This window comes from Pseudonocardia alaniniphila, assembly GCF_022524485.1.
In the GTDB taxonomy this organism is placed as follows: Bacteria; Actinomycetota; Actinomycetes; order Mycobacteriales; family Pseudonocardiaceae; genus Pseudonocardia; species Pseudonocardia alaniniphila.
On the sequence record NZ_JAKXMK010000022.1, the window covers coordinates 115,011 to 170,708 of the forward strand.

Annotated in this window: 57 protein-coding genes and 1 pseudogene (1 of these 58 cut by a window edge); 23 read left to right on the plus strand and 35 right to left on the minus strand. The window is 71.4% G+C overall.

From position 1 onward, the window contains the following. The 3 genes from MMF94_RS24565 to MMF94_RS24575 form a co-directional block, all read right to left on the minus strand. Positions 1 to 515: the 5' portion of a cobalamin biosynthesis protein gene (locus tag MMF94_RS24565; protein ID WP_241039521.1), read on the minus strand. Its footprint begins 442 nt before the window's first position; only the first 515 of its 957 coding nucleotides appear in the window; its start codon is at positions 513 to 515; the stop codon falls past the left edge of the window. 25 nt (positions 516 to 540) lie between these two features. Next, complete coding sequence (locus MMF94_RS24570) at positions 541 to 774, minus strand: hypothetical protein (protein WP_241039522.1); 234 nt, start codon at positions 772 to 774, stop codon at positions 541 to 543. A gap of 219 nt (positions 775 to 993) precedes the next feature. Then, a complete protein-coding gene (locus MMF94_RS24575) occupies positions 994 to 2,688 on the minus strand; it encodes an AMP-binding protein (RefSeq protein ID WP_241039523.1) in 1,695 nt (564 codons plus the stop codon). A gap of 1,280 nt (positions 2,689 to 3,968) precedes the next feature. Between MMF94_RS24575 and MMF94_RS24580 the strand changes: the two genes are divergently transcribed. From MMF94_RS24580 to MMF94_RS24590, 3 genes are all read left to right on the plus strand, one after another. Next, complete coding sequence (locus MMF94_RS24580) at positions 3,969 to 4,217, plus strand: hypothetical protein (protein ID WP_241039524.1); 249 nt, start codon at positions 3,969 to 3,971, stop codon at positions 4,215 to 4,217. 837 nt (positions 4,218 to 5,054) lie between these two features. Next, the gene (locus tag MMF94_RS24585; protein WP_241039525.1) at positions 5,055 to 5,528 is read left to right on the plus strand and encodes a hypothetical protein; all 474 of its coding nucleotides are present in this window, start codon (positions 5,055 to 5,057) and stop codon (positions 5,526 to 5,528) included. A 229-nt stretch (positions 5,529 to 5,757) separates the two neighbouring features. After that, entirely contained in the window at positions 5,758 to 6,171 is a 414-nt protein-coding gene (locus MMF94_RS24590; RefSeq protein ID WP_241039526.1) for an SsgA family sporulation/cell division regulator, read from the plus strand. Positions 6,172 to 6,399: 228 nt separating this feature from the next. Here MMF94_RS24590 and MMF94_RS24595 read toward each other — a convergent pair whose 3' ends face one another. Beyond that, on the minus strand, positions 6,400 to 7,107 hold the full coding sequence (locus MMF94_RS24595; RefSeq protein WP_241039527.1) for a DUF5709 domain-containing protein: 708 nt from the start codon (positions 7,105 to 7,107) through the stop codon (positions 6,400 to 6,402). A gap of 99 nt (positions 7,108 to 7,206) precedes the next feature. Between MMF94_RS24595 and MMF94_RS24600 the strand changes: the two genes are divergently transcribed. The 3 genes from MMF94_RS24600 to MMF94_RS24610 are packed head-to-tail and all read left to right on the plus strand — an operon-like array spanning position 7,207 to position 10,072. Beyond that, complete coding sequence (locus MMF94_RS24600; protein WP_241039528.1) at positions 7,207 to 7,833, plus strand: TetR/AcrR family transcriptional regulator; 627 nt, start codon at positions 7,207 to 7,209, stop codon at positions 7,831 to 7,833. Between the two features lie 54 nt (positions 7,834 to 7,887). Continuing rightward, complete coding sequence (locus MMF94_RS24605; RefSeq protein ID WP_241039529.1) at positions 7,888 to 9,087, plus strand: cytochrome P450; 1,200 nt, start codon at positions 7,888 to 7,890, stop codon at positions 9,085 to 9,087. 46 nt (positions 9,088 to 9,133) lie between these two features. Further along, complete coding sequence (locus tag MMF94_RS24610) at positions 9,134 to 10,072, plus strand: alpha/beta fold hydrolase (RefSeq protein WP_241039530.1); 939 nt, start codon at positions 9,134 to 9,136, stop codon at positions 10,070 to 10,072. 9 nt (positions 10,073 to 10,081) lie between these two features. Here MMF94_RS24610 and MMF94_RS24615 read toward each other — a convergent pair whose 3' ends face one another. Then, positions 10,082 to 10,813, minus strand: a complete 732-nt coding sequence (locus MMF94_RS24615) for a DUF1990 family protein (RefSeq protein WP_241039531.1) — start codon at positions 10,811 to 10,813, stop codon at positions 10,082 to 10,084. Between the two features lie 26 nt (positions 10,814 to 10,839). Between MMF94_RS24615 and MMF94_RS24620 the strand changes: the two genes are divergently transcribed. From MMF94_RS24620 to MMF94_RS24630, 3 genes are all read left to right on the plus strand, one after another. Beyond that, positions 10,840 to 11,055 carry a hypothetical protein gene (locus tag MMF94_RS24620; RefSeq protein WP_241039602.1) on the plus strand — a complete coding sequence of 72 codons (216 nt, stop codon included), beginning with the start codon at positions 10,840 to 10,842 and terminating at the stop codon, positions 11,053 to 11,055. 5 nt (positions 11,056 to 11,060) lie between these two features. Further along, a complete protein-coding gene (locus MMF94_RS24625) occupies positions 11,061 to 11,765 on the plus strand; it encodes a DUF1990 family protein (RefSeq protein ID WP_241039532.1) in 705 nt (234 codons plus the stop codon). Positions 11,766 to 11,838: 73 nt separating this feature from the next. Next, entirely contained in the window at positions 11,839 to 12,702 is an 864-nt protein-coding gene (locus tag MMF94_RS24630) for a Rieske (2Fe-2S) protein (RefSeq protein WP_241039533.1), read from the plus strand. 12 nt (positions 12,703 to 12,714) lie between these two features. Here MMF94_RS24630 and MMF94_RS24635 read toward each other — a convergent pair whose 3' ends face one another. Continuing rightward, complete coding sequence (locus tag MMF94_RS24635) at positions 12,715 to 13,017, minus strand: hypothetical protein (protein WP_241039534.1); 303 nt, start codon at positions 13,015 to 13,017, stop codon at positions 12,715 to 12,717. A gap of 73 nt (positions 13,018 to 13,090) precedes the next feature. Beyond that, positions 13,091 to 14,941: a DUF6461 domain-containing protein gene (locus MMF94_RS24640; RefSeq protein WP_241039535.1), complete on the minus strand. Its 1,851-nt coding sequence runs from the start codon at positions 14,939 to 14,941 to the stop codon at positions 13,091 to 13,093. 137 nt (positions 14,942 to 15,078) lie between these two features. Here MMF94_RS24640 and MMF94_RS24645 point away from each other — a divergent pair, with 137 nt between their 5' ends. Beyond that, the gene (locus MMF94_RS24645; RefSeq protein ID WP_241039536.1) at positions 15,079 to 15,357 is read left to right on the plus strand and encodes a DUF6158 family protein; all 279 of its coding nucleotides are present in this window, start codon (positions 15,079 to 15,081) and stop codon (positions 15,355 to 15,357) included. A gap of 63 nt (positions 15,358 to 15,420) precedes the next feature. Here the strand turns inward: MMF94_RS24645 and MMF94_RS24650 are convergent, their stop codons facing one another. The 16 genes from MMF94_RS24650 to MMF94_RS24725 form a co-directional block, all read right to left on the minus strand. After that, positions 15,421 to 16,731, minus strand: coding sequence for an MFS transporter (locus tag MMF94_RS24650; RefSeq protein ID WP_241039537.1), 1,311 nt, complete (start codon positions 16,729 to 16,731; stop codon positions 15,421 to 15,423). Next, positions 16,728 to 18,395 carry an AMP-binding protein gene (locus MMF94_RS24655; protein WP_241039538.1) on the minus strand — a complete coding sequence of 556 codons (1,668 nt, stop codon included), beginning with the start codon at positions 18,393 to 18,395 and terminating at the stop codon, positions 16,728 to 16,730. Before MMF94_RS24655 ends, MMF94_RS24650 begins: the two co-directional genes overlap by 4 nt. After that, positions 18,392 to 19,315, minus strand: coding sequence for an amidohydrolase family protein (locus MMF94_RS24660; RefSeq protein ID WP_241039539.1), 924 nt, complete (start codon positions 19,313 to 19,315; stop codon positions 18,392 to 18,394). Before MMF94_RS24660 ends, MMF94_RS24655 begins: the two co-directional genes overlap by 4 nt. Further along, a complete protein-coding gene (locus tag MMF94_RS24665) occupies positions 19,312 to 20,214 on the minus strand; it encodes an SDR family NAD(P)-dependent oxidoreductase (RefSeq protein ID WP_241039603.1) in 903 nt (300 codons plus the stop codon). Before MMF94_RS24665 ends, MMF94_RS24660 begins: the two co-directional genes overlap by 4 nt. Positions 20,215 to 20,315: 101 nt before the next feature. After that, positions 20,316 to 21,164: a MaoC/PaaZ C-terminal domain-containing protein gene (locus MMF94_RS24670; protein WP_241039540.1), complete on the minus strand. Its 849-nt coding sequence runs from the start codon at positions 21,162 to 21,164 to the stop codon at positions 20,316 to 20,318. Further along, positions 21,164 to 22,201, minus strand: a complete 1,038-nt coding sequence (locus MMF94_RS24675; protein WP_241039541.1) for an ABC transporter ATP-binding protein — start codon at positions 22,199 to 22,201, stop codon at positions 21,164 to 21,166. The genes MMF94_RS24670 and MMF94_RS24675 overlap by 1 nt, the downstream gene beginning before the upstream one ends. Continuing rightward, positions 22,198 to 23,880, minus strand: a complete 1,683-nt coding sequence (locus tag MMF94_RS24680) for an ABC transporter substrate-binding protein (RefSeq protein ID WP_241039542.1) — start codon at positions 23,878 to 23,880, stop codon at positions 22,198 to 22,200. The genes MMF94_RS24675 and MMF94_RS24680 overlap by 4 nt, the downstream gene beginning before the upstream one ends. Beyond that, positions 23,877 to 25,016 (minus strand): ABC transporter ATP-binding protein, encoded by a 1,140-nt coding sequence (locus MMF94_RS24685; protein ID WP_241039543.1) that lies wholly within the window; start codon positions 25,014 to 25,016, stop codon positions 23,877 to 23,879. The genes MMF94_RS24680 and MMF94_RS24685 overlap by 4 nt, the downstream gene beginning before the upstream one ends. Further along, positions 25,013 to 25,945 carry an ABC transporter permease gene (locus MMF94_RS24690; RefSeq protein ID WP_241039544.1) on the minus strand — a complete coding sequence of 311 codons (933 nt, stop codon included), beginning with the start codon at positions 25,943 to 25,945 and terminating at the stop codon, positions 25,013 to 25,015. Before MMF94_RS24690 ends, MMF94_RS24685 begins: the two co-directional genes overlap by 4 nt. Next, on the minus strand, positions 25,938 to 26,981 hold the full coding sequence (locus MMF94_RS24695) for an ABC transporter permease (RefSeq protein ID WP_241039545.1): 1,044 nt from the start codon (positions 26,979 to 26,981) through the stop codon (positions 25,938 to 25,940). Before MMF94_RS24695 ends, MMF94_RS24690 begins: the two co-directional genes overlap by 8 nt. 17 nt (positions 26,982 to 26,998) lie before the next feature. Next, positions 26,999 to 27,343, minus strand: coding sequence for a ferredoxin (fdxA, locus tag MMF94_RS24700; protein WP_241039546.1), 345 nt, complete (start codon positions 27,341 to 27,343; stop codon positions 26,999 to 27,001). 90 nt (positions 27,344 to 27,433) lie between these two features. Next, complete coding sequence (locus MMF94_RS24705) at positions 27,434 to 29,053, minus strand: ABC transporter substrate-binding protein (RefSeq protein WP_241039547.1); 1,620 nt, start codon at positions 29,051 to 29,053, stop codon at positions 27,434 to 27,436. A 153-nt stretch (positions 29,054 to 29,206) separates the two neighbouring features. Next, positions 29,207 to 30,550 (minus strand): Rieske 2Fe-2S domain-containing protein, encoded by a 1,344-nt coding sequence (locus tag MMF94_RS24710; protein ID WP_241039548.1) that lies wholly within the window; start codon positions 30,548 to 30,550, stop codon positions 29,207 to 29,209. A gap of 69 nt (positions 30,551 to 30,619) precedes the next feature. Continuing rightward, the gene (locus tag MMF94_RS24715; protein WP_241039549.1) at positions 30,620 to 31,792 is read right to left on the minus strand and encodes a DODA-type extradiol aromatic ring-opening family dioxygenase; all 1,173 of its coding nucleotides are present in this window, start codon (positions 31,790 to 31,792) and stop codon (positions 30,620 to 30,622) included. Further along, positions 31,785 to 32,537, minus strand: a complete 753-nt coding sequence (locus MMF94_RS24720; protein WP_241039550.1) for a 4-carboxy-4-hydroxy-2-oxoadipate aldolase/oxaloacetate decarboxylase — start codon at positions 32,535 to 32,537, stop codon at positions 31,785 to 31,787. Before MMF94_RS24720 ends, MMF94_RS24715 begins: the two co-directional genes overlap by 8 nt. After that, the gene (locus tag MMF94_RS24725) at positions 32,531 to 33,274 is read right to left on the minus strand and encodes a PIG-L deacetylase family protein (RefSeq protein WP_241039551.1); all 744 of its coding nucleotides are present in this window, start codon (positions 33,272 to 33,274) and stop codon (positions 32,531 to 32,533) included. Before MMF94_RS24725 ends, MMF94_RS24720 begins: the two co-directional genes overlap by 7 nt. 150 nt (positions 33,275 to 33,424) lie before the next feature. On the opposite strand from MMF94_RS24725, the gene MMF94_RS24730 reads away from it, so the two are divergent. The 6 genes from MMF94_RS24730 (at position 33,425) to MMF94_RS24755 (ending at position 39,326) form a co-directional block, all read left to right on the plus strand. Continuing rightward, complete coding sequence (locus MMF94_RS24730; protein WP_241039552.1) at positions 33,425 to 34,096, plus strand: GntR family transcriptional regulator; 672 nt, start codon at positions 33,425 to 33,427, stop codon at positions 34,094 to 34,096. Between the two features lie 53 nt (positions 34,097 to 34,149). Further along, positions 34,150 to 35,286 (plus strand): cobalamin-independent methionine synthase II family protein, encoded by a 1,137-nt coding sequence (locus MMF94_RS24735; protein WP_241039553.1) that lies wholly within the window; start codon positions 34,150 to 34,152, stop codon positions 35,284 to 35,286. Between the two features lie 47 nt (positions 35,287 to 35,333). After that, the gene (locus MMF94_RS24740; protein WP_241039554.1) at positions 35,334 to 35,609 is read left to right on the plus strand and encodes a muconolactone Delta-isomerase family protein; all 276 of its coding nucleotides are present in this window, start codon (positions 35,334 to 35,336) and stop codon (positions 35,607 to 35,609) included. A 2-nt stretch (positions 35,610 to 35,611) separates the two neighbouring features. Then, positions 35,612 to 36,316 carry an alpha/beta fold hydrolase gene (locus tag MMF94_RS24745; RefSeq protein WP_241039555.1) on the plus strand — a complete coding sequence of 235 codons (705 nt, stop codon included), beginning with the start codon at positions 35,612 to 35,614 and terminating at the stop codon, positions 36,314 to 36,316. A 70-nt stretch (positions 36,317 to 36,386) separates the two neighbouring features. Then, positions 36,387 to 38,054 (plus strand): thiamine pyrophosphate-requiring protein, encoded by a 1,668-nt coding sequence (locus tag MMF94_RS24750; RefSeq protein ID WP_241039556.1) that lies wholly within the window; start codon positions 36,387 to 36,389, stop codon positions 38,052 to 38,054. A gap of 93 nt (positions 38,055 to 38,147) precedes the next feature. After that, positions 38,148 to 39,326, plus strand: coding sequence for a hypothetical protein (locus MMF94_RS24755; RefSeq protein ID WP_241039557.1), 1,179 nt, complete (start codon positions 38,148 to 38,150; stop codon positions 39,324 to 39,326). Here MMF94_RS24755 and MMF94_RS24760 read toward each other — a convergent pair. The 3 genes from MMF94_RS24760 to MMF94_RS24770 all read right to left on the minus strand — a co-directional run bounded on the left by MMF94_RS24760 (position 39,314) and on the right by MMF94_RS24770 (position 42,133). Further along, positions 39,314 to 40,276 carry an NmrA family NAD(P)-binding protein gene (locus MMF94_RS24760; protein ID WP_241039558.1) on the minus strand — a complete coding sequence of 321 codons (963 nt, stop codon included), beginning with the start codon at positions 40,274 to 40,276 and terminating at the stop codon, positions 39,314 to 39,316. The genes MMF94_RS24755 and MMF94_RS24760 overlap by 13 nt on opposite strands. 386 nt (positions 40,277 to 40,662) lie before the next feature. Then, positions 40,663 to 41,142 carry a MarR family winged helix-turn-helix transcriptional regulator gene (locus MMF94_RS24765; protein ID WP_241039559.1) on the minus strand — a complete coding sequence of 160 codons (480 nt, stop codon included), beginning with the start codon at positions 41,140 to 41,142 and terminating at the stop codon, positions 40,663 to 40,665. 166 nt (positions 41,143 to 41,308) lie between these two features. Beyond that, positions 41,309 to 42,133, minus strand: coding sequence for a helix-turn-helix domain-containing protein (locus MMF94_RS24770; RefSeq protein ID WP_241039560.1), 825 nt, complete (start codon positions 42,131 to 42,133; stop codon positions 41,309 to 41,311). Between the two features lie 251 nt (positions 42,134 to 42,384). Between MMF94_RS24770 and MMF94_RS24775 the strand changes: the two genes are divergently transcribed. Genes MMF94_RS24775 through MMF94_RS24785 form a run of 3 tightly spaced genes read left to right on the plus strand, consistent with a single transcriptional unit; the run spans position 42,385 to position 44,714 of the window. Further along, positions 42,385 to 42,975, plus strand: coding sequence for a non-oxidative hydroxyarylic acid decarboxylases subunit B (locus tag MMF94_RS24775; RefSeq protein ID WP_277398815.1), 591 nt, complete (start codon positions 42,385 to 42,387; stop codon positions 42,973 to 42,975). Positions 42,976 to 42,986: 11 nt separating this feature from the next. Further along, positions 42,987 to 44,411 (plus strand): non-oxidative hydroxyarylic acid decarboxylases subunit C, encoded by a 1,425-nt coding sequence (locus MMF94_RS24780; RefSeq protein WP_241039561.1) that lies wholly within the window; start codon positions 42,987 to 42,989, stop codon positions 44,409 to 44,411. Between the two features lie 36 nt (positions 44,412 to 44,447). Further along, on the plus strand, positions 44,448 to 44,714 hold the full coding sequence (locus MMF94_RS24785; RefSeq protein WP_241039562.1) for a non-oxidative hydroxyarylic acid decarboxylases subunit D: 267 nt from the start codon (positions 44,448 to 44,450) through the stop codon (positions 44,712 to 44,714). Between the two features lie 28 nt (positions 44,715 to 44,742). Here MMF94_RS24785 and MMF94_RS24790 read toward each other — a convergent pair whose 3' ends face one another. Then, a complete protein-coding gene (locus MMF94_RS24790; protein WP_241039563.1) occupies positions 44,743 to 45,480 on the minus strand; it encodes an SDR family NAD(P)-dependent oxidoreductase in 738 nt (245 codons plus the stop codon). Between the two features lie 78 nt (positions 45,481 to 45,558). Between MMF94_RS24790 and MMF94_RS24795 the strand changes: the two genes are divergently transcribed. Continuing rightward, positions 45,559 to 46,149 carry a TetR/AcrR family transcriptional regulator gene (locus MMF94_RS24795; RefSeq protein ID WP_241039564.1) on the plus strand — a complete coding sequence of 197 codons (591 nt, stop codon included), beginning with the start codon at positions 45,559 to 45,561 and terminating at the stop codon, positions 46,147 to 46,149. A 30-nt stretch (positions 46,150 to 46,179) separates the two neighbouring features. Here the strand turns inward: MMF94_RS24795 and MMF94_RS24800 are convergent, their stop codons facing one another. Next, entirely contained in the window at positions 46,180 to 46,626 is a 447-nt protein-coding gene (locus MMF94_RS24800) for an aconitase X swivel domain-containing protein (RefSeq protein ID WP_241039565.1), read from the minus strand. Further along, positions 46,623 to 47,030: an aconitase X gene (locus MMF94_RS24805; RefSeq protein WP_241039566.1), complete on the minus strand. Its 408-nt coding sequence runs from the start codon at positions 47,028 to 47,030 to the stop codon at positions 46,623 to 46,625. Before MMF94_RS24805 ends, MMF94_RS24800 begins: the two co-directional genes overlap by 4 nt. 72 nt (positions 47,031 to 47,102) lie before the next feature. Here MMF94_RS24805 and MMF94_RS24810 point away from each other — a divergent pair, with 72 nt between their 5' ends. Further along, entirely contained in the window at positions 47,103 to 47,324 is a 222-nt protein-coding gene (locus tag MMF94_RS24810) for a hypothetical protein (protein ID WP_241039605.1), read from the plus strand. Positions 47,325 to 47,335: 11 nt separating this feature from the next. On the opposite strand, the pseudogene MMF94_RS43600 reads toward MMF94_RS24810, so the two are convergent. From MMF94_RS43600 to MMF94_RS24840, 6 genes and pseudogenes are all read right to left on the minus strand, one after another. After that, positions 47,336 to 47,407 (minus strand): annotated as a pseudogene (locus MMF94_RS43600) (hypothetical protein); the annotation flags it as partial. Next, positions 47,404 to 48,750, minus strand: coding sequence for an MFS transporter (locus tag MMF94_RS24820; RefSeq protein WP_241039567.1), 1,347 nt, complete (start codon positions 48,748 to 48,750; stop codon positions 47,404 to 47,406). The gene MMF94_RS24820 and the pseudogene MMF94_RS43600, both read right to left, overlap by 4 nt. Positions 48,751 to 48,808: 58 nt before the next feature. Continuing rightward, on the minus strand, positions 48,809 to 50,101 hold the full coding sequence (locus MMF94_RS24825; RefSeq protein ID WP_241039568.1) for an FAD-dependent oxidoreductase: 1,293 nt from the start codon (positions 50,099 to 50,101) through the stop codon (positions 48,809 to 48,811). Between the two features lie 84 nt (positions 50,102 to 50,185). After that, complete coding sequence (locus MMF94_RS24830) at positions 50,186 to 51,127, minus strand: LysR family transcriptional regulator (protein WP_241039569.1); 942 nt, start codon at positions 51,125 to 51,127, stop codon at positions 50,186 to 50,188. A 74-nt stretch (positions 51,128 to 51,201) separates the two neighbouring features. Continuing rightward, a complete protein-coding gene (locus MMF94_RS24835) occupies positions 51,202 to 51,660 on the minus strand; it encodes a DUF5709 domain-containing protein (RefSeq protein ID WP_241039570.1) in 459 nt (152 codons plus the stop codon). Between the two features lie 79 nt (positions 51,661 to 51,739). Beyond that, positions 51,740 to 52,453: a FadR/GntR family transcriptional regulator gene (locus tag MMF94_RS24840; RefSeq protein WP_241039571.1), complete on the minus strand. Its 714-nt coding sequence runs from the start codon at positions 52,451 to 52,453 to the stop codon at positions 51,740 to 51,742. Positions 52,454 to 52,590: 137 nt separating this feature from the next. On the opposite strand from MMF94_RS24840, the gene MMF94_RS24845 reads away from it, so the two are divergent. Continuing rightward, a complete protein-coding gene (locus tag MMF94_RS24845) occupies positions 52,591 to 53,793 on the plus strand; it encodes a CaiB/BaiF CoA transferase family protein (protein WP_241039572.1) in 1,203 nt (400 codons plus the stop codon). A 5-nt stretch (positions 53,794 to 53,798) separates the two neighbouring features. After that, positions 53,799 to 55,289, plus strand: coding sequence for a carboxyl transferase domain-containing protein (locus MMF94_RS24850; protein WP_241039573.1), 1,491 nt, complete (start codon positions 53,799 to 53,801; stop codon positions 55,287 to 55,289). Positions 55,290 to 55,698 lie beyond the last annotated feature (409 nt).

Here is a 55,698-nt window from a genome sequence, read left to right on the forward strand (position 1 = left end):
TAGCCGAGGAGGCCGGGAAGGCCGGCCACCGCGCCCCACAGCAGCGGGGCCACCACGGCGTCGGAGGTGTTCTCGGCCATCGACTCGGTGCCGGCCCTGGCCATTCCCAGGGCGTCGAGTGCGGCGGGGTCGCGTCCGCAGAGGGACGGCAGCCGGGAGCGCGCCGCGTCGAGGTCGCCGCCGGTGAGCTCGACGGCGAGTGCCGTGCCGTGGCCGGCGAGCGACGCGCCACCGAGCACGGCCCAGGTGGCTGTGGCGGTGAGCGCCACCTCGGCGAGCGGGCGGCCTGCCACCGCACGCCGGGCGAGCATTCCCACACCGGTGGCCGCCCCCACGAGAACGGCCGTGTACGCGGCACCGGCTCGCCTGCTGTCGGCGTAGCAACGCCGTTCGAGCGCGAGGGCGAGCGCCCCGAAACCGGCCACCGGATGCCCCCGCCGAGGGTCGCCGAACAGAGCGTCGGCCGCCGTGCCCAGAAGCAGCCCGGCCGGCCGCGCCCACCCGTTCGCCCTCACATCCGGGACGGTACGGCGGTGCGTCCTACCCTCCGCCGACCGCCTGGCCGAGGCGGAGGCCGTACAGCCGCTCGGCCTCGGTGGCGATCCGGTGCAGGGTGCACGGCCAGCGCGAGCCCGACCCACTGGATGTGCGGCAGGCGGCGCACCGGCCCATACGGTCGGCGACGTGTGCGGCCAGCAGCCGTCGCCACACCTCGGGCATGCCGGCCATCACCTCCGCCAATGACCCGCTCTCCGGCGTGCGTGGTTGCGTCACGACCGGTCCAACATGCTCGATCGGAGAGGACGTTTCAATTTTGAAAGGACGTCGGCGAGCGGCGGATGAGTTGCGGTCAGCGCCACCCCTCCGGACCAGGACGTCGCAGCTCGCGACGACCGACGGTCACTATTCACCGCTCAGCGCAGGAGATCGGATGAACGAGTACAGAGCCGAAAGAGTGGGTACAGCGCCGTCCCGTCACCATTCGGAGCCGTCTCAGAGAACGAACTCGCCGCTCGGTGGCCCGTCGGTCTCGCGCTCCGAACCGTGCAGCTCGGTCTCCCGGCCCCGCAGCTCGACGCGCCGGATCTTGCCCGAGATGGTCTTGGGCAGCGCGGCGAACTCCAGGCGCCTGACCCACTTGTACGGCGCGAGGTTGGCGCGCGCGAACTCCAGGATCGAACGCGCCGTCTCCTCCGTCGGCTCGTGCCCCGCGGCGAGCACCACGTACGCCTTCGGGACCGCGAGGCGCAGCGCGTCCGGCGACGGCACGACGGCGGCTTCGGCGACCGCCGGATGCTCGATGAGCACGCTCTCCAACTCGAACGGGCTGATCCGGTAGTCCGATGCCTTGAACACGTCGTCCGAGCGCCCGACGTAGGTGATGTAGCCATCGGCGTCGCGTGAACCGACGTCACCGGTGTGGTAGTACCCGCCCGCCATCGCCTCGGCGTTGCGCTCGGGGTCACCGGCGTAGCCGACCATCAGCCCGAGCGGGCGCCGCGAGAGGTCGATGCAGATCTCCCCCTCCTCGGCAGGCTCCCCGGTGGCCGGGTCGATCAGCACGATCGGGAAGCCGGGGACCGGACGGCCCATCGACCCTGGCTTGATCCGCTGCCCCGGCGGGTTGCCGATCTGCACCGAGCTCTCGGTCTGCCCGAAACCGTCGCGGATCTGCACGCCCCAGGCCTTGTCGACCTGCTCGATCACCTCGGGGTTGAGCGGCTCCCCCGCACCGACGACCTTCTTCGGTGGGTTCGCGAGCCCGGAGAGGTCGGCCTGGATGAGCATGCGCCACACCGTGGGCGGGGCGCAGAAGCTCGTGACGCCGCAGCGGTCGAGCACCCCGAGCACCGAGGAGGCGTCGAAGCGGGCGTAGTTCATGACGAGCACGCAGGACTCGGCGATCCAGGGTGCGAAGACGTTGCTCCACGCGTGCTTGGCCCAGCCCGGCGAGGAGATGTTCAGGTGGACGTCGCCCGGCTGCAGACCGATCCAATACATGGTCGACAGGTGCCCCACCGGGTAGGAGGCGTGGGTGTGCTCCACGAGCTTCGGCTTGGCGGTGGTGCCGGAGGTGAAGTAGAGCAGGAGTGTGTCCGAGCCGCGGGTGACGCCGTCGGGGGCGAAGTCCGTGGACGCGGCGTCCGCGTCGGCGTAGTCGAGCCAGCCCTCGGGCGCGCCCCGGACGGCGATGCGGGTGTAGTCGCCCTCGACGCCCTCGAACTTCCCGGCGTCGGTCCCACCGACCACCACGTGCCTGGCACCGCCGCGGTCGAGCCGGTCGCGCAGGTCGGACGCGGTGAGCAGCGTCGTGGCCGGGATGACCACCGCGCCGAGCTTCATCGCGGCGAGCAGGGTCTCCCAGAGCTCGACCTGGTTGCCGAGCATGAGGATGATCCGATCGCCGCGCGCGACACCGTGCTCGCGGAGCCAGTTGGCGACCTGGTTGGACCTGGCGGACAGCTCCGCGAACGTCCAGTGCGCCTCGCTCCCGTCCTGCTCGACGATCCACAGCGCGCGGGCGGCTCCCCGCTCGGGATCGGCCCCGACGGCGTCGAAGTGGTCGAGCGCCCAGTTGAACTCGTCGATCTCGGGCCAGTGGAAGTCACGGTAGGCCGTGTCGTAGTCCTCGCGATGGGCAACGAGGAACTCGCGCGCCGCGTAGAAAGCTTCTGCCGACCGATTCATGACCTCACCTCGGGTTTGCCACTCTGCTGATCGCACCCTAGTGAGGGCACACGCCCAGCGGCACGGGTCGGCACACCCCCACCCCGCCAGGCGCCCGCCCGCCGCCCGCGAGTCGCCCCCGGCGTGACCGCGAGTCGCCGGCCCGCTGCCCCCGAGTTGCCCGCCGGCCGCCCGCGAGTCGGACGACTGCGAGTCGCCCATCCGGTGGCCCCGGCGGAGGATCGCCCGTACCACCCGAAAGTCGCCCCCTGCGAACCGCGCTCCCTTCTCCGCCCACCCGCGCGCCGCTGCCACATGGCAGCCAGCCCGACCCCGTCGGCCGTTGAGGGCGATCGACGAGAGGGGACGACGGCCGCGTGTGGCGTGGCCACCGGTCTCGATCGCCGGCCACAGGTTGGTAGCCGGGCCCGACCTGTCGCGATGATCACCGGTTGGGGACGCGTAGCCGCCTATGGCGCGGTTGCCCGTCCTGAGATGTCGATCAAGACCTGCCGGCCAAGGGTCGACAGGGTCGGTCCGCCCGTGATCACCGATTGCGGACGCGCGACCGCGTGTCACACGGGTACCGGTCCCCAAATGCCGATCAAAGCGCGGAAGTCGGGCCCCGCCAACCCGTTGGCCATGATCACCAAATGGGGACCCAGAGCCGCGTCTGACGCGGTTACCGGGCCCGAGCCGTTGATCACGACCCGCCTCGACCAACCCGGCCCACCCATGATCACCGTTTAGGGACGCACAGGCGCGTGACACACAAATCCTGGTCCCCAAACGCCGATCAAGACCCGACCCGCCGGCCTTCGGCGGTCGCCGCGCCCGGGTGGCGGTGGGCCTGCTGGCCATGCGGCACGCGGCGCGGTTCTGGGAGCCGATGAACACCCACTCGTCTCGCCGCCGAGGCAGCGGCGCGCGTGCGAACTGCTCGGGGCGAGGACGGCCGCGTGGCCACTGATCAACGCGGAAGTCGGGCCGGCCCAGCCAGCCTGCTGGCCATGATCATCGAACGGGGACCCGGAGCCGCCTATGACCCGGTTACCGGGCCCCACCCGCTGATCTCGCCCCACCTCCACCAACCCGGCCCACCCATGATCACCGCTTGGGGACTCACGACCGCGTGTCACACAGCTGCCGGTCCCCAAACGCCGATCAAGACCCACCAGCAGGCCCGACCCAGCCAGTCGTCGACCGTCTCCGCGCCCGGGCGGCGGCAGCCCGCTGGCCGCGCCGCGCGGCGCGGTTCTGGGGGTCGATGAGCACCCACTCGTCTCGCCGCCGACGCGGCGGTGCGCACGCGCTCTGCTCGGGGGAAGGACGTCGCGTGTGGCGCGGTCACCGGCCCGCAACCGCCGATCAACGACATCGTCGGCGACCCGCTGGTGGTGTGGGGCCGCGGCAGCGAGCGGGCCAAGGTCGTGCCCGAGGTGCTCGAAGCCCCTGGGCTCGACCCTGCGCAAGTGGCCGACCGCGCGGAAGTCGGGCCCAACCAGCCCGTTGATCATGATCACCAACTGGGGACCCGCAGCCCCCTATGACCCGGTTACCGGGCCCCAACCGTTGATCACGACCCACCCCGACCAACCCGGCCCGCCCATGATCACCGCTTGGGGACGCGCGACCGCGTGTCACACAGCTGCCGGTCCACAAATGCCGATCAAGACCCGATCGCCGGCCCGACCCCACCAAGGCTCGACGATGATCTCCACAGGAGGCCCGGAGCCGCGTGCGACGCGGCCGTTTGTCCCAACTGCTGATCACGACTCGCCAGCCCGGCCGCCCCGCCGGCGCTCACCGATCGGGAAGGCGCGGCCGCGGGTGGAACCATCCGCAGGCCACATGATCACGAGCAGGCGGCAGAGGCCCGCCGCCCAGGGGCGTTCCGCCGGCTCGGCCGCCGCGCTCATGATCACCGAGCGGGGGCACGCCGCCGATCACCACGCGGCAACCAAGGTCGTCCCGGCCGGCCCTTCCATGATCACCTGTTTCGGCCGCACAGCCGCCTGAAGTGCGGTTATTCGTCCCGGACCACCGATCACCACCCGGCATCCAAGATCGGCTCCACCAGTCGCCGGCCATGATCACCGATAGCCGCCCGCAGCCCAGATGCTCGTCCCGAACCGCCGACCACAACCCGACAGCCGAAGTCGCCCCGACCAGCCGTCGGCGGCCCGGCTGGTCGTCCACAACCGACGGACACGACCCGGCAGCCTCCTCGGCCCGCGAGTCGCCCCTCCACGCCCCGCGGTTCGGGTGATCACCGGGCCCGACGGAGATCCATTTCGGCACCCCAGTGAGGTGAGATCGTTCGATCCCCCGTACGTGCCGATCTGATCGGGCCCTTCCAGCGTGTCGGACCGAATACCGTTCACGACGTGTTCGATCTCCCGCGAAGTGGCCGCGCAGCTGCGGTCGCTTTTCTCGCCGCCCTGCTGCTCGCAGGCTGCGGTGGCGGTGGTCTGCCGACCGGTGCGGGACCCACCGCACCGCCCGTGCAGCCGCCGGCCCCGCAGTCGGCGCCGCAGACGGCGCAGGAGGAGACGACCACGCCGGCACCGGCCGGATCAGCAGCAGAGCTCCCCTGGCCCGCGGCTGGTGCCGCTGAGGCCGCCGCGCTCCAAGCGGCGGTCGACAACGGTTCCCAGCCCTGGTTGCTCGATCCGGCGGAGGTGGCGGTGTCCTACGCCTCAGCGGCGTACGGCTGGACCGACGCCGAGGCTCAACCTGGTCCGGACGGCATCGTCGAAGTGCGCAGACCGGGCGGGCAGCGCCTCGCCCTCACGGTGGCGCAACCCGGCCGAACCGGCAAAAGCGGGATCTGGGTGGTCACAACAGAGCACGACAGGTGACCACATTGCCCGCGGGGAACGCGGGCGCCGAACGGCGCAGGCAACACGCCGGATAACCACCACAACGGTCGTGACTATCAGTCACAACCCGTACACCCGGACGCCCTTGACTCACTTGTTCGGGTGAAGACCTGTCGCACATGCAGCGTTACGGGCCTGACCGTCGATCTCCTCAACAGACGCCGCCGCATGAGCGACGGCCCCGATCAATCGCCAGGGGGCGACCAGCATGACCACCGACTCGGTCCAGCAGGACATGTTCACAGTGCTGCACGGCCAACCAGCTCCGGTCGTGACGCGATGGACCTACACCGCGTCCGACCCGTTCGCCATCTCTCTCGCCGTCGCGACCAGGAACGATCGATGGATCGAGTGGCTGGTGGCCCGCGATCTCGTGATCGACTCGATCACCGGTGCGGTCGGTGAGGGCGATATCCGGATGTCGCCGCACGAGGTGCAGGGCTACGACATCGTGGAGATCGAGATCCGCTCCATCGAGGGTCGCGCCGTGCTGGAGGTCGACCGCGACCTGCTGCGCCACTTCATCGAGTCGACGATCGACATCGTGGCGCTTGGTGACGAAATCAACCGAATGGACCTCGACGAGGAGATCGCGAAGATCACGCAGAGCTGCGCCGAATAAGCGCCGACCGCTCGGCGGAAGAGGCGCCACCGTATGGACCAGCCCGACCGTCGCCCCGCGGGCAGGAACAGCACGATGAGCACCACCACCGGGAGGACCTGAGCGAGCGGCACCACGGTGCCACTCCCGGTGCTCGGCGGCAGCGCGCCGCCCATCGCACATCACAGACAGCGCAGAGGACCAGGTCGTTCCGCTCCCTATCACGAACGCCGGTCCGTGCATTCGAACTCAGGGCAGACCCGTGATCGGCCCGGCATCGTCGCGCCCCGAGGCGGGCGCGGCCGCACCGCCGGTTTCCCGGTCGGCGTCGAGGCCTGCCGCCGGATCCCGGTGGGCAGTGTCGCGAGCCGGCGCGGGGTCCACTCCCCATCCGGACAGATCCCCTCCTTCGGCCACCGGTATCGAGCGGGGGTCGAAGATCTCGCCATCCGCGCTGACGTCCCGCGCGGCCTCCACCCGCGCCTTCCCGGCGAGCGGATCGTCGGCGAGAGCCGCGTCGAGCTCCGGGTCGTCCAATGCCGCCGACGTCGCGAGCGACGGCTCGTCGTCGAGCTCCGGGTCGTCGGTCTCGTGCACCGCGGCCTCCTCGGCGGGCGCGGCGCCGCCGTCGATCCCGACGTCCATGGCGTCCAGAGCGTCGGACGTCTCGAGCGCGGCGCCCTCCCCCTGCATCACCAGCCTGCCGGCACGGTCGGGGTCGATCTCCTCGTCGCCCTGCTCGCGGCGGAGCCGCTCGTCGAGCGTCTCGCCCTCCCGCATCTCTCGGGCGGTCACGCCGTCCTCGTCGAGCGCGTACGGCCGGTCCGGCGGCACGTAGCCCGCGTCGAGCGCGTCGCGGTCGCCGGGAGGTCCTCCGAGGTACTCGTCGTTCTCCAGCTGCACGGATGCGCCTAGGTCCGGGGCCTCGGGCTGCTCCTCGTAGTCTCGCTGAGCCATTGCCCCGGTTACCCCGGCCCCTTGGACCCCACACCGGATGCTCACCCTCGCTGCGCCCGATGTGTGTTCTCATCAGCTGCACGTGCAGGAGGAGGACACATGACGCCGTATCCAGCTGGGGGCGCCGGAGTGAGAAGCGCGGCCCCGCCTGTTCCGGCGACCGGCCGCCCGCGCGACTCGGCCGCCACGCGGAAAGCCCTGGCCGACGCGGGACGCGCCCTCTTCGCCACGGTCGGCTACGACGCCACGACGGTCCGCGCGATCGCCGACCGTGCCGGGGTGAACCAGTCGCTGCTGTTCCGCTACTTCGGCAGCAAGGAGGGCCTGTTCTCCGCGGCCGTCCTGGACAAGGCGACGGAGCTGCTCGCCGAGGTCCCGCGTGAGGCCCTGCTGGAACGCACGCTGGCCGCGGTGCTGGACGACGAGCACGGCGGTCGCAATGCCGAGACCCTGATGGCGGTGCTCCGGGCCGCGGGGAGCTCCCGGGTGGCCGAGGACATCCGGATCCGGCTGTGCGCGGCCTACTCCACCGCGTTCGCCTCGCTGGTCGACACCGACGACCCGGCCGACGCCGAGGTACGTGCCGACCTGCTGCTGGCGTGGCTGCTCGGGATCGCCCTCAACCGGTCCGTGCTGCGCGCGGGGCCGCTCCACGACCCGCAGGTGGTCAGGGATCACGTGCTGCGGGCGGCCACCACCCTGCTCGGTCCGCGCCGTTCTCCCTGAGTCGGCACTTCTTGCTAGCGTCGGCGTAAGCGGCCGCTTGCATCGGAGAATTCCATGGTTCGGACATATCCCTTCAGTGAGCCCGACCGGCTCGAACTCGACCCCGTCTACCAGGACCTGCTTCGCGACGAGCCGGTCTCCCGGGTGGCGCTGCCCTACGGCGGAGAAGCCTGGCTCGCCGTCCGGCACGCCGACGTCCGCACGGTGCTGGGTGACCCTCGCTTCAGCCGCGCCGCCGTCGTCGGGCAGGACGTCCCGCGCGTGCGGCCGGAGATCGACCACCAGGTCAACTCGATCCTCAACATGGACCCTCCCGACCACACGCGCCTGCGCAAGCTCGTGGCCAGGGCGTTCACCACGCGCCGGGTGGAAGCGCTGCGGCCCCGCGCGGCCGAGCTCACCACGGAGCTGCTCGCGGGCATGCGCGCGGCCGGCCCCGGAGCCGACCTCGTCGAGCACGTGTCCGTGCCGCTGCCGGTCACGATCATCTGTGAGCTGCTGGGCGTGCCCGTCGAGGACCGGCCCATCTTCCGTACGGCCTCCGACGCCGCCCTGTCGACGTCCGGGATGACGCCGCAGCAGCGGGTCGCGGCCACCGAGAAGCTCGCCGCGTACATGGCGGGGCTGGTGGCGCAGCGCCGGGCCACCCCGACCGACGACCTGCTCGGCGCACTCGTCACCGCACGGGACGAGGGCGACCGGCTGAACGAGGGCGAGCTGATCGGCCTCGGCATCGGCATCCTCATCGCCGGTCACGAGACCACGATGAACCAGATCGGCAACATGACCTACACGCTGCTCACCCGCCCTGACAGGGGCGCGGCGCTGCGGGGTGACCACGAGGCGATCGTGACGGCCGTGGAAGAGCTGCTGCGCTACACACCGCTCGGGGCGTCGGCAGGGTTCCCACGGATCGCGAAGGAGGACGTCGAGCTGTCGGGTGTGACGGTGCGGGCGGGTGAGGCCGTGGTGGTGTCGATCCACGCCGCCAACCGCGACCCCGAGATGTTCGACGACGCCCAGGCGCTGGTGCTGGGCCGGGCGCCGAACCGCCACATCGGTTTCGGCTACGGCGCCCACCACTGTCTCGGTGCGCAGTTGGCCCGGATGGAACTGCAGGAGGCGCTCGGGAGCCTGCTGCGCGAGTTCCCGGATCTGCGTCTCGCCGTGGCACCCGAGGACGTGCAGTGGCGCAAGGGCGCGTTCGTCCGCGGCCCGCACACGCTGCCGCTGGCCTGGGGCAGCGCGGAGTAGCGCCTCTCACGCTGCGCCGGCCTGCGCACGCCATCACGATTGATGGGTGTCCGTAGGCTTTCGCACGGGGTACGTGACCTCACCTGCTCCGCTCTACTACGAGCGGTTCACCCCGGTCGCCGACGGCGAGCGGCCCGTCATGGTCCTGGTCCACGGCGGCTGCCTGAGCGGCGCGTGCTACCTGGGCACTCCGGACGGCCGTCCGGGCTGGGCCCACGACTTCGCCGGCCAGGGCTACGACGTCGTGGTCCCCGACTGGCCCGGGATCGGCAGGAGCGGAAGCGTCTGCGAGCACGCGCTGTCCGGCGATCTGGTCTGCGCGGCGCTGGGTGCGCTCCTGGAACAGGTGGGGCGTCCGGTCGTCCTGCTCGTCCACTCGATGGCCGGTCCCTTCGGCTTCCGGCTCGTGGAGACGCACGGGAATCTCATCGAGGCGCTGGTGGCGGTCGCGCCGGGGCCACCGGGCAACATCCAGCCCGAGCCCGTCGTGGTGGCCGAGACCGACTCGGAGATCGAGCTCGCCGTGCCGCCGGCCCGCCGGCGGTTCCCGAAGACCGGCAGCTACATCGCCACCGAGCAGTTCGTCCAGGAGAAGCTGATCGGGCGGGAGTCCACGCGGTTCCCCCGCCACGCCGTGGACGTCTTCCGCGCCGGGCTGCTCCCGCTCCCGGCCCCGCTCTTGCTGCAACGGCAGAACCTGCGGGGCGGGCAGCTCCGTGTGGAGCGAGCGGACAACTTCGCGGGGCTGCCGATACTGATCGTCACCGGGAGCGCCGACCTGGAGCACCCGCGGGACGAGGACGGCGCCACCGCCGAGTGGCTGGCCGGGCTGGGCGCGGACGTCGAGTACCGCTTCCTCGCCGACGCCGGGATCACCGGCAACGGCCACATGCTCATGCTCGAGGACAACGGCCGCGAGATCGCCCTCTCGATCGCCGGATGGCTGGAGATGACCGCGATTCCGGTGCCGATCGGACGGCGCTGACGCCGCCTGTCACCCGCCGGGGGGGGCGGGCAACCGTTGCGTGCGCACCTGCACACCCCCTCGGGCCCGGCCGCCGGTGCCGGCCGCCAGGCGCAGGCAGGTCTCGACCCACAGGTTCAGCTGGATCTCCTTGGCCAGCCGCAGCCTGCTGTAGAGCAGATGCGAGAGCCGGTCGCCCGACCGCGCCCACGCCTCGATCGTGATGACCAGCGTGTCCTTCTTCGGACGGCACCGGAACTCGATCTGCCCCGCCTCCAGGTGCCCGCGCAGGGTGGCCAGCCGGAACGACGTGTCCGTCCGGTCGACCACCCGCACCGGCCCGTCCCATGGCCCCGGCATCCGGATCAGGAACTCGTCACCGACGGCCATGGCGCCCGGCGCTCCCCGCGTCTTCTCGAACACCGCCACCTCACGGGGAGCGGCGCAGTTCGGGTCGCCCGCGAGCGCGGCGATCACCTCCGCGGGCTGCTGCTGCGCTCCCTCTACGCGAACCCAGTAGCGCCGGTGGAACATCGGGCCGACGCCGTCCTCGACGGGTTGGAGGTCGTCGTCGACCACGTCGGGCGGCAGCGGCGGGGGACGGTCGTGGTCGTCGCCCGCGCTCTCGGAGCGGTGGATCGGGGTGGTGCGCCACATGTACTGCCAGGTCACCAGCGCCAATCCGATCGGCCAGCGGAGGACGATCGCGGTCCGGTGGGCGAGGCTGCCGGGGGCAGGGCGCGAGCGGCGGAGTAGGAGCACGACACCTCGGGTACCCGATTCCCGTGATCCCCACTGGTCCTGCGCTCCGCCGTGCCGCCGTGTCGCTGTACGGCGCGTCGTTCGGCTCGATCGGGTTGTGCATCGGGCTGTGGCTGCGCGCCAAGACCGTGGACCAGGACGAGCGCGGCAACGCGGAGCGGCGTGCGCTGTTCGTCGGGCTGTGGCCCCCGATGTTCTGGCTGATCGGGGACGCCGTGCACCGCGCCGGCCATCGGCGCTGACCACCGTGCAGGACCTCGCGGCCACGGTGGGCGAGCTACGCGGGCGTCCGGTCAACTACGACGAGATGAAGGCTCCCCCGTTCGTCGTCGACGGCTGGCATCAGGACCGGCGCGTCGTGGTGCTCGGCCGGGAGGCACCCGGCGAGCCGGAACCCGGCGGGGTGGTCGAGAAGGCCCGAGCCCTCGTCGACGGCTACGAGTTCAGCGATCCCGGCATCCTGCGGGCGGCGTTCCGTTGGCCCGGTGACCTCGTCGGCCGCGACATGCTGCTGGAAGGCCGGTTCCTCCTGCTGCGCTTCCTGATCGGGGTACGCATCACCGCGGCGCACGACGAGGTGCGCGAGGGTGCCGACGGGCCCGAGCGGGTGGTCGGCTGGTCCTACCAGACCCTGCACGGCCATCTGGAACAAGGCCGGCTGACCTACGAGGTGGCGAAGAACCTCGCCACGGGCACCGTCGAGTTCCGGATCATCGCCTACTCCCGGCGCGCACCCATCCCCAACCCGGTGCTCCGCACGGGGTTCCGGCTCTTCGGGCGGCGCACGCAGCTGCGCTTCTACCGGCACGCGCTGGTCCGGCTGCACCGGCTGATGCAGGCGCCACCCTGCCCACCGGCACCCGGCCCGGACGGGATCGTCCGCGCACCGAGCGGGGTAGGAGTGGGCCGGTTCGAGAAGTGGACGCTGCCGTTCGTGCACCCAGGCAGCTGACCCGGCCGTCAACCACATGGGCGAACCCCTGACCAGCGGGTTTGCCGAGAGTCGACGCGGGCAACCGCCGGTTGTGCAGCCTTTCGACCAGATCGACCGTCTCGAACGCGCCGAGGCGCTGGACCGGCCCGCAGCGGCGATCCGCCCTGTGGTGCAGCGGCTGCTGCGCGACCGCCGGGTGAAGGACGCATTGCACGGGGTCTGGCTGGGCCACCCCCTGCACCCCGCGCTGGTGCATCTCACGCTCGGGTCCTTGTTGTCCGCGTCCTTGATCGACCTGGTCGGTGGGAAGCGCCGCTACTCCACCGGTCTCATCGCCACCGGCCTGCTCCTGACGCCGTCCACCGCGGCCGCGGGATGGGCGGACTGGTCGGCGGCCCACCCCGACCAGCAGCGCGTCGGGCTCGTGCACGCGTCGACGAACGCGCTGGCGGTGAGCTGCTACGCCGCGGCCCTGTGGAAGCGGGCCCGGGGGCGGCGCGGAGGACGGCTGCTGTCGCTGGCCGGAGCCGCCGTCGCCGGTGCGGGCGCAGCTCTCGGCGGCCACCTCTCCTACCACCTCGCACTCGGGGCCAACCACGCCGACCGCGTGAGTGACCTGGCGCCGCAGGGCTGGCAACCGCTGGGTGCGCTTTCCGAGGTGGCCGAGGGCACGCCGGTGCGGCGGACGGCGGGGGAAGTGCCGGTATTCGTGCTGCGGCGCGGTGAGCAGGTGGATGTGCTGGCCGACCGCTGCCCCCACCTGGCGGGCCCGCTCTCGGGCGGTGAGGTGGTGGGCACGGACGGAAACGCCCGGGTGGTCTGCCCCTGGCACGGGAGCGAGTTCCGGCTCGACGACGGCCACGTCGTGCACGGCCCGGCCACCTCACCCGTGCCCCGGTTCGAGACGCGGGTGGTGAGCGGCAAGCTGGAGGTCCGGATCGCCCCGCCGGACTGACCCGGCGCGGCGTCAGCGCTCGATGTGGACCTGCACCGACCGCCCGTCCGGCGACAGCCAGCCCTTCTTCTCCGCGTAGGCCGTCATGCCCGCCCACTGGTCCGCCCAGTCGGGAGCGGTCGCGACCAGCTGCGCCGTCGAGCGCAGCACGGCGAGATCCAGCCAGGCGTTGTCGGCGTCGATCAGCTCGCCGACGCCGGTGGTCGTCAGCGCGGCCCGGAGACCGTCGGCGTCGAGGTCGGTCTGCAGGTGCAGGCGGCCGAGGTCGTCGGCGTCCTGCACGACGGCGCCTTCGGCCGTCACTCGGACGATCACGCCGCCATCCTGCCTGGTGGGCGCGGCGACGGCCAACCCGGGCCGATCGTCTCGGTCGCGAGAGCGTCGGCGGTCAACTCCCGGCGGAGCGGTCCGGGGCCCGGAAGAGGACGCCCGCCGAGTCGGACCCGGATGCCCCGTGGATGCGGTAGGCGATTCCCGCCGCCTCGACGAGCGCCACGTCCTCGGCACGCACACCGCGACCGGTGAACCGCTCGACCGCGACGAGACCCTTCTCGACCCGGTCGTGGTAGTCCTCGAGCTCGAGCCCCGCCAGCGTCTCGAGAACGTCGGGGTCGGCGGGGAGTGCGGGCGGCGGTGGCTCGAACGAGGCCAGCAGCTCGCCGTCGCGTGCGAAGGACAGGCTCGTGAGCGCGTTGACGTTCCAGTACATGCTCGCCGCGGAGCCGTGCGCCGAGGCCCGCCGGAGCACCGGCCCCTGCGCCCCCTGCCAGCCGTTGTACTCCAGCGCGAGAACCGCGCCGTCGATCGGGAGTACGGCGACCCAGGGGTCGATACCGGCCTGCCCGAACAGCTCGGCCAGCGGCACCGGCTGCGCCGGATCGGCGCCGAACGCGGCCAGCACCTGCTCCGGTTCTGCTCCGGTGACGACCATGACCGTGCCGGCCGGGCCGAGGCCGGTGCCGCGCACCCAGCGGTAGGCGACCTCGGGCCGGGCGACGACCGGCGGCTCCGGCTCGCCCCGCAGCCGGTGGCCGAGCCGGTCGGTGGCCTTGTGCACCACCTCCCCGGCGAGCGGCGCGGGCCAGACGACGATCTCGTAGCGTTCGCCGCCGTCGCCGTGCTCGTCGCGGCCACGGGCCGAGATGCGGGCCCGTACGGGTCCGGGCCACGGCGGGGTCTGACCCAGCAGGTGCGACGGTGCCGGCGCCGCCGGGCCCAGCAGCGAGGCTGCCCCCTCCTCCGCCGTGTAGCTGATGTCGACGACCTCCTGCCACGAGGCCAGGTCCACCACGGTGGGCTCCTCGGACAGCACCCGCAGCCACACCGGCACCGCGGCGCTGCTCACGCCGGTGCGCAGAACGATCCCGCCCGGCACCGCCTGGACGAGCCCGTTCGCCGGCTCCCCGATGGCGGTGGGAAAGGCGCCCTCGACCAAGGCGAACCGGTGCTCCAGCACGGGAACGTCGCCCGCCGAGAACCGTGGGATGACGTACTCGGCCCGCAGCCGCTCGCGCAGCGCCGCTGCGTACTCGACGGGCATCGGACGCGAAAGCAGCACTCGCGTCGCCGCGTCCAGTGCCACCCCGACCACCACCGGTGGCTCCGCCCCGAGGATCGGGGGCGCGGCAGCCCTGAGCACCGCCAGCGCCGTGACGACCGCGAGCGCGAGGTGAATCCCGCCGTGGGCGGCGGCCACGTCCTGCTCGGCACCCGGAGGGATCTCCAGCAGCGGGGCGATGCGCTCGTGCTCCGCGAGTGCGCCCACGAGACCGGCGACGAGCTCGCGCAGTCCGGGTGCGATCTGGTCGAGCAGTGTGACGGCCGAGTAGGCCTCACTGTCACCGCTCGCCGACATACTGGCGACGCCACCCCTGCCCGGCGACACCCTGGCCCGTGCGGGGCCGCGCAGAGCCTCGGGGATGTCGAGCGCCACCTCGGGGACGGTGAGCTCCAGCGCTCCGAGGAGCCGCTCCGCGAGGAGATGGTCCACCCCGGACCGGCGTCCCGGAGCAGGCCGGAGCGGGTCGGCCGGGGCGGCGGGCGCCGCCAGCCTCCCGAGGAGCGCCACGGGTGTGGCGGGGATGCGGCCCGCCACCATGGGTAGCGCGCTGAGCACGATCTCCACCAGCGCGTCGGCGACGCCCTCGGGTGGCTCGGGCACGGTTGCCTGCGCGCCCGGCGCACCGACAGGCCACGCGGCCGCCACCGGCGCGCGCATCGGCTCGGCGGCCCGAGCCACCGGTAGTCGTGATGGTTCCGGTCGATCCACAGCAGACCCGCCCCTTGGTCGTGGAGCCGCCATTCTCAACGATCACGCGCATCGGCGATCACCCGGTCCGGTGAATGGTCGGCGCGCTCGGCGGGCACCCCTGCGGCATGACGGACCGTCCGCACGGAATCGATCCCCAGGAGCTCGCCGACGACGACCTCCGCCGCGAGTTGGCCCACATACACGAGACCCGGCACGACACGCTGCTGCGCGGTAGCGAGACGGCGCTCGAGGTCCACACCCAGCGGATGTTCGCCCTCGAGCGGGAGTTCCTGCGTCGCTTCCCCGAGGAGAGCGCCCCCGACCCGCAGCGCACCCGGGCCGGCAGCCGCGAGCACGCGGGGCAGCCGGTGCCCGGGCGCGACATCACCGGATCGCCCGGCTGAGCGGCCCCGGGAACGCATCCGGAGGTCCGGGCCGACACGTCCCCGAGCGCGACCGGGGTCCGCTCACGCCGCCTCGGGGCGCCCGCACCCGACCGCCTGCTGCACCACACGGACGGGCGGGCGGGGCTTGCGCAGCACGAGGAACGCGATCGACCCGAGGCCCGTCACCACGGCGAGCGCGACGAACGCCCCCGGGTAGCCGGTCGGCCCGTCGGCGAGCGCGCTGACGAGCAGCGGTCCCACCACCAACCCGAGCGAGACGAAGCCCATCGACCAGCCCATGATCGTGCCGAACGAGCCGATCCCGAAGTAGTCGGTGCGAAGGGCCGTCATCGTCGGCCCGCGCAACCCCCACGCGATCCCGTGGACGATCGCCGCGGCCACGACGAGCCCGATGCCGGACACCATGGCGAGCGCGATCAGCACCCCGGTCTGCACCATCATGCAGATCGCCGCGTACCAGCGTTTGTCGACCCGGTCCCCGATGAACCCCGTGACGATCTGGCCGAGCAGTTGCGCGACCGACATCACCGCGACGGTGAGGCCCGCGACCGCGAGCGGTATGCCGTGGTGATGGGTCATCAGCGGGACAAGGTGCAGGTTCACCGCGCTGACCGCCACGAGGGCGGATCCGTGACCCACGATGAGCAGCCAGAACGCGCCGGTGCGCAGCGCGCTGCGCAGGTCGTGGTCGCCACTGCCGGCCTGGTCCTCGGACGCGGCCACGGCCGTCGCCCCGTCGACCACCGCCGGTTCGGAAGCCGTCGCGGCGCCCACGACCGGTCGCGGAGCCCTGTCGGTGGGCAGGACGACACCAGCGGCGAGGCCGACCACGAAGATCACCACGGCCACGCCCATGAACGTGGCGCGCCAGCCGAAGCCGTCGAGCGCCCAGGTCACGAGCGGGACGGCCAGACCGCCGAGCGCCACCCCGGTCGGCAACAGGCCCAGCGCGAGGGTGCGCCGCTCGGTGATCGACTGCACCACCGCGACGGTCAGCGGCATCATCCCGGCGGCGGAGCAGCCGAGCGCGATCACGACGACCGCCCCGACGAAATGGGTGGCCTCACCGACGACGCTGGCCAGCGCGAACCCGACCGCTGTGGTGATCGTCCCGATCCTCGACACGGCCCGGGTGCCGAAGCGGTCGCAGCACCACCCGGTGATCGGCGAGATGAACCCGTTGCCCAGCTGGACGATCGCGTAGCCCAGCGCGATGACCCCTGCCGACCAGCCCGTGTCGGCCGTGATCGCCACGAGGTACGCGCCGAACGCGCTCATGATCAAGCCGTTCTGCAGCGTGAGCAGCACCGAGCCGCCCGCCACCACCCACCAGCCGCTCCTCCTCCGCACCCGCGCCGGCTGCGGGGTCATCGGGCGGTCGGCGCCGTGGCGTCCCGCTCCCCGCTCTGCCGGTCGAACTGCGCGCGGGCCCAGCCCAGATCGGCCTTGCCCGTGTTGAGCCGCTGGACCTCGGGCACCACGGCGACCTGGCGTGGCTTCTTGTAGGAGGCCAGGCGCTCGGCGACGAACGCCGCGAGCTCGTCGGCGTCCGCGTGCGTGCCGCGCTCCAGGGAGACCACGGCGGCCACGGCGCTCCCCCAACGGGGATCGGGAACCCCCAGCACCACGACGTCGCGCACGGCGGGGTGGGCGTGCAGCACGAGCTCCACCTCGTCGGCGTACACCTTCTCCCCGCCCGTGTTGATCACGGAGCTGCCGCGCCCGAGCAGTCGCAGCCGCCCGTCCGCCTCCAGCACGGCCATGTCCCCCGGGATCGAGTAGCGGACGCCGTCGAGGTCGCGGAAGGCAGCGGCGGTCTGCTCCGGCGCGCCGGCGTAGCCCGCCTCGGGCACGACCGGGGCGGCGAGCATGCCCACCTGGCCCGAGCCCGGCGGCACGTCGTTGTCGTCGTCGTCGAGCAGGCGTGCGCCGGCGGCCAGCACGAAACTCGCGTCCTGCTCGTCGACGTTCTTGCGGGTGACCGACGAGTGCGCGTACACCCCGCCCTCGGACGCCGCGATCGTGTCGAGCAGCGTCAGGTCGGCGTAGGCGAGCAGCCTGCGCTTCACCCCGGGGCTCCACACCGCCCCGACACTGCGCATCTTGCGGAGGGAGGCGATGTCGGCCGGGCGGCCGGCGTCGCGCGCCGCGTCGAGGGCGTCGAGCAGCCGCAGCGCGAACGCGTCGCCGACGATGTGCAGCTCGGTGACGCGGTGCCGCGCGATCGCGGCCACGATGTCCTCCCCGGTGACGCTGCGGCCGGGCAGCAACACGACCGGCGCCCCGACGGCCAGTGCACCCAGCGCGCCGTACAGGCCGGTGCCGTGCATCAGCGGTGGGGCGATCAGCGCCACGGTGCCGCGCTCGCCGAACGGCTCGATGTCGAGCGCCTGGTGCAGCGCCTCGACGCCGTCGGCGGGGTTGAGGCCGAGTGCGGAGAACCCGCCCGATCGCACGGCCCGTAGTCGCTCGGCCTGGCTGCCTACCACGGCCTTCGGGTAGCCGGTGGTCCCCCCGGTGAACAGCAGCCACTCGGTGTCGCCCCGCGGGCGCCGCGGGTGCCTCGCGGCGGCGGCGACGTCGGTCCCGAAGCCGACGCCGTCCGCCGCGATCTCCACGAGCACGTCGCAGCCCGCCACCGGCTCCGCCGCCTCGGCGACAACGCCGGCGAGGTCGGCGTCGGCGACCGCGCCACGGGCCCCGGAGCTCGCCAGCAGGTGGCGGACCTCCTCGGCGCGGTAGCGGTAGTTGATGTTGATCGGCACGGCCATCAGCTTCAGCAGCGCGTGCAGTGCCACCAGGTACTCGGGCGAGTTGCGGGCGTTGATGCCGAACCGGTCGCCTGCCCGGATGCCCCGGGCATACAGATATCCGGCCAGCCGGTCGGCGAGCTCGTCGACCTGCGCCCAGGTGAGCTCCCGCTCCCCTGCCGCCACCGCCACGCGCCCGGGCACGAGGTCGGCGATGTGCTCGAAGTGCGAGGCGATGTTGTCGGCGAGTGCTGTCGAGCTCACGTGACGGCCGGCCGCGGTCATCGCGGTTCCGTGGCCGGCACCTGCGGCTCGGCCGCGACCTCCAGCCCGAACAGCCGGGCCGCGTTGTGCAGCATGATGCCCGGTTTCACGGTGTCGCGGATCTCGGTCTTCTCGAGGTCGGCGATCCACCGCTCCGGGGTGAAGAGCGGGAAGTCGGTGCCGAAGAGCACCTTCTTGCGCAACAGCGTGTTGGCGTACTGGACGAGCTGGGGCGGGAAGTACTTCGGCGACCACCCGGAGAGGTCGATGTACACCTGCGCCTTGTGCACGGCGATGGCCAGCGCCTCGTCCTGCCACGGGAACGACGGGTGGGCCATCACGATCGGCATGTCCGGGAAGTCGACGGCCACGTCGTCGAGGAACATCGGGTTCGAGTACTTCAGCCGGACGCCCCCGCCGCCGCGGGTGCCCGACCCCACGCCGTTCTGCCCGGTGTGGAACAGCGCCGGCAGCCCGTGCTCGGCGAGCACCTCGTAGATCGGGAAGGCCACCGGGTCGTTCGGGTAGAACTCCTGGACGCTCGGGTGGAACTTGAAGCCCCGGAACCCGTACTGCTCGATCAGCCGCCGGGCGATCTTGGCCCCACCCTTCCCGCGCAGCGGGTGCACGCTCGCGAACGGGATGATCACGTCGGAGTGCTCGGCCGCGATCTCGCCGATCTCCTCGTTGGTCGGGGCGTGCTCGGCGACATCGCCGAGCGAGTCGATCGTGAACGTCACCGCGGCCATCCGGCGCTCGCGGTAGAACGCCGCGAGCCCGTGCAGGTCCATGCCGAGCACGTCGGACTTGAAGTGGTTCTTCATCTCCGCCATGCGCGCGCTGCCCTCCTCCGACTGCGCGGCGCGGGTGGAGAAGTGCACGTGGGTGTGCATGTCGATGGCGACGAGGTCGGTCGGCGCGAGCCGCTGCTGCTCGTTCATCGGGTGGCCTCCGCTGGCACGTCGGGGGTGTAGGGCTGCAGGTGGGGCGCAAGCTGCTCCGGGAAGACCTCTGCGATCGACTCGGCCGTCCATCCGCCCTCGCGCGAGACCTCGGCCGCGACGGTGGGGTGCGTCCAGACGGTGATCCGGTCGCCGCCGATACCCAGCGCCTGTCCGGTGACGCCCGCTGCGGCACCCGACAGCAGATAGACCAGCAGCGGGGCCACGTCCTCCGCCGTGCCCACGCCGGCCTCGCGGAGCCGGGACGGCACGGGTTCGCCCGCCTCCACTGCCGCCACGGCCTCGGCGAACGCGGGGATGGTGGCGACCATCCGCGTGAGCGCCACCGGGACCAGCGCGTTCACGGTGACGCCGTGGCGGGCGGCCTCGGCGGCGAGCGTTCTGGTCATCCCGACGATGCCGGCCTTGGCGGCCGAGTAGTTGGTCTGCCCGAAGCTCGCCCGCTGGCCCGCGGGTGAGCCGATGAGGACCAGCCTGCCGCCCCCACCCTGCTCGCGGAACCGGGCCAGCGCCGCCCGCGCGCAGGTGAAGGTGCCGCGCAGGTGGGTCTCCAGCACGAGGTCGAAGTCCTCATCGGACATCTTGCCGATCGTCCGGTCGCGCAGCAGGCCGGCGTTGGTGACCATCGCGTCCAGCCGCCCGAAGTGCTCCACGGCGGCGGCGACGAGCGCATCGGCCGTGGCCGTCGGCCCCACCGGCGCGACGACCGGGACGGCCCGGCCGCCCGCCGCGGCGATCTCCGCGACCACGACGGCGGCGGCGTCGGCGTCCACGTCGTTCACGACCACCGCGGCGCCTGCCGCCGCGACCGCCCGTGCGTAGGCCCGGCCGAGACCCCGGCCGGAGCCGGTCACCACCACGACCCGTCCCGCCAGCACCGGATCCCCTGCCGGATCTCCCGTCACGAACCTTCCTCCTTCAGTCGCCGATCACGCACGAGACGTGCGTACCGCGTGACCGGGGGTGGAATGCGCCCCGGTCACGCGGAGCCGATGGTGGCCCTCCCGCGGTCGATCACCACAGTGCCGTCGTCGGTACGGGTGCGGTAGAGAGCCTCGTCTCCCGTGCCGTGCCAGATCTCGACGGTGAGCGCCTGACCGGGCACGACCGTGGCGCTGAACCGGCCGTACATCCCGGTGAGCCGCGCCGGGTCGCCGCCTGCGACCTCCTGCAGCAGCGCGCGTCCGGTGACGCCGTAGGTGCACAGCCCGTGCAGGATCGGCTTCCCGAAGCCCGCCCTCGCCGCGAACGACGGGTCGGAGTGCAGCGGGTTGCGGTCGCCCGAGAGCCGGTAGAGCAGCGCCTGCTCCGGCCGCGTCTCGTACCGCACGCTGCGGTCCGGGGCACGGTCGGGCGCCGCCCAGTCGTCGCGCGGCCCGCGGTCGCCGCCGAAGCCGCCCGCACCGCGGATGAACACCGCGCTGCGGTTGGTGGCGAGCAGCGACCCGTCGGCGAGCACGGCCTCGGACTCGGTGACGACGAGCGCGCCCGAGCCCTTGTCGTACACGCCCGCCACCCGCGCCGTGGCCGTGACGGTGCCCTCCACCGGCACCGGCCGGTGGAGGATGACGGCCTGCTCGGCGTGCACCAGCAGTGCCGGGTCGAACGTGCCGAACGACGGCGGCGGCGCCTGCGACAGGAGCACCGCGAACGTCGGTAGTACCTGCTGCGCCACCCCGTCGGAGTTCTCCGTGGTGAACGCGAGCTCGCTCGTCGGCTCCCCGAGCCCCGCCCCGACGCCCACGGCGTAGAGCAGGGCGTCGGTCGAGGTCCACGACCGGGTGCGCGGCTCTCCCGCGCGCCCGACGGCCGCCGGGTCGATCGCCATCAGCCGGCCTCCGGCACCACGGTGTCCGCCTCCAGCCCGTCGAGGATCGGGTAGTGGCACGCGGTGAAGCGCCGCGGCGCCACCTCCCGCATCTTCGGCTCCTCGGCCGCGCACCGCTCCGTGGCGAGCGGGCACCGCGTGCGGAACCGGCAGCCGCTCGGCGGGTTGACCGGCGAGGGCATCTCGCCGGTGCCCACCTCGGCGGGCACACCGGCGGTCTCCATCGACGGGATCGAGGAGACCAGCAGCCGCGTGTACGGGTGCACCGGGTTGTCGAAGAGGGCCTCGGTCTCGCCCACCTCGCAGATCTTGCCGAGGTACATCACCGCGACCCTGTCACTGATGTTGCGCACCACGCCCAGGTCGTGGGCGATGAACACCAGCGTCAGCCCGTAGCGGCGCTTCATGTCCTCGAGCAGGTTGAGGATCTGCGCCTGCACGGACACGTCGAGCGCCGACACGGGCTCGTCGCAGATGAGCACCTCGGGCTCGAGCACGAGCGCCCGCGCGATCGAGACGCGCTGACACTGCCCGCCGGAGAACTGGTGCGGTCTGCGGTCGGCCACCTGCGCAGGGTCGAGCCCGACGGCTTCGAGCACCTCGGGCACGACCTTGGCCCGCTCGCTGCCGCGGCCCCACACCACCAGCGGGTCGCCGACGATGTCGGGGATTCGCCGGCGCGGGTTCAGCGACGAGATGGGGTCCTGGAAGATCATCTGCAGCTTCGGACGCAGCTGGCGCAGCTCCTCCGCCGACAGCGTGGCGAGGTCGCGGCCCTCGAACAGCACCGACCCCCTGGTGGGGCGCGGCAACTGCATGATCGCCCGGCCGGTGGTCGACTTGCCGCAGCCCGACTCGCCCACAAGGCCGAGGGTCTCGCCCCGGTGGACGTCGAGGCTGATCCCGGAGACCGCGTGCACCGTGCGGCCGCCGCCTGCGGGGAACTCCACGACGAGGTCGTCGAGCCGGAGCACGACGTCGGCCTCGTCCGCCTCGTGCGCCGCCGTAGCGGTCGCCTCCACCTGCGGCGCGGTCACCGGTCGAGCCAGGTGGTCGCGAAGAACTGGTCCCGAGTCAGGTAGCGCACCACGCCCTTGACCTCCGGCTTCGTGATCGTGGACAGGTAGCCGCGGCTGTAGAAGGCCACGGGCAGGTCCTGGTTGGCGAGCAGCTGGACCTGCTGGTACAGGCGCGTGCGCTCGGCCGCGTCCGACGAGGCGGTGGCCTGGTCGAGCAGCGTGTCCATCTGCGGGTTGGAATAGCCGCCGTAGTTGGCGTTGCCGCCGGTGTGGAAGAGGTTCGTCGCGGCCGGGTAGGCCGCGTCGACCGGGCCACCCACCCAGCCGGCGATCTGGAAGTCCTGGCTCTGCACGACGCTCGAGGAGTACTGCGCGAGGTCGAAGAACTGCGGCTGCAGCGTGATGCCGATCGCCGCCATCTGGGCCTGCAGGAACTCCGCGAACGCCACCCGGTTCGGCGCGTTCGTCGTCTTGTACTGGACGGTGGCGCTGCCGCCGCCCGCCACGTACTCCTGGACGAGCTGCTTGGCCTTCTCCGGGTCGTAGGTCGGCCACGCCGCCTCGGCCTCGGGTGTCTGGTAGGCGCTGTCCGAGCCGAAGTACCCGTCCGCCCTGGTCATCCGCGACCGGAACTGCGTGGCGGCGAGGGCGTTGAGGTCGATGCCGCGGATCAGGGCCTCGCGCATCTTGCGGTCGTCGAACGGGGCCTTCTCGACGTTGAAGTAGATGTACTCGGCCCCGTTGCCCGGTCCGTAGTAGACGCGCAGGTTCGGGTTGTCGAGCGCGCGGATCAGCTCGGTGTGGTATCCGCCGAAGATCTCGTCGACGTCGCCGTTCTCGATCGACGCGTAGCGCGACTCGGTGTCGGGCAGCGGACGGAACTCCAGCCCGTCGAGGTAGGGCAGGCCCTTGTCCTTCTGCCAGTAGTCCGGGTTGCGCTCCAGCACCATCCGCGAGTCGCGCGTCCAGCTCACCATCTTGAACGGGCCCGCACCCACCGGGTTGGCCGCGATCTGGTCGCCGTACTGGGTGAGCGCGGCCGGCGAGACGATCGTGCCGAGGCTGCCGCCGGTGAAGCTGCCGGCGAAGGTCACCGGGAACTGCCCGAACGGCCCGTTCAGCGAGAACTCGACGGTCTTCGCGTCCACGGCCCGCATCGACTGGATCGGCTCGGTGAACTTGTGGCCGGGAGAGGAGGCCTTGTCGATGTGCCGCTGCACGTTGGTGATCACGGCATTGGCGTCGAGCGGCGTGCCGTCGCTGAACCGGACGCCGTCGCGCAGGACGAGCCGCCAGGTGCGGCCCTGGTCCGAGCTCTCCATCGACTCGGCCATGTAGGGCTCGACGGTCCCGTCGGGGCCGAGCTTCATCAGCGAGTCGTAGACGGCGATGGCCGCCTGGTTGGTGTTCTGCACGGTCGGGTCGAACCCGACGGCCTCGCGGTCGGTGCCCAGCCGCAGGACGCCGCCGCGCTTGGGCTGGCCCTCTGCCGCGAGGTCGCCCCCGAAGGGGTTGGTGGCCGTGATCCCGTCGCCGGCTCCCGGCGCCGCGGCAGGCGCGACGTTGCTCCCGCATGCGGCGAGCAGCGCCACGCCCAGCAACAGGGCGAGCGCGCCCGCCGCGCGCGACCCTCTTCGGCGGACCCCCCGTCCCGTCGCTCTCGGCGGGCCGGGTGAGCAGCTCCGTTGCTTGCTCATGTCAGCACCATCTCCTCGGTCACGGACGTGCCGGCGGCACTCGTCCCACGTTCGATGTTCCGGGCCTTGGCCTCGGCCCAGGCCGGGCTGCCCACCGGGAACCAGCAGCGGTACTGGTGGTCGGGCGAGCCGGCGTCGCGCAGGGGCGGTTCCTCGGTGAGGCACTTGTCCTGCGCGTAGGGGCAACGCGGGCTGAACTTGCAGCCCGCGGGCGGGTTGATGAGGTCCGGCGGCCGGCCGGGGATCACCTGGAGCCGGACGTGGTTCGGCCCGGCGATCGGCGGCACGGCGTTCATGAGCGCCTCGGTGTAGGGCATCTTCGGCTCGGCGAAGAGCTCCGGCGTGGGCGCCGTCTCGACGATCCGGCCCGCGTACATCACGGCGATGCGGTCCGACCGGCTGCGCACCACCCGCAGGTCGTGCGTGACCAGCAGCATCGCCATCCGCCGCCGTGCCTGCAGGTCGGCGAGCAGGTCCAGGATCTGGGCCTGCACGGTGACGTCGAGCGCGGTGGTGGGCTCGTCGGCAAGGAGGAGCCGCGGGTTGCAGGACAGCGCGATCGCGATCGTCACGCGCTGGCGCATGCCGCCGGAGAGCTCGTGCGGGTACTGGCGCACCCGCCGCTCGGGTTCGGAGAGACCCACCGAGCGCAGCAGCTCGACGGCCCGGTCCAGCGCTTCCTTCTTCGTGACGCGCTCGTGCAGCAGGATCGTCTCGGTGAGCTGCGCGCCGATCCGCTTCACGGGGTTCAGCGAGGTCATCGGGTCCTGCAGGATCAGCGCGATCTCCGAGCCCCAGAAGGCCGAGAGCTCCTTGCCCGACAGCTCGCTGATCTTGGTGCCGTCATAGGTGACGGTGCCCGACACCTCGGTGCCACGGCCGCCGCCGATGAGGCCCATCGCGCGGCGGGTGAACACGGTCTTGCCCGAGCCGCTCTCGCCCACCACCGCGAGCACCTCGCCCGCCTTCAGGCGCAGCGACACGCCCTCGACGGCGTGCACCACACCCTTCTTGGTGTGGAAGCGCACCACGACGTCCTCGGCCGTGAGCAGGTCGCCCCCGTCCGGGACATCGCCCAGCGTGCCGGCATCCAGGACGTCCTCGGCCTGGCCGTTCTCGCTCCGCGTGCCGGTCACAGGTTGCTCTCCTTGACCTCGAACTGCTTGCGGGTGCGCTCACCGATGTAGTTGATCGAGAGCACCGTCAGGAACATGACCGCGGCGGGGAACAGCGAGATGTGCGGGAAGTTGAGCAGCTCGGTGCGGCCACCGGCAATCATCCCGCCCCAGCTCGGCGTGGGCGGCGGGATGCCGAGGCCGAGGAAGCTCAAGGAGCCCTCCACCACGATGAAGACGCCGATCATGATGAAGCCGTAGGCAGCCACCGGGAGCACGACGTTGGGTGCGATCTCCCGGGCGATGATCCGGAGTGGCTTGGACCCGTACGCCCGCGCGGCCTGCACGAACTCCCGCTGGGCCACCGTCAGGGTGGCGGCCCGGCTGAGCCGGATGAACGTGGGCACCGACAGGATCGCGAGGCCGATGATCAGGTTGGTGAGGCTGGAGCCCAGGATGGCGACCAGGGCGATGATGAACACCAGGCCGGGGAAGGCGAGCACCACGTCGGTGACCAGCGCCAGCACCCGCTCGGTGCGGCCGCCGAAGTAGCCGGCCATCATGCCGAGGATGCCGCCCACCAGCGCACCGAGCAGGACGGCACAGATGCCGACGAGCAGCGACGCCCGTGCCCCGTAGATGATCCGGGACAGGTTGTCGCGACCCAGCGTGTCGCCGCCCAGCCAGTGCTGCGGCGTGATCCCGCCGAACACGTTGTTGTAGTCGGGCACCGCCGGGTCCCACAGTGGCAGCAGCGGGGCGAAGACGGCGGAGAGCACCACCGCGCCCAGCCACGCCCATGCGATGTACCAGCCGACCGGCGCGCGATTGGCCCGCTGGATCCGCTTGGCCTTGCCCTTCGCCGCCATCGTCGCGATCGGCACCTGCGTGGCGACGGCGTCGCCGGGGCTCGTGTCCGGGGTCATTCCCGGAGTCGTCGTCTCAGGCATCTCTACGCACCCGCGGGTCGAGGGCCAGGTACAGGAGGTCGATCAGCATGTTGATCACGACGTAGGCGACCGCGACGAACAGCAGCGCGCCCTGAAGGATCATGTAGTCGCGGTTGAACACGGCCTGCACGATCAGCTGGCCGAGGCCGGGGATCGCGAACAGCGTCTCGACGATCACGGTGCCGCCCAGGAGCCGGCCGATGTTCACGCCGGAGAGCGTGATCAGCGAGAACGACGAGGGCCGCAGCGCGTGGCGCATCAGGATCGTGCGTGGTCCCAGACCCTTGGACCGGGCCATGAGGATGAAGTCCTCCTGCAGCGTCGAGATCATGTCCGAGCGCAGCAGTTGTCGGTAGACCGCCGCCTCGGCGATCATCAACGTCAGGCACGGCAGGATGATCGATCTCAGGTTGCCGAGCGGATCCTCGAAGAACCCGACGTACCCGGTGGCCGGCAGGATGCTCGAGACACCACCCGCGAACAGCACGATCAGCACCATGCCGAACACGAAGGTCGGCATCGCGGCGGCGCCGAACCCGATCGTCATCGACGCCCTGTCCACCAGCCGGCCCGGCCGGTAGGCGGAGTAGACCGCCAGCGGGATCGCGATCAGCAACGCCAGGATCTGCGCGACGATCGTGATCTCGAACGTCACCGGTATCCGCTGGGCCAGCGCCTCCACCACCGGCTGTCCGGTGCGGAAGGACCGTCCGAGGTCTCCGGTGACGACACCACCGAGCCAGTCGACGTAGCGCACCAGCAGCGGCCGGTCCAGCTGTAGGTCCACCCGCACCTGCTGCACCTGCTCGGGCGTCGCGTTGTCACCCGCCACGACGACCGCGGCGTCGCCGGGGAGCAGGTCGACCACCACGAACGACAGGAAGGTCACGGCGATCAGCACGATCAGCAGGTGCACGATCCGCTTGCGGATGCGCCGCAGGGCGGGGCGGCGGCTCCCGGCCGGCTTGGCGGGGGTCCCCGGCGGGGTCGGGCCGCCGGCGGGCACGGTCGGGCCAGCCTGTGACGTCAGTGTCATGTCGGCCACGGCGCGCCTCAGCTCGTCCGCAGGGGGAGCGCGGCCACCAGCGGGGTGTCCGCGCCGATCGGTCCCACCGCTGACGCCCCGCCCGGGTCACCGAGCGGGGCGTCACGGCCGGGGAGCGTGTCGTAGAAGAACGCGGCGTTGTCGGCGATGTGGCCGGCCTCGGCGTCGGACGCCTGCTGCTCCAGCACGATCGAGTCCACCGGGCACTCCGGTTCGCAGGCACCGCACTCGATGCACTCCGCCGGGTTGATGTAGAGCTTGCGCTCGCCCGTGTAGATGCAGTCGACCGGGCAGACGTCGATGCAGCTGCGGTCCATGACGTCGACGCAGGCTTCTCCGATGACGTAGGTCATCTCGTTGGTCCCCTTCCGTGGGGGCGCCCTGTCGCGGGGCGCGTGCTGATCGCGAGGTGGGATCGGGTGCGTGTCGGGCTGGTGCGCGTCCTACTCGGGACCACCGTCGAGCCAGGTGGTGGCGAAGAACATGTCGCGCGACGGGTAGCGGTCGATGCCCTTCACCTCGGGTTTGGTGATCGTGGACAGGTAACTGCGGCTGAACCACGCCATCGAGAGGTCCTGCCCGACCAGCAGCTCGACCTGCTGGTAGGCGTTGGTCCGGACCGCCTCGTCGGTGGTGCGCGCGGCCTCGTCGAGCAGCGCGTCCACCTGGGGGTTGGAGTAGTCGCCGTAGTTGGTGTTGCCGCCGGTGTGCAGGAGTCGGGTCGCGCCCGGGTAGGGCACGTCGAAAGCTCCGACCCAGGTGGTGAGCTGGAAGTCGTTGCTCTGCACCACCGCGGAGGAGAACTGCGCGAGGTCGTAGAACTGCACCTTGATGTCGATACCCACGGCCGCCATCTGGGCCTGGATGTACTCCCCGAAGGGCACCCGCGCCTGGGTCGTCTTGAAGGTGAAGCTCGGATCACCGCCCGAGGCCTTGTACTCGGCGATCAGCTGCTTCGCCCGCTCCGGGTCGTACTTCGGCCACGCCTGCGACGCCGCCTCCGTGTGGTACGGGCTGTCCTCGGCGAACAGGCTGGTCGACGGCACGAGCCGGCCGCTGTACTGGCTCGCCGCCAGTGCGTTGAGATCCAGCGAGCTGATCAGCGCCTCGCGCATCCTGCGGTCGTTGAACGGTGCCTTGTTGAAGTTGAAGTAGAGGTACTCGCCTGCGTTGCCGGGCCCGTAGTACACGCGCAGCCCGGCGTTGGAGCTCGCCCGCACGAGTTCCTGGTTGTACCCGCCGAACACGACGTCGACGTCGCCGTTCTCGATCGAGGCGTAGCGGCTCTCGGTGTCGGGCAGCGGGCGGAACTCCAGCCCGTCGAGGTAGGGCATGCCCTGCTGCCAGTACGTGTCGTTCTTGGCGAGCGTGATCCGGGAGTCGGGGACCCACTCCACGAACCGGAACGGGCCCGCGCCCACCGGGTGGCGACCGATGTCGTCGCCGTACTGCTGCAGCGCGGCGGGCGAGATGATCATCCCGAGGCTGCCGTAGGTGATCGGCTGGGCGAACAGCACCGGGAAGTCGCCGAGCGGGGCCTTCAGCGCGAACTCGACGGTCAGTGGGTCCACCGCGCGCATCGACGCGATGTTCGCGGCGAAGGCGTGTGCAGGCGAGGACAGCTTGTCGATGTGGCGCTGCACGTTGACCAGCACGGCGTTGGCGTCGAGGGCGGTGCCGTCGGTGAACTGCACGCCGGGCCGCAGGCCGAGGCGCCAGGTCACTCCCCCGTCGGCGCTGTCCATGGACTGCGCGAGGTACGGCTTGGCCTTGCCCTGCGGATCGACCTTGAGCAGCGAGTCGTACACGGCCAGCGCGGCCATGTTCGAGTTCTGCACCGTGGGGTCGAAGCTGACCACCTCACGGTCCATGCCGAGCTTCAGCGTGCCGCCCGCGCGGGGCGTGCCCTCGGTGGCGAGATCTGCGCCGTAGGGATCGCGCGCCTGCAGCGCGCCGGCGGCCACAGCGCCACGGTCGGCCGCCCCGCACGCACTCAGAAGCACTGCGCAGCACGCGAGCGCCACCGCGGCGACGGCGCGGGACGTGCGACATCGCAATCGCATCTCAGAACACCCCAATGTGTCAGGAACGGCGCTGTGTGAGGAATGGCGCTGTACGAGGAATGGCGAAGTGCCGGGGAACAACGGGTGGGGAAAGCGAGCCGGGCGGGTGTGCCCGGCTCGGCCGCCGCCCCGGACGGGGCGGCGGCCACGGTGTCAGGATCCGGCGACCGGAACGCGCGAGTTGCCGGCGTCGTACTTCTGCACCATCGGGTCGTCGCTGGTGCCGAGCACCCGCCAGTCCTCACCCGGCTCGAGGATCTTCTCCGCCGACCGGATGCTGCGGTAGTCGAGATCGGGGGCGACCGCGGGCGGCTCGCCGCCCTCGGCCACGCTCTTGGCCGCCGCCATCAGCAGCCGGCGCATCCGGATGATCGCCTTGTCGGAGGTGCCCAGCCGCTCCTGCGTGCGGTCGTAGATCGGGCCCATCGACTCGGTGACCATGAAGTCCTGGCTGATGAACTCACGCACGCCGGAGTAGGTGACGTTGCGCTGTTCCGCGCGGTCGATCCCGTAGTCGTTCTCGGCCGTGTAGCGCCGCGGGATGATCCCGTTGCGGCCCACCTCGGCCGGCCCGAACTCGAACGGGCTCAGCGCGAAGAGGTTGGTGCCGCCGACCTCCTGCAGCCCCGGGTTCACGCGAGTGGAGAAGCTGTAGCGCCACGTGTTGTGGTCGTCGATCGGCACGAACAGGCCGTGCCCGGTGCTGAAGGGCACCGACGCGATCACCGTGTTGTACGGGAAGCAGAACGCGCTCATCCGGACGTGCTTGTGCCCGTTGGGGGTGTCGCGGATGCCGACGTACTTGAACCCGTACCAGGTGTCCTCGATCTCCAGCCGCGGTGCGCGGTCGTGGCGCCAGAACTTCCACGACATCGCGTTGCTCGGGTAGCCCGGCTTGTCGCTGCCGTCGTCGGGGATGTCGTCGACACCGTCCCACTGGTGCAGCCACGAGATGTGGGAGGTGTCGAGGTTGCCCTCCATCGCCTGCACCCAGTTGCACGGGGTGTTCAGCTTGGTGGCGGCGACCTGGTCGGGCTCGAGCGACTCGGTGCCGAAGTCGCGGAACGGCGTCATCTTGTCGGCCGGGCCCATGTAGGTCCACACGATCCCGCCCGACTCGTGCGTCGGGTAGGCCTTGGCCGTCACCTTGTCCTTGAACACGCTGTTCGGCGGCTCGCTGGGCATGTCGACGCACGCGCCGTCGGCGTCGAACTTCCAGCCGTGGTACGGGCAGCGCAGCCCGCACTCCTCGTTGCGGCCGAAGTAGAGCGACGCGCCACGGTGCGGGCAGTTCTCCTGGATCAGGCCGACCCGGCCGTTCGTGTCACGGAACGCGACGAGGTCCTCGCCGAGCAACCGCACGCGAACAGGATCGCTGTCCGGTGTGGGCACTTCACTGATCAGCAGAGCCGGCGTCCAGTAGCGGCGCAACAGCTCGCCCATAGGAGTTCCGGGCCCCACACGGGTCAGGAGCTCGTTGTCCTGCGCTGACAGCATCGTCGGCCTCTCTCCAGAGTGGTGGTTGGTGTCGCAGGTGGATCAGGGGGATCAGATGGATCGGGTGGATCAGGTGGTACTGACTCCGGCGGCCGCCGCCTGGCGTTGCTGCTCCAGCAGCGCCACCTGGCGGGCCGAGAGGGCGAGCAGTGGATGGGCTCCGACCTCGGTGAGCTTGTCGAACCCGTCGGCGAGCAACGCGTCGCGCTGTTCGTCGGTGAGCTCTGCGCGCGCCGCCACACTCGCAGGATCGCGCACGAACTCGCTGCGCACCTCCTCGTCGGTGATGACGCGGTGCAGCAGGCGGTTCAGCGGGAAGCTCGCCGGCTCGGGGAAGCGGTAGTAGATGAAGTCGGTGGAGGTGAACTCGTAGCCGCCGAACTTGGGCACGGGGTTGGCGAGCGGCTCGTCCACAGTGGGCTCGGTGCCTGCGGGCACCGGGGGCACGAACTGCACGACGCCGTGGCCGTGGTGGCTCAGGTGCTGGTAGGACAGCAGCGAACCGGGGACGGTGCCACCTGCGCCCGCGAGCACACCCAGCATCACGAACCACGTGAGCAGCTCGCTCTCGCCCACCTCGTCGAGCTGCACCGGGGTGAGGTCCAGCAGTTCCTCGTAGCGGCCTGCGGCCACCTCCTGCAGCACCCACTCGTCGAACGAGAACTGCGGCGCGGTGTAGCGGGCGGTGCCGGGGAAGTGCGACATCCCGCCGCTCGCGAGCACCGCGACGCGCTCGGGGCGGTCGGCGAGCGCCTCCGCGATCGCCTTGCCCAGCGCGAAGCAGCGGCGCGGGCTGGGCAGCGGCGGCAGATAGGCGTTGACCAGCAGCGGGATCACGGGGATGTCCCGGTCGCCCAGCACGTACTCGAACGGCGTGAGGAACGCGTGCCCGAGCTTGGCCTCCTGCGAGTAGGTGAGGTCGATGTCGCGCCCGACCACGCCGTGCAGCAGGTGCGTGGCGAGCTCGGTGTGCACCGGGATCCGGCGCTCCTTCTGCATGTAGTGCGCCTCGGCCTCCGGGGAGAGGATGAGGGTGAAGGTCGGCACCGCCTCCAGCCAGAACGTCTCGAGGTGGTCGATGCCGATCACCAGCAGCGCGTCCGGCCGCGTCTCGTCGAGGACCTGCCCGAAGCGGCGCAGCGCGTCGGTGCTGCCGTCGAGCTTCGCGGGGTCCTCGTGCGGCGGACGGCTCAGCAGCTGCGGGGCGTGCACAGCCGCGGCGGCGGCCACGAACTCAGCCATGGAGCGCTCCCTCCGGGACGACGCCGTCCCTGTCGTCATCGGTGTGCTCTTCACGATCCACGTACCGCACGCCCAGCCGATCGAGCTCGGCGCGCAGCCCGTACATGTCCAGGCCCAGCTCTCCAGCGGCGAGCCGGGCCCGCTTGTCCGCCTCGTTGCGCAGCCGCGCCTCGCCCGCGGCGGCCACGGCAGGCGCCTGGGCGCGGGGAACGACGACCACGCCGTCGTCGTCGGCGACCACGACATCGCCCGGCTCCACGAGGGCGCCGCCCACGATCACCGGGACGTTCACCGAACCGGGGCTCGCCTTGACCGTGCCCTGCGCGCTGACCGCTCTCGTCCAGACCGGGAAACCCATCCGGCGCAGGTCCGAGACGTCGCGCACACCGGCGCCGGTGACCAGGCCGATCACCCCGCGGCTGCGCATGGAGACCGCGAGCAGCTCACCGAACATGCCGTCGGTGGACTCCGAGGTGGTGGACACGACCACCACGTCACCGGGCCGGCACTGTTCGACGGCGGCGTGGAGCATCAGGTTGTCGCCGGGGTGGGAGAGCACGGTGACGGCCCGTCCTGCGATCACCGCACCCTCCTGCACCGGGCGGATCTGCGGGCCGAGTAGCCCGCGCCTGCCCTGCGCCTCGTGGACCGTGGCGACGCCCTGGCGGCCTAGTTGCGCCACCGCGTCGGCGTCGGGTGCGAGATCACTGCGCACGACGAGGTGCGCGTCCGGCCGATTCACCACAGCGTGCTCCCGACAGTGGGGAAGACCATCTGGAACGCCTCGGCGTGGGTGACCGTGCGCGGTGCGCCGTTGCGCACCGCCTGCACCCCGCGCCGTACGGCCAGGTCCTCGTAGTAGTCGATCAGATGTCCCTGCGCGGCGTCCATGCACTTCATGGCCGCTCGCTTGCGCTCGATCACCGGTGAGATGTCCAGGAAGCGGTTGGGCACGAACCCGCACTGCTCGGGCTGGTGCGGCTCGAACGCCATCACCTGGGACGCGCCCAGCGGTGGCGTGTTCCGGTCGGGGAGGCCGGCTGCCTGCGCGATCATCCGGCACCGCAGCACGATCTCGTGGGTGAGCGCGTGGTCCAGGTTGTACGGGTCGCGCTCGGCATGGGTGAGCAGAACGGTGGGCTGCAGCCTGCGCAGCTGCGCGACGATCCCGTCGACCAGGTCGTCGGTGGCGCGCAGGGGGTAGTCGCCGGCGTCGAAGAACATGATGTCGGCCCCGAGTGCCTGGGCCGCCGCGGCGGACTCCTCGGCCCGGATGGCCTTCACCGACTCCAGCGTGGCGTCCGGGGACCGCCACAGCGCCGCGGACTCGCCGCGCTCGCCGTAGGTCAGGCACAGCACCGTGACAGGAGCGCCGTCCTCGGCGCACCGTGCGATCGCCCCGCCCGCCCGCCAGACGAAGTCAGCGGCATTTGCGCTGACCACGACGACGGACGGCCCGTCGTCCCTGCCGGATGGAACCATGTGCTGCTCCTCCAGGCGTCGGGGTCGAGTGGTGTGGACCATAACTCCGCCACTCGGAAGTGGCAACCAGATTGTTAACAATCCCGTTGCCAGTTACGCTCAGCCCCGGAATCGCCGGCCACCGGGACGGCGCGGGGCGAGAGGACGTGCATGACCGCAGGCGGTGGAACTGCGACGACCGACGCGGTCGCCGTAGTGGTGAGCGCCGTTCGCGACGGCATCATGCAGGGCCGGTTCGCCCCGGGGCAACGACTCCCCGAGGCCGACCTCGTCGCCCTGTACGACGCGTCGCGGGGAGCCGTGCGCGCCGCACTGGCGCAGCTGGAGAACGAGGGCATCGTCGAGCGGGAACGCAACCGCGGCGCGCGGGTGCGGCCGATCTCGCTGCAGGAGGCAGTCGAGATCACCGAGGCCCGCGCGGTCGTCGAAGGGCTGTGCGCGGCCAAGGCCGCGGTGAAAGCCACCCCCGACGACCACCGGAAGCTGCGCGAGCTGGGCGTGGCGCTGGCCGCCACCGTCGAGAACTCCGACGTCGTGGCCTACAGTCAGGTCAACCAGCAGATCCATCGCGCCATCCGTGATCTGTCCGGGCACGAGACGGCCGGCCGCATGCTCGACCGGCTGCGCACGCAGAGTGTCCGCTACCACTACACCGTCGCGTTGCTCCCGGGCCGCCCATCGGTCGGCCTGCAGGAGCACCTCGAGGTGATCGAGACCGTCTGCGCAGGCGACCCCGAGGTCGCCGAGCAGCGGATGCGTGCCCATCTGCTCAGCGTGGTCGACGCACTCCACCAGCTCGACGCCAACCTGCACCAGTGGTGAGCGCCGACCGCTCGACCGTGCACCGCCCGAGTACTCGACGAGGAGGCCGGAACATGTCCGATCGAATCCGCACCACGCACGTCGGTAGTCTGCCGCGACCTGCGGACCTGCTGGCACTGATCAACGCCAGCGACCGTGGCGAACCGGTGGACGAGGCCGCTCTCGCGGCCACCGTCGAGTCGGCCGTTCACGACCAGGTGCGTCTCCAGGCCGAGACCGGGATCGACATCGTCAGCGACGGCGAGATGAGCAAGATCGGCTACGCCACCTACATCCGCCACCGGATGAGCGGGTTCGAGATCGGCGACGCCCCGCGCGCCACCCCGGCCGACCTCGACGCCTACCCCGACTACAAGGAGCAGCTGCACCGCTCCGGGGCCACCGTGGCCTACCTGCGCCCGATCTGCCGGGGCCCCATCGAGTACGAGAACTTCGAGCCGCTCGAGACCGACCTCGCCACGCTGCGGTCCGCCATGGACGCCGCGGGCGTCGAGACCGCGTTCATGAACGCTCCGTCGCCGGGCATCACCGCGCTGTTCCAGCCCAACGAGTACTACCCCGACGAGGACACCTACCTGGGCGCGATCGCCGACGCGCTGAAGGTGGAGTACGACCGCATCGTCGCGGCGGGCTTCGATCTGCAGGTCGACTCCCCCGACCTCGGGATGGGCCGGCACAACAAGTACAAGGCGCTCTCCGACGAGGAGTTCCTCGTCCGCGCCGAGGTGCTCGTCGAGGTCCTCAACCACGCGCTGCGCGACGTGCCGGCCGACCGCGCCCGCATCCACCTGTGCTGGGGCAACTACGAGGGCCCGCACACCTTCGACATCGCGGTGGAGAAGGTGGCCGACCTGGTGCTGCGCGCCAAGCCGGCAACGATCCTGTGCGAGGCGGCCAACCCCCGCCACGGCCACGACTGGGCAGGCTGGGCTGCGGCGAAGATCCCCGACGACAAGGTCTTCGCGCCCGGCGTGATCGACACCACCACCAACTTCGTGGAGCACCCGGGCCTCGTCGCCGAGCGCATCCTCCGCTACACCGACATCGTCGGGCGCGAGCGCGTGATCGCCAGCACCGACTGCGGCTTCGGCACCTTCGCCGGCTGGGGCGGCGTGGTGCCCGAGCTGGCCTGGGAGAAGCTCCGCTCGCTCCGCGACGGCGCCGCCATCGCGACCGAAAAGCTCTGGTGACCACCGTCCCGATCCCCTTGTGATCACCCGAACGTAGGAGGCACGACATGGAGTTCCTGGTACGCGCGGAGAACCGCTTGCCCCCGGAGACCCCGGAGGAGGAGCGCAGCCGCCTCAAGAAGGGCGAACGCGCGCGGGCGGACGAACTACGCGCTGCCGGGAACCTCAAGCGGCTGTGGCGGGTGCCGGGCCGCAACGCGACGATCGGCCTGTACGAGTGCACCGACGCCACGGAGCTGCACGACGTGCTGTCCTCGCTGCCGATGTTCCCGTGGATGGACATCACGGTCGAGGTCGTCGCCACCCACCCGCAGGAGCAGTGACCGTGGCAACGTTCGTCCTCCTGCACGGCGCGTGGCACGGCGGCTGGGCCTGGCGGAAGGTGGAGCCGTACCTGCGCTCCGCGGGGCACGAGGTGCTGACCCCCACCCTCACGGGAGTCAGCGACCGGGCTCATCTGCTCAGCCCGGCCGTCGGCCTCGACACCCACGTCACCGACGTCGTCGCACTGCTCGACGCCGAGGGCGCGACCGACGTCGTCCTCGTCGGCCACAGCTACGCGGGCCAGGTGGTCACAGGCGTCGCCGACCGCCGGCCCGAGGCACTGCGGCGGCGGGTGTACCTCGACGCGTTCTTCGGCAACGACGGCGAGGCCGCGATCGACCTGCTCCCGCCGCATGTCGCCGAGCACTACCGCGAGTCGGTGGCCGGGCCCGGCTTCGGCTGGCTCATCCCGGTGCGGTCGCTGCAGGCGCTCGGCGTCACCGACGAGGCCGACACCGAGTGGCTCACCGCACGGCTCACGCCGCACCCGTGGCGCACCTACACGGAGCCGCTCGCGCTGAGCGGCCGTCAGGACGAGGTCCCGGCGGTCTTCGTCGAGTGCACCGACTGGATGCGGGTCTTCCGCGCCCACAGCGAACGGGCCGAGAGCGCGGGCTGGCCCGTGCTCACCGTGCCCACCGGCCACGAAGCGATGGTGACCGCTCCGGAAGCACTGGCCAAGATCCTGATCGACGCGGCGGCCTGAAACACACACCGAGCACTGCACCGGGAAGGCGACGATGGAGTTGCAAACACCAACACAAGGCGCTGAGACAGTGGCCGAGGCCTTCCTGGTGCAGCTGCGCCGGCGCGGGGTCGAGCGGCTATTCGTCAACAGCGGCACCGACTTCGCGTCACTCGTGGAGGCCTACGCCCGGCGCAAGGACTCCGGCCTCGACCTGCCCGACGTGGTCGTCTGCGCCCACGAGAACCTCGCGGTGTCGATGGCCCACGGTTCCTACCTCGGCGACGGGCGGGTGCAGGCGGTCATGCTGCACACGAGCGTCGGCACCGCCAACGCGGTGTGCGCGGTGTTCAACGCCGCCCGCAGCCGGGTGCCCGTGCTGCTGACCGCGGGTCGCACACCTCTGTTCGAGCACTCGATGCTCGGCTCCCGCGACGCCCCGATCCACTGGGCGCAGGAGATGTTCGACCAGGCCGGGATGCTGCGCGAGCTCGTGAAGTGGGACTACGAACTGCGCGACGGCGCCCACGTGCAGGACGTCGTCGACCGGGCGCTCGACATCGCCACCACGGAACCGCGCGGCCCCGTCTACCTGTCTCTCCCGCGGGAGGTGCTGGCCGGTCCGGTCTTCGGCCCCCAGGACGCCGCCGCCCCCGCCCTGCCCTCCACCGCGCACCCGGACCCCGCCGCCGTCGCCCGGCTCGCCGACCACCTGGCCTCGGCCACGTTCCCCGTGATCATCACCGGGGACGCCGGCGCCGACCGGCGGGCCGTGCCGCTGCTCGCCGAGCTCTCCGAGCGGTTCGGCATCGCCGTCGTCGAGAGCGGCGTGCGCCACGTCAACATCCCGGCCGACCATCCGCTGCACGCCGGTTACGCCGTCGGCGAGGTGCTGGCCGAGGCCGACGTGGTCTGTGTTCTCGACCTCGACGTGCCGTGGTTGCCCGGCTCCTCCACCCCCCGCGCCGACGCCGTGGTGGTGCAGTGCGGGCCCGACCCCAGCTTCTCGCGGTACCCGATGCGCACCCACCGCACGGACCTGACGATCACCGCGAACGTCACGGCCCTTCTGCCTGCGCTCACCGCCGCGCTGGCCGAGCGCGCGGTCGACCCCGGCCGGGCCGATCGCCTCGCCGCCCGCGTGGGCGGCTGGCGCGAGCGGCGGGCGCGGCTGCTCGAAACGGAGTCCGCCGCCGGGGGACCCATCACCAAGGCGTTCCTCAACACGGCGCTCGCGCAGGTGCGCCCGTCCGACGCGGTCGTCGTCAACGAGTACTGGGCCTCGCCCGAGATCCTCGGCTCGACCGTTCCCGGCACCTACTTCGGCACGCCACCCGCAGGCGGGCTGGGCTGGGGGCTTCCCGCGGCCATGGGGGTGCAGCTCGCGCGCCCGACGACCACCGTGATCGCCACACTCGGCGACGGTGCCTACATGTTCGCCAACCCGGCCGCGTGCCACCAGGCGATGGCCATGCACCACCTGCCGGTCCTCACGGTGGTGTGCACCAACGCGCACTGGGGCGCGGTGCAGTCGTCGGCCCTGCGGATGTACCCGGACGGTCACGCGGCGGGTGCCCCCGAGCTGTCCCCGCTCGCCCGGCTCGACCCGGCGCCCCGGTTCGCCGCGTACGCGGAGGCATCCGGTGGCCTCGGCCTGCACGTCACCGAGCGCGCGGAGCTGGTGCCCGCCCTGCAGCGCGCACTGCGCACCGTGCAGGACGAGCGCCGGCACGTACTCGTCGATGTGGAGTGCGCCTGACCTGATCGCTCGATCCTCGGCGCGCCGGGTAACGCGGATCGCGAGATCCGCGAGAATGACGCCGCAGTCCGTAGAGGATCAAGGAGCTCGACGATGGCCGTCGCGCGCGGGGCGGGCTCTGCCGCCAGCTCGATCGACGCCGCGCGCGCCCGCCGGGTTCTCGACGCGCTGGCTCCCGCGATCGTCTACCTCCTGGTGCGTCTCGCCGGGGTCGGCGTGCTCGCCGCGATGGCCGCGCACGACGGGGCATCGCTGCTCGGCGAGCTGACGAGCTGGGATGGCCGCTGGCTGCTCGCCATCGCCGAGCACGGCTACGACGGCGTCCCGGCCGACATGGTCGACGCCACCGGCCACCGCTCCCCCGAGACGCCGCTCGGGTTCTTCCCGGGATACCCGGGCCTCGTCGCCGCGGCCCGCCTGCTGACCGGCGGCAACCTCGTGGCCGCCGGTCTGCTCGTCAGCACGGCCGCGGGTATCGCGGCGGCGTTCGGCCTCACCCGCCTCGGCGAGTCGGTGCCCGGCGGCTCGCGGCGGGCCGGGCTGCTTCTCACCTGCCTGTTCGCCGCCTCGCCGATGGCGGTCGCCCTCTCGATGACCTACACCGAGGCCCTGTTCTGTGCGCTCGCCGTGTGGGTGCTCGTCGGCGTGCTGCGCGAGCAGTGGATGCTCGCGGGGCTGTGCGCGGCGGGCGCCGGGCTGGTGCGACCCACCGGCAGTTCGCTCGTGGCCGCGGTCGGGCTGGCTGCGCTGGCCGCCGTGATCCAGCGGCGCGGCGGGTGGCGGCCGTGGGTCGCGGGAGCGCTCGCAGCCGCGGGAGCCCTCGGCTACGTCGGGTACGTCGCCACCCGCACAGGCGTCCTCGGCGGCTGGTTCGTGATCCAGCGGGAGGGATGGGGCTGGCACCTCGACGGCGGCGTGGCGACCGTCCGCTGGCTCGCCGAGGTCCTGACGTCCAGCGGGAACGTGTTCGACCTGCTCACCGTGCTCAGCCTGGCGGGCAGCATCGCGCTGTTCGTGGTGGCCGTGATCATGCGGATGCCGTGGCCGCTGCTCGTGTACGGCGGGCTCGTGCTCGTCACCACATGGGGCACGGACGGCCTGATGAACGCCAAGCTCCGGGTGCTGCTCCCGGCGTTCGTGCTGCTGCTCCCGGTCGCGATCGGCCTCGCCGCGCGCCGGAGGGCCACAGCCGTGGCGGTCGTCGTGGCGGCAGCGTTCGCGTCAGCCTGGTTCGGCGCGTACGCCCTGACGATCTGGCCCTACGCCATCTGACCGCGCGCGTGTTCTCGTTGCGCCGTATCGATCACACCACCGTCGGCCGGCCAGGCCTCCGTGTCTTTCCACGCGGCGATCGTGTCGGCCGACTCGAACGCCGCGTGCGTCCGCAGGTACTCGTCGAGTCCGGTGGGCCGGCGTCCGATCAGGCGGTCCACGTCGGGGCTGACGGGTTCGGCGAGCCCTTGCCGGAACAGGCCGAAGAGCTCCCGGAAATGGTCGGCCTCCCACCACGCCATGCCTCGCTTCTGGAACTGGCGTCGCAGCTCCCACGGTGTGAGCTTCACGGTCTCGACCGTTCGGCCGATCCTGGCGCCGACCTGTTCCGCGATCTCGTCGAAGGTCACGGCGCGAGGACCGGTGAGCGCCAGGGTGTGACCGACCCACCGGGGATCCATGAGCGCTTCCGCACCGCACTCGCCGATGTCCCGGGCATCGATGTAGTTGATGCCGGCAGGCCCGAGCGGATCGATGACCTTCCCGGTGTCGCGCAGGATCGGCAACACGATCCGGTCGATCAGGAACTGCATGAACGTGCAGGGCCGAAGGACCACAAAAGGCTGGCCGGAGTGCGTCAGCACCTGCTCGACCTCCCAGTGCCTGCGCGTCGCCTCGGGCCCGTCCGGCGTCACCGCCGCGGTGGTGCCGGAGACCTTGACGATCCGGACGCCGGTTCGGCGCAGCACCCGAATCATCTCCAGCTGGATGTCGGTCGAACGGGGATCATCGGGCGTGAGCAGAAAGGCCGCATCGAGTCCGTCGGCCGCATCGAGCAGCGAGGACTGCAGATGCGGCGTACAGCAGCGGATATCGGTTCCTTCCGGCAAAAGACGCAATGCGCGCTGCGGGTCTCTGGTGAAGACCCGGGTATGCACGCCACGAGCGCGCAGCGCCCGGACCACATGAGGACCGACGATCCCGGTCGAACCGATCACCAAGACTGACATCGAGTGAGCTCCTGCGCCTCAGCTGGACTGGGATGAGGACACGCCGTCGAGGTACGGCGATCCGACCGGCGCCGCGACCGGTTCGCCGATGCCCCTCCACCGGTGCCCGCCGGAATCGATGACGGCGACGCCGAGAATTCGTTTCCCTGCCTCGCGCGCCGCGGCGCGCGGCGTCACATCGACGGCGATGCGGGATCGCTCATACATCGTGATAGTCATAGTTTATGACCGAATCTCACGGTAGCTCAACGCCCGCGGCAAGGGCAAGTTTCCGAGGCCGACCACCCCATCGGAAACAGCGATCCGCACATCAACGACCGTTTTTCACACTCAAGAAGGTCACACGGGTTGATCAACCCGAATGTGCCGGAGAATCGACCACCGCGCTAACGAGCCTGATGCCGGCGCTGATGCTCGGTGACGTCGATCAGTGCTTCCTTGAACCGCGTGAACGTGTCGTGTCCGAGACGGCGCGCGTGCCGCTCCTGGATCGACGTCATGATCGTCTCGGCGGTCCGCATCTGCTCCAGCCCACGCTCCGTGGGGCAGACCAGTTTGGCCCTGCGGTCGCCGGGATCGGGCTTGCGCTCGACGTAGCCGAGCGCCTCCAGCTCGTCGATCACCGTGCCGATCACTTGCTTGTGCTGGCCGGAGAGCCGTGCCAGCTCCGTCGCCCGGACACCGGCTGCCTCGATGTAGGCCAGCACCGCGCCGTGGCGGGGATGCAGGTCGGCGAAGCCGTTCGCCGCCAGCGTCGAGAAGAGTTCGTTCTGCACGGCGAACAGCAGGCGCCCGGCCAGGACCCCGAGGTCGGGGTCGGTGTGGATGTGGGCGTCGGCGCTGTTCCGTTCGGCCCGGGCGACCATCCGATGCCTCCTCAGGCTCCACTCAGGGGCCGAACACAGCCACCCATCGCGGGAAGTTTAGTGGATAAGTCGCGAATGGACGGTACGCCGGTCTGACGACACTATGGCCGAGTGTGGATGTTGCCCCGCTTCCGGCCGATCTCGGCACGAATGGGGAAACCAGACTTTATGTCGGCGCACCCCTGGCGCGGTTGCGGAAGGCGGTCGGGGTCTCGCCGGCGCGCTGCCGGAAGAACTTGGTGAACACGACGGCGTCGGGAAAACCGAGTCGCTCGCCGATCGCGCTGGCGGCGGCATCGGTGTGCACGAGCTGACGCTTGGCCTCGAGAAGGACCCGGTCGTCGATGAAGCTCTTGGCGCCGCGCCCCGTGGCCGTCCGCGTGGCGCGGGTGAGGGTGCGGACGCTGTAGCCCAAGCCCCGCGCGTAGTCCGCCACCCGATGAGTTCGCGAGAAGTCTCGCTCCACCGCCTGCTGGAAGCGGCGGAACGCCTCGTTGCCGCTCGCGCCGTCCCCGGCCTGGACGCCCTGAACGTGAGCCAGGCGCAGCACGAGGACGGCGAGCAGATGGCGGACGACCTCGATGTGGGACTCCAGGGGCAGGTCCGCCAGGTCGCGGAACTCGCTCTCCAGCAGGTCCAGCACGCGCCGGACCTTGTCCTGCTCGGCGCCCGTGGGGAGCAGTGGCTGCTGCCGGGCCGGCTGGTCGACGCGGGCGATGTCCACGGTGGCGCGGCTCAGGAACCCGGGCTCGAAGAGCACGACCGCACCCTCGGCCGCGTGCAGGTGCGAGCAGAGCTGATAGATCTGGCCGGGACGCACCCACATCCAGGCACCCTCGGTCAGCTCGTGCTCGGTGAAGTCCACGGAGCAGCACAGGGTGCCCGACCGCACCGTGATGAGCTCGTGGAAGGCCAGCCGCTTGGGGGCGTACGGGTCGACGTCATGGCCACGGGCGCGCTCGGCCAGGCCGGTGAAGTCGAGAACCTCCACACCCGGCGGGGCGCCCGCGGAAGTCCGATAAGGGACTTTCGTGACATCAGTGTGTCCGTTTCTGTCCATGATCTGTCTCCAGCCTACGACCTCCGACGCCCGGCCGACTTCTAGCGTCAAGAGCGACGGAAACGGCCACGGCGCGCACAGATCGCCGCGACCACGGTCCGCCGCGACGGAGAGATGACCGAAACTGTCCGCGTCATCTGCCTGGACGCCTCATCCGAGACGAACCGAGGGGGTCATGAATCATGCGACTGATCGTGGGCATGACAGGCGCGACGGGCGCCGTGTTCGGCGTCCGGCTGCTGGAGAACCTCGCCGAGATACCGGAGGTGGAGACCCACCTGGTGGTCAGCCGCTGGGCCCGGGCAACGATCGAGCTGGAGACCGGTCGCAGCGTCGCCGAGGTCAGCGCGCTCGCCGACGCCACGTACCGACCCGAGGACCAGGGCGCAGCCATCTCCTCGGGCTCCTTCAGGACGGACGGCATGGTGATCGTGCCCTGCTCGATGAAGACGCTGGCTGGGATTCGCGCCGGATACGCCGACGGGCTGGTGGCGCGCGCCGCCGACGTGGTCCTCAAGGAGCGGCGCAAGCTCGTGCTCGTCCCGCGCGAGACCCCGCTGAGTGAGATCCACCTGGAGAACATGCTCGCGCTCAGCCGACAGGGCGCACAGCTGCTGCCACCGATGCCGGCGTTCTACAACCACCCCCGGTCGGTGGACGACATCGTCGACCACATCACCGCCCGGATCCTCGACCAGTTCGATCTGCCCGCGCCCGCCGCCAAGCGGTGGGAGGGCATCCGGCCCGCTCGCACACTCCGTCCGATCGCCTGAAAGGACCCCTCATGGCCTACGACGACCTACGAAGCTTCCTCGACGCCCTCGACAAGGAGGGCCAGCTCCTGCGGATCACCGAGCAGGTGATGCCGGAGCCGGACATCGCCGCCGCCGCGAACGCCGCCCCGCGCCTGGGCGAGGCGGCTCCCGCCCTTCTCTTCGACAACATCACCGGCTTCACCGACGCGAAGATCGCGATGAACGTTCACGGCTCGTGGGCCAACCACGCGCTGGCGCTGGGCCTGCCCAAGGAGACCGGCACCAGGGAGCAGATCGAGGAGTTCACCCGGCGCTGGGCGGACTTCCCGGTGGAGCCCGAGTGGCGCGAGAACCCGCCGTGGGCCGAGAACACCATGGAGGGCGACGACGTCGACATCTTCGCGGTGCTCCCGCTGGTCCGGCTCAACGACGGCGACGGCGGTTTCTACATCGACAAGGCGGCAATCGTCTCGAAGGACCCCGACGACCCGGACGACAGCGCCAGGCAGAACGTCGGCATCTACCGCGTCCAGGTCATGGGCAAGGCGAGGCTGTCCCTGCAGCCCGTGCCGATGCACGACATCGCCCAGCACCTGCGCAAGGCCGAGGAGAGGGGTGAGGACCTGCCCGTCGCCATCACCATCGGCAACGACCCGGTGATCTCCATCGTCGCCTCCACGCCCTTGAGGTACGACGAGAACGAGTACGGCCTGGCCGGCGCCTTGCGTGGCGCGCCCGCCCCGGTCACAGCGGCTCCGCTCACCGGGTTGCCGGTGCCGTGGGGATCCGAGGTTGTCATCGAGGGTGTCATCGAGGGCCGCAAGCGCGAGATCGAGGGCCCGTTCGGCGAGTTCACGGGCCACTACTCCGGTGGCCGGAGGATGCCCGTCATCCGCATCGACAAGATCTCGTATCGCACGCATCCCGTCTTCGAGCACCTCTACCTCGGCATGCCGTGGACCGAGATCGACTACCTGATGGCCGCCAACACCTGCGTGCCCCTGTACGAGCAGCTCAAGGCCGACTTCCCCGAAGTACAGGCCGTGAACGCGATGTACACCCACGGCCTCGTGGTCATCGTCTCCACGAAGAAGCGCTACGGCGGCTTCGCCAAGGCCGTCGGCATGCGCGTGCTGACCACCCCGCACGGCCTCGGGTACGCCGCCACCGTGATCGTGGTGGACGAGGACGTCAACCCCTTCGACCTGCCCCAGGTGATGTGGGCGCTGTCCGTCCGGATGAACCCGGCCGACGACCTGATCCGGATCCCCAACCTGTCCGTGGTGGCACTGGACCCGGCTGCCAGGACGCCCGGCGTCATCGACAAGCTCATCATCGACGCCACCGCGCCGATCGCCCCTGACGTCCGCGGCCACTACAGCGCCCAGGTCAGTGACCTGCCGGAGATGGGCACGTGGGTCACCAAGCTGCAACAGCTGGCCGCTCGCCACTGATCTCACCGACCCGCCTTCACGGAAGGAAATACCGCCATGGCCGACACCATGATCTGCCCGCGCTGCGCACACGAGACCGTCGAGACGGTGTTCTCCTCACCCGTCGCCGGCGCCTGGGACGTCCTGCAGTGCCGGCAGTGCCTCTACATGTGGCGCACGAGCGAACCGGCCCGCCGCACCCGGCGCGACGCGTACCCCGAGGCTTTCAGGATGACCGCCGAGGACATCGAGACCGCGCCCGCGATGCCCACCGTCGCGCCGTTGCGAAGCACCGTCGACCAGGGCTTGTCCTGTACGGGTTAGCGCGACTGCTTGCCGAGGTCCCGCCGTCTCACCAGGGCACCCGGCCGTTGTCGTCGAAGAATCCGCCGGTCTCACCGTCGTCGCCGACAGTGGCCCAGTACACCGATGCGCGGGCGCCCTCGTCCGTGCTGCGCACGCCACGAAAACCGTTCAGATCGGTGGCGACGAAGCCCGGTGTCACCGCGTTGATCTTCACATGCGCCAGCTCCGGATCGTCGAGGAACGCGTTGGCGTACTTGACGGTCAGCATGTTCACCGCGGCTTTCGTCGCGGAGTAGGCGAACGACTCGTGGGAGCGGGCGAACATCGAACCCTGCTCTGTGGCCTTGGCGAACATGGCGGAATCGCTGGAGACGTTGACGACCCGCGCCGCCGGGGACTTGCGCAGCAGCGGCATCATCGCGTGCACGACCCTGACCATCCCGAACACGTTCGTCTCGAACTCCAGACGCATGTCATCGGCCGACACCGCGGTCGCCTGCTTGCGGACGAGAGCCCCGGCGTTGTTCACCAGGACGTCGAGGCGCCCGTACTCACGGCCGACGAACTCGGCCGCCCTGTCGACCGACCCGTCGTCACTGACGTCGATCTCCACGGGCCGCACCACTACCCCGGCTGCGGCGAGCTCCGCGGCCGCCCGGGCGCCGCGCTCGGCATCCCGGCTCCCGAGGAGCACGGTGAGGCCACGCTCGGCCAGCTGACGGGCCGTGGCCAGGCCCACGCCCTTGTTGGCGCCGGTGACCAGGGCGATCGTTTCGGTCGACATGCTCCCCGTTCCTTTGGGTATGAGACGTAGACTCCGAACTGAGAGTGCCCCTCGACTTTAACCGTAGGGTTCCTACGCTTGTCAATCCTGGAAGGTGAGATGGAGCCCGTCCTGCCGTCACGACGCCCGAAGCGAGCGGACGCCCGCCGCAACTTCGACGCCCTCCTCACGGCCGCCCGGGACTCGTTCGCAGAGAACGGCGCGCACGCCTCGCTCGAGGACATCGCGCGGCGGTCCGGGGTGAGCATCGCCACCCTGTACCGCAACTTCCCCACCCGCGAGGACCTCGTGGAGGAGGTCCACCGCGACGAGGTCGAAGCGCTCTGCCGCGCGGCAGCCCGGCTCGACGACCTCGAGCCGTGGGACGCACTCGTCACGTGGCTGCGCCGCTTCGTCGACTACATCGGCACCAAGCTCGCCTTCGCCGACGCACTCAATCGCACCACCGACAGCTTCCAGGCGTGCCGCAAGGCGATGCGCGACGCCGGTGGTCCCCTGCTCGAACGCGCGCAACGAGCCGGCGTCGCGTCCCCGGAGCCGTCGATCGACGACGTCCTGCGCATGATCTCCGGCATCAGCGCCGTCGAGTACGTCGACGACGCCCAACGCAAGCGGGTCCTCGCACTCGCTCTGGCCGGGCTACGCGCGGCTCCCCCGCCAGGCGGTTGATCCCGGGGGCGGGTGACGCGCCGCTCGTCGTCAGGACGCGGGCGTCACCTCGACGATGCCGCGTCCGGCGTCGATCCGGACGTGGTCGCCGGTGCGGATCACCGTGACCGGGTCCCGGTCCAGGTCCGTCATCGCCGGGACGCGCGTGACCACCGCGCCCAGCGCGGCCTTGGTGGTGGTCACCGTGAAGATCATCCCGATCGGCGCCGTGCCGAGCAGGCGGGTGGTCTGGAAGAACCCGGACCAGCCCGAGGAGCCCTTGGCTCCCGGGAAGACCAGGATCTTGCCCGTGAAGCAGACGCCGTGGAGCTCGTGGCGGCGCTCGACGATGGTGCCGGTGGCGGGGTCGATCCCGCCCCAGCCGGAGATCGTCTCGTGCGAGACCAGCGCCTCCCCCTCCACCACACCCGGCACGACCGTGCGTCCACGCAGCACGAACGGAGCGCGCGTGTGCTGGTCCGACGTCTCCTGCGTCATCGCAGCTCTCCCCTCCAGCGCCCGGTGACGGCGGCGTCCACGCAGTCGTCGAGCGTCCCGAACCAGGCCTCGATGCCGAGGATCGCGGGCAGGTAGTGCGCCTGTTTCGCCGAGTCGGTGGCGAAGACCTTCGTGCCGGCGGGCGCGGTGCGGGACATGGCCGGGCAGGAGTCGGCGAGGATCTTCCCGCCGGCCGCCTCGATCACGGCGGTGTAACCGCTGCGGTCGGCCACGTCCTTGAGCGCGCGGGGAGCCATGATCCACAGCTGCGTCCCGGAGTGCAGCCGCTTCCCGTCGAGCGCCCGGGCCGCCGCCCTGATCTGGTCGATCGAGGCGTGCGGGCAGCCGAGCAGCACGAAGTCGACGTCCGTGGACGAGCCCTGGTCGTTGAGCGTCTCGTACATCGCGCGGCGCTCCGCCCGTAGAACGACTCGGCGTCGGTCTGCAGCTCCACGAACTCCTTGGGGTAGGGCACCGTGCCCACCGAGTCCGGCCCGAAGCCGTGCTGCAGCTGGCAGGTCGGCACCTTCATGTCCGGGATCTCGAGCGGCTCGTCGCAGTCGAGGTTGATCACCGCGAACGCCTTGTTCCAGCCGCCTTCGGCCACCAGTCGTGCCTTGGCGGGCGAGGGCTGGGTGGTCGTTCCTGCCACGTTGCGCGTGTCGCAGAGCCGCTCGGCGTCCAGCGCCTCGCCGTAGCGGATCAGCAGGTCCATCGCCGCCGCGACGGCCCGGCCCTCCGCGCCGTCGCGCATGGCCTTCTCCTCGTCGGTGAGGATCATCCGGTGGCCTCCTTCGCGGCCGACGACACAGCGGCCGGGGACGCCACGGGGTTCGTCTCCGGGCCGCTGCGCACCGCGGCGAACATCAGCAACCCGCCCCCGACGATCAGCACGATCGGCCCGTACTCGTAGGGCATGATCGCGCTGAGCCCGAGCAGCCAGAAGCTGTACAGCCCCGGCAGCACCAGGCCGAACATGTAGCCGATGCCGTAGCCGCTGGCTCGCACCGACGCCGGGAACCGCTCGTTGAGGTAGACCAGGATCACCCCGAGCGGCGCCGAGGGGATCACCTTGGCGATCACGTAGAGCAGCCCCACCACCCAGTCCGGCGCACCCGCGCGGCCGGTGACGGCGAGCAGCAGGAACGCCCCGGCGACGACGACGGTCATCACGAGCGCCCAGCGCATGAGCAGCGCGCGGCGCCCGATCCGCTGCCCGATCGCGGCGAGCAGCACGATCATGCCGATGGTCACGACCGAGGAGACGATCTCCAGCGTGGTGCTCAGCTGCGCGCTGCGGCCCAGCACCTGCACGAGCAGCGTGGGGAGGAAGGACACCGACATCTGCGTCGCGAACCAGTAGCCGCAGGTGAACAGGAAAACACTGGTGATCAGGGCGCGGTGTTCGATGAACAGCTCGGCCACGGGCTGGCGCCGGGCCGTGCTCCGGCGCTCCTCGTACACCGACTCGTCCTCGACGACCTTGCGGTAGTGCCACAGGTACACCAGGCCGAGCAGGAACCCGAGGAAGAACGGGATCCGCCAGCCCCACGTCAGGAAGCCCTCCTCCGGCACCCCGTCGAGCACCCCGAGCAGCAGGGCGTTCATGACGAGCAGTGCCGCCGGTGCCCCGATGGCGATGAGGCCTCCGACGCGGCCCCGCCGCGACACCTGGGCCTGCTCCAGCGCCAGCGGGATGGGCGCCGCGTAGCCGCCTGCCAGGAAGATGCCGCCCACCAGTCGCAGCACGGCGAACACGACGATCGCGCCGTAACCCCACTGCGCGTAGCCGGGCATCAGCCCCATGAGCAGCGTGAGGATCGTGAACGCCCAGCCGCTGATCATCGTGACGCGCTTGCGCCCGATCCGGTCGGACAGGTTGCCCAGCAGCACGCTGCCGATCGGACGGCCCAGGAGCCCGACCGTGAAGAGCAGGGTGGTGATCGTCGCGCGGATCTCCGCCGGTAGGCCTGCCGGCATGAAGTAGGCCATCGCCGCCGGCAGCACCAGCGCGGGCAGGTAGACATCGAAGCTGTCGACGAACATCGAGAACGCGCCGCCGCGGGCGGATCTCCGTTCGTCAGCCTCCGTGATGGTGGTGCGATGGGCTTCGGACAGCGTCATCGCCGGCCTCCTGGAATGTGGTGGGAGCGAACCCGTCGGGGACGGGAAGTGCCTCGGGTCAGCCGTCGAGGTTGTGGGACAGCCGGCCGGCGAGCTCGGCGTGGTCGACCTCGTGGACGCTGCCGTGGACGCCTGAGAGCGCCAGTGCGTGGGCCGCTCCGGCGCCCATCGCCGCGCAGGGGCCCATCACGCGGATGCTCGAGAGCGCGGCGGCGTCCCCGTCGACGCAACGGCCCGCGACGACCAGGTTGTGCACGCCGGGCGGCGTCATCGAGCGCAGTGGCACGTAGTGGACGTGGTCGGGGCCGAACGTCTCCCACACGTAGCCCTGTGGGCTGTCGTGCAGCTCGATCGGCCACGCCGTGCGCGCGACCGCGTCGGGGAAGCGCGTGCCCGCCCGCACCTCCTCGAGCGTCAGCTGGTGCACGGCCTGCACCCAGCGGGTCTGCCGCCTGCCCGGGAAGCCGTAGGCGCGCACCCGGGCCTTGCCGAACACCTCCGGGTACTCGGCGCGCAGGAGCTCCACGGCCCGGTCGGCCTGCACCTTGCCCTGCAGCTGGGCCCGTGACGCGCCCATCGGGTCCAGCGGCGCCTCGATGTGGGTCATGTTGAGCACCGCGATGCCGCGGCCGGGGAAGAAGAAGGCGAGCCCGTCGCGGCGCAGCAGCCCGTACTGCTCGGCCTTCTCCGAGACACGGGCGGCCAGGTCCTGCGGGTCGGGCCGCTGGCCTTCGTCCAGGTTCTCGACGACGAGCTGCTGCGAGCCGTAGATCTCCCGTTCGGGCAGCCGGCACGGCAGCCCGGCTTCCCAGGCCAGCGAGGCATCACCGCTCGCGTCGACGAACCCGGTGGCCGTGACCTCGACCGTGCCGTACCGGGTGCCGAGCCGGACGGCCCGGATGCGCTCGTCGTCCCGGGTGACGCCGGCCAGCACCGCGCCGGTGATGACGGTGATGCCCAGCTCCGCCACCGTGTTCTCCACCCAGCGCCCGAGCGCCACCTCGTCGTACCCCACGACGGTGGTGTGGTGGCGGCGGTAGTAGAGGTCGCCGGTGGCCTCCAGGTCCCGGAAGATGTCGTCGAAGATCCCGTGGGTGAGCCTGCGGTGCTCCGGTGCGTTGCCGAACACGCCGCAGAACAGCCCGATCAGCGAGTTGACCATCTGGCCGCCGAGCACGGGCAGCGCGTCGACGAGCACCACACGCCGCCCCAGCCGGGCCGACTCGACGGCAGCGGAGAGCCCCGCGATACCCGCGCCGATGACGCAGACGTCCGCGTCGACGTCGTGCCCGACGGACCCGGCGGGCTTGGTGACGGTCCGGACCTTCAGGTCGGTCAGCGCGTGCGGCATGGATCACACGCTAGGCAGCAGGCGACGGGCGCCGGAAATAGAGATTCAGCCTGCCGGACCATCAATCGGACCTATAGGCCTAGGTCAGGGCTTCGCCGCCAGCGCGACGAGCGCCTCGCGGAACCAGCGGTGGGCCGGGTCACCATCGAGGTCCGCGTGCCACCAGAACTTCTCCACGATCGGCTCGGGCTCCCCCGGGCAGGGCAGCACCCGCAGGCCGAGGCGCTGCGCCACCTGCCCGGCGAGCCGCTCCTGCAGCAGCGCCACGTGGTCGGTGCCGGCCACGAAGTACGGCACCGCCTGGTAGCTCTCCACCCGCACGCGGATCCGCGGCTGGATGCCGAAGCGGGTCAGCTGCCGGCTCATGGGCGCGGCACCCGGGAAGCCGCGGTCGGGCTGGAAGGGGGCCACCCAGCGCATCGCGGCGAGCTGGTCGAGGCTCAGGGTGTGCCCCACGTGCGGGTTGGCCGCGTCGACGACGCACACCCAGCGGTCGGTGAACAGCTCGACCGAACGCACGCCCGGCAGGTCGAAGCCGCGCACCGGCGGCGCGATCATGCCGTCGACGAGCCGGACGATCGTGGCGGCGTCCGTCGAGAAGTGCTCGCGCACCAGCCGCACATGCAGATCGACGCCAGGAGCGCGGGTGGCCAGCTCGGCCGCCAGCCGCCTGCCCAGCACCGCGACGGTGTAGTCGGCCATGAGAAGCGTGAACTCGCGACGGGTGGATCCCGGGTCGAAGGACGTGCCGGTGGCGAAGAGCCGCTCGGCGGCGGCGCACACCGCCTCGACCTGGTCGGCGAGCTGCATCGCCAGCGGCGTGAGCACGTACCCGCCCCGGCCGCGGGCGAGCAGCTCGTCGTCGAAGTGGCGGCGCAGCCGGGAGAGTGCCGCGCTCGCCGCGGGCTGGGAGACGCCGATCCGGGCCGCGGCGCGGGTGACGTTTCGCTCGCGGATCAGCTCGCGCAGCGCGACCAGCAGGTTCAGATCCAGGTTCGCCAGTCGGGCAGAGGGGGGCCTCGCCACACTTCGGACGATAACCCGCATCCGGTCCGTGGACGCGCGACGGTGGCCCGTGGTGCGTGGTCGGTTCGCGGTCGTCAGCGCTCGTCGTCGAAGACGCGATCCCGGTCGCTGACGATGTGCACCGCCGCCTCCTCCGCCGACGCGGCGCCCCCGTCGATCCCGGCGTCCTCCGCGAAGAGCTCCTCGTCGAAGTCGGACAGGCCGCCGTCGTCGGAGGCCACGAGCCGCCCCGAGCGGACGTCGCCGACCTCGTCGTCGAGCAACTCTCCGTCGGTGTCGGAGCTGTCGCCCAGCCCGTCCCACGGGGGGTCCTCGCGCTCGGGCACCTCGCGGGCGAGCAGGTGGTCGAGGGTCTCGCCGTCGTGCTCCTCACGCGGCGTGGTGCCCCACTCGTCGAGTCCGAGCGGCCGCTCGGGAGGCGAGTAGCCCTCGTCGAGGACGTCCTCCACCCCGCGGTAGTCGAGGCTGTCCTCGGGCTCGAGGAGCCCGGAGTCGTTGTCGTAGCCGTCGGTGCGGTCGTCGTCGCTGCTCACGTCACCCCTCCTGGTCGCTCGTCGACGACCCCAGCCTGCCAGGTCGTGGCGCTCGCCGGGCGGGGGGTGCCGTCGCGTGTCAGCTCTTGCGCAGCAGGGCCACGTCCGACACCGCCGCGATGTGCTCGCCCATCGCGGCCGCCGCGGCGCCGGCGTCGCCCGAACGGATCGCCTCGGCCACCTTGCGGTGCCCGGCCAGCGACTGCTCGGGGCGGCCGGGCTGGGAGAGCGACTCGATGCGGCTCTCGCGGACCAGCTCCGCGATCTTCGTCATGAGGTCCGCGAGGAGGCCGGAATGTGCCGCGGCGGTGACGGCGGCGTGGAAGCGCCCGTCGCCGGTGACCCCGCGACCACCACGCGAGATCTCGCGGGCCATCCCGTCGAGCGCGTCGTCGATCGCGGCGAGGTCCTCCTCCGTCCGCCGCTTCGCCGCCAGCGCGGCGAGCTGCACCTCCAGCGCCTCCCGGGCCTCGATCACCTCGCGGAGCTGGTTGCGCCGCGCGTCCAGGGCGGCGAGCACCTGCTGCTGCGGCGGCACGTCGAGGATCACTGCGCCGTCGCCGTGGCGGACGTCGATGATGCCCTGCACCTCGAGCGCGATGAGGGCCTGGCTCACCGAAGCCCGGCTCACCCCGAGCTGCGACGCGAGCTCCCGCTCCGGGGGCAGCCGGTCGCCCGCCGTCAGGCCTTCGACCTGGATGTGGTCGAGCAGGCGCTCCACCAACTGCTCGTAGAGACGGGGCCGGTTGACGGGCCGCAGGGGCCGGGGAGCGCGCTTCGGCGCAGCGGACACGGGAATCACACCTCCACGTACAGGTCGCCGGGACTATAGTCCTCTCATTGGCTAGGCCACTATGCCACTCCAGGGTTCGAGCGCCGCGCTCTCGGCGTGACCGGCCGGAAGTTCCGCATCGACGGAAGGTGCACCGCATGTCCGCCCCCCTCGACGGCCTCCTCGTCGTCGACCTCAGCCGGGCCCTCGCGGGCCCGCACGCGACGATGATGCTGGGTGACCTGGGCGCCCGCGTCATCAAGATCGAGGCGCCGGACCGCGGCGACGACACCCGCGGCTGGGGGCCGCCCTTCGTCGGCGATGCCGAGCACGGCGTCGAGTCGACCTACTTCCTCTCGGCCAACCGCAACAAGGAGTCGGTGGCGCTCGACCTCAAGTCCGGCGAGGGGCACGCCGCGCTCACCTCCCTCGTCCGCCGGGCCGACGTGCTGGTGGAGAACTTCCGCACCGGCGTGCTGGACCGCCTCGGCTTCGGAGTCCCCGAGCTGCACCGGCTCAACCCACGGCTGGTCGTCCTGTCGATCTCCGGATTCGGCCACGACGGGCCCGAGGGCGGCCGCGCAGGCTACGACCAGATCGCGCAGGGCGAGGCCGGGCTGATGTCCGTCACCGGGTCGGGTCCCGACGACCCTCAGCGCGTCGGGGTGCCGATCGCCGACATCCTCGCGGGCATGTACGGGGCCTACGGGGTGCTCGCCGCGTTGCGCGAGCGCGACCGCACCGGTGTGGGCACCGTGGTGCGCACGTCGCTGCTCGCGGCCGTCGTCGGAGTCCACGGGTTCCAGGGCACGGCCTGGACCGTCGCCGGTGAGGTGGGCAGTGCCCGCGGCAACCACCACCCGTCGATCTCCCCCTACGGCCTCTTCCGCTGTAAAGGGGGCGCGGTCCAGATCTCGTGCGGCAGCGAGGGCCTCTGGCGCAGGTTGTGCACGGAGTTCGCGCTCGACCCGGCTGCCGACGGGCTGCGGACCAACGAGGAGCGCGTCCGCCACCCCGACCTGGTCCGCACGGTCGTCGAGGACGCCTTCGCCTGCGACGAGCCCGACACCCTGCTCGTGCGCCTTTCCCGGGCAGGCGTGCCCGCAGGACGGCTCCGCACGATCGACGAGGTCTACGCGTGGGAGCAGACTGCCGGCCAGGGCCTGCTGGTCGACGTCGAGCACGCCACGCTCGGCAGGCTCACCTTGCCCGGTCCGCCGCTGCGGTTCTTCGACGGCGAGGACCGGGAACGGCCCCGCAGGAACCACAGCGCCCCGCCGACCCTCGACCAGCACGGCCCCGCACTGCGCGCCGAGCTCGGGCTCGACCGGCCCACTCCGGCCGAGGGGGCGGCACAGTGACTGTCATGACCTCGACCGGGGCGGGCGCCGTGATCGCCGCCATGTTCGACGCCGGGTCGTTCGGCAGCTGGGACTCGGCGCCGATCGCCGTGCCTGCCGATCCGCACTACCGCGCCGACCTGGCCGCCGCGGCGGCCCGCAGCGGCACGGATGAGTCCGTGATCACCGGCGAGGGCCGCGTCGACGGGCGGCGGGTCGCCGTGGTGTGCAGCGAGTTCGCCTTCCTCGGTGGCTCCATCGGCGTGGCCGCCTCGGACCGGATCGTCCGGGCCGTCGAGCGGGCCACCGCCGAACGGCTCCCGCTGCTCGCCGTCACCGCGTCCGGTGGCACCCGCATGCAGGAAGGCACCCTCGCGTTCCTGCGCATGGCCGCCATCACCGCCGCCGTGACCGCTCACAAGGCGGCAGGCCTGCCCTACCTGGTCCACCTCCGCCACCCCACGACCGGCGGCGTGTTCGCGTCGTGGGGCTCGCTCGGCCACATCACGCTCGCCGAACCGGGCGCGCTGATCGGCTTCCTCGGTCCCAAGGTCTACGCCGCGCTGCACGGGGAGTCGTTCCCGTCCGGCGTGCAGACCGCGGAGAACCTGCACGCCCACGGGCTCGTCGACGCGGTGCTGCCGATCGGCGACCTCGCCGGAGTCACCGCGCACGTCCTCTCATTACTGGACCCTCCCCAGCCCGGATCGCCACCGGCCCCCGTCCCCTCGCAGGGGCCGGTGGTATCCGACCCCCCGGCCTGGCAGGCGATCACCGCCACCCGCAGGCCCGAACGCCCGGGCGTGCACGACGTGCTGCGGCTCGCCGCGGTCGACCACGTCGCGCTGGCCGGCACCGGCGAAGGCGAGGCGAGCGACGGGCTGCTGCTCGCCCTCGCCCGGTTCGGCACGCAGCCCTGCGTGCTGATCGGGCAGGACCGCCGCGCCCAGGCCCGCACCCCGCTGGGGCCTGCCGACCTGCGTGTCGCCCGCCGCGGAATGCGGCTCGCCACCGAGCTGCGGCTGCCGCTCGTCACGATGATCGACACCCCCGGGGCAGCTCTGCACCCGGAAGCAGAGGAGGGCGGTCTCGCCGGCGAGATCGCCCGCTGCCTCGCCGATCTCATCGCCCTGCCGGTGCCCACGGTGTCGCTGCTGCTGGGGCAGGGCACCGGCGGCGCGGCGCTGGCCCTGCTGCCTGCCGACCGGGTGCTCGCCGCAGGCAACGCGTGGCTCTCCCCGTTGCCCCCGGAGGGCGCCGCCGCGATCCTGCACGGCGATCCCGACCGCGCTCCCGAGGTGGCGGAGCTGCAGGGCGTCCGGGCCGGTGACCTCCATCGTGCGGGCGCCGTCGACATCGTCGTCCCCGAACACCCCGACGCCACGGTCGAGCCCGGCGCGTTCAGCGGGCGGATCGCCGCCGCGATCGAGTACGAGCTGCACCGGCTGCGCCGGACCGATGACGCCCGCCTCACGGCCCGGGCGGACCGCCTGCGGCGGCTTGGGCTGCCGAGCTGACATGACTCAGGACAAGCTGGGTTCTTCAAGCTCAGTCATGTCGAACTCCTCGAACGCCCAATGCGGGTGGCAGAGGTGAACGAACCTCGGCCGGCGGCATTCGTCGGCACGGCGCCGCTCGGTACGGGAACCGAACAGAGTGCGCATTCATGCCCGATCCGGGCCCGGCCCCACACCCCGCGAGCACAGCGACGGCGACGACGACCAGCGTCACGAGCGTTCGGACCCGGCAGCGGCGCGCGGGAGCGGACACTGTTGCCCCCTCGCCGGTGACGGCGCCGCGATGCTCTCCCGAGACCACCCGGGCCCGCCACTCGGAGCACGCTCACCGTCCCGCGCAGCCCTCAGCACCGACAGCCGACCTCTCGGCATTGAACCGAAATGGCTTGGCGTTCGTCATGTCATAAAC

Excerpts from the sequence above, each read along its gene's own strand:
- MMF94_RS24695 (WP_241039545.1), bottom strand. The coding sequence starts at position 26,981 with ATGACACTGACGTCACAGGCTGGCCCGACCGTGCCCGCCGGCGGCCCG.
- MMF94_RS24660 (WP_241039539.1), bottom strand. The coding sequence starts at position 19,315 with ATGAACGAGCAGCAGCGGCTCGCGCCGACCGACCTCGTCGCCATCGAC.
- MMF94_RS24845 (WP_241039572.1), top strand. The coding sequence starts at position 52,591 with ATGTCCGCCCCCCTCGACGGCCTCCTCGTCGTCGACCTCAGCCGGGCC.
- MMF94_RS24780 (WP_241039561.1), top strand. The coding sequence starts at position 42,987 with ATGGCCTACGACGACCTACGAAGCTTCCTCGACGCCCTCGACAAGGAG.
- MMF94_RS24850 (WP_241039573.1), top strand. The coding sequence starts at position 53,799 with ATGACCTCGACCGGGGCGGGCGCCGTGATCGCCGCCATGTTCGACGCC.
- MMF94_RS24760 (WP_241039558.1), bottom strand. The coding sequence starts at position 40,276 with ATGTCAGTCTTGGTGATCGGTTCGACCGGGATCGTCGGTCCTCATGTG.
- MMF94_RS24655 (WP_241039538.1), bottom strand. The coding sequence starts at position 18,395 with ATGACCGCGGCCGGCCGTCACGTGAGCTCGACAGCACTCGCCGACAAC.
- MMF94_RS24645 (WP_241039536.1), top strand. The coding sequence starts at position 15,079 with ATGACGGACCGTCCGCACGGAATCGATCCCCAGGAGCTCGCCGACGAC.
- MMF94_RS24705 (WP_241039547.1), bottom strand. The coding sequence starts at position 29,053 with ATGCGATTGCGATGTCGCACGTCCCGCGCCGTCGCCGCGGTGGCGCTC.
- MMF94_RS24740 (WP_241039554.1), top strand. The coding sequence starts at position 35,334 with ATGGAGTTCCTGGTACGCGCGGAGAACCGCTTGCCCCCGGAGACCCCG.
- MMF94_RS24765 (WP_241039559.1), bottom strand. The coding sequence starts at position 41,142 with ATGGTCGCCCGGGCCGAACGGAACAGCGCCGACGCCCACATCCACACC.
- MMF94_RS24785 (WP_241039562.1), top strand. The coding sequence starts at position 44,448 with ATGGCCGACACCATGATCTGCCCGCGCTGCGCACACGAGACCGTCGAG.
- MMF94_RS24575 (WP_241039523.1), bottom strand. The coding sequence starts at position 2,688 with ATGAATCGGTCGGCAGAAGCTTTCTACGCGGCGCGCGAGTTCCTCGTT.
- MMF94_RS24680 (WP_241039542.1), bottom strand. The coding sequence starts at position 23,880 with ATGAGCAAGCAACGGAGCTGCTCACCCGGCCCGCCGAGAGCGACGGGA.
- MMF94_RS24755 (WP_241039557.1), top strand. The coding sequence starts at position 38,148 with ATGGCCGTCGCGCGCGGGGCGGGCTCTGCCGCCAGCTCGATCGACGCC.
- MMF94_RS24790 (WP_241039563.1), bottom strand. The coding sequence starts at position 45,480 with ATGTCGACCGAAACGATCGCCCTGGTCACCGGCGCCAACAAGGGCGTG.
- MMF94_RS24735 (WP_241039553.1), top strand. The coding sequence starts at position 34,150 with ATGTCCGATCGAATCCGCACCACGCACGTCGGTAGTCTGCCGCGACCT.
- MMF94_RS24590 (WP_241039526.1), top strand. The coding sequence starts at position 5,758 with ATGACCACCGACTCGGTCCAGCAGGACATGTTCACAGTGCTGCACGGC.
- MMF94_RS24800 (WP_241039565.1), bottom strand. The coding sequence starts at position 46,626 with ATGACGCAGGAGACGTCGGACCAGCACACGCGCGCTCCGTTCGTGCTG.
- MMF94_RS24730 (WP_241039552.1), top strand. The coding sequence starts at position 33,425 with ATGACCGCAGGCGGTGGAACTGCGACGACCGACGCGGTCGCCGTAGTG.
- fdxA (WP_241039546.1), bottom strand. The coding sequence starts at position 27,343 with ATGACCTACGTCATCGGAGAAGCCTGCGTCGACGTCATGGACCGCAGC.
- MMF94_RS24775 (WP_277398815.1), top strand. The coding sequence starts at position 42,385 with ATGCGACTGATCGTGGGCATGACAGGCGCGACGGGCGCCGTGTTCGGC.
- MMF94_RS24725 (WP_241039551.1), bottom strand. The coding sequence starts at position 33,274 with ATGGTTCCATCCGGCAGGGACGACGGGCCGTCCGTCGTCGTGGTCAGC.
- MMF94_RS24825 (WP_241039568.1), bottom strand. The coding sequence starts at position 50,101 with ATGCCGCACGCGCTGACCGACCTGAAGGTCCGGACCGTCACCAAGCCC.
- MMF94_RS24595 (WP_241039527.1), bottom strand. The coding sequence starts at position 7,107 with ATGGCTCAGCGAGACTACGAGGAGCAGCCCGAGGCCCCGGACCTAGGC.
- MMF94_RS24710 (WP_241039548.1), bottom strand. The coding sequence starts at position 30,550 with ATGCTGTCAGCGCAGGACAACGAGCTCCTGACCCGTGTGGGGCCCGGA.
- MMF94_RS24670 (WP_241039540.1), bottom strand. The coding sequence starts at position 21,164 with ATGGCGATCGACCCGGCGGCCGTCGGGCGCGCGGGAGAGCCGCGCACC.
- MMF94_RS24715 (WP_241039549.1), bottom strand. The coding sequence starts at position 31,792 with ATGGCTGAGTTCGTGGCCGCCGCCGCGGCTGTGCACGCCCCGCAGCTG.
- MMF94_RS24600 (WP_241039528.1), top strand. The coding sequence starts at position 7,207 with ATGACGCCGTATCCAGCTGGGGGCGCCGGAGTGAGAAGCGCGGCCCCG.
- MMF94_RS24805 (WP_241039566.1), bottom strand. The coding sequence starts at position 47,030 with ATGTACGAGACGCTCAACGACCAGGGCTCGTCCACGGACGTCGACTTC.
- MMF94_RS24820 (WP_241039567.1), bottom strand. The coding sequence starts at position 48,750 with ATGACGCTGTCCGAAGCCCATCGCACCACCATCACGGAGGCTGACGAA.
- MMF94_RS24690 (WP_241039544.1), bottom strand. The coding sequence starts at position 25,945 with ATGCCTGAGACGACGACTCCGGGAATGACCCCGGACACGAGCCCCGGC.
- MMF94_RS24605 (WP_241039529.1), top strand. The coding sequence starts at position 7,888 with ATGGTTCGGACATATCCCTTCAGTGAGCCCGACCGGCTCGAACTCGAC.
- MMF94_RS24650 (WP_241039537.1), bottom strand. The coding sequence starts at position 16,731 with ATGACCCCGCAGCCGGCGCGGGTGCGGAGGAGGAGCGGCTGGTGGGTG.